The sequence below is a fragment of the Microcoleus sp. FACHB-672 genome (assembly GCF_014695725.1).
Taxonomy (GTDB): Bacteria; Cyanobacteriota; Cyanobacteriia; order Cyanobacteriales; family Oscillatoriaceae; genus FACHB-68.
In genome coordinates, this window is sequence record NZ_JACJOU010000023.1 from 57,672 (window position 1) to 115,342 (window position 57,671).

The window sequence follows — 57,671 nt, forward strand, 5'->3', positions numbered from 1 at the left end:
CCCATTTGAGAATTTGGAAGCCAAACGCATGGCAGAAGGGCCAAAATCTGAGTGGAACAGCTTTGATTACCAGTTTATTGGTAAGAAAATTGCTCCTACTTTCAAGATTCCTAAAGGCGAACATTATGTCCGTGTTGAAAGCGGCAAAGGTGAGTTAGGAATTTACATTATCGGAGATGATAATGTCTTCCCCTGGCGCTGGAAAATTCGGGCTGCTGATTTCGTCAATTTGCAAATTTTGCCTCAGCTATTGCGGGGCATGAAAGTTGCAGATATTGTCACAATTTTGGGCAGTATTGACGTGATCATGGGATCGGTTGACAGATAAGATATTTTCAACCACAGATGATAGCGCAGCGTGGCGCTAGGCATACGCAGATGAACACAGATAACTTGTCTTCATCTGCGTATGCCTGCGGCACACTTCGCTATCATTTGAGGTTAAAAGCTAAAGATAACTTGTCTTCATCTGCGTATGCCTAACGGCACGCTGCGCTATCATATGCGTTTATCGGCGGTTAAAAAAATTCCAAGTATTCTTATGGATGAGAGCAACCGGCAGCTTTGCGAAATCATTGGTCAGCAAATTGCCGAGAGTCCCAACAAGCGTATTACATTTGCTGAGTATATGGATTTGGTGCTGTATCACCGACAGCACGGTTATTATGCGACAAATCAAGTCAATATTGGGACGAAAGGTGATTTTTTTACCTCGCCGCATCTCGGTGCTGATTTTGGTGAATTACTGGCAGAGCAATTTTTTGAAATGTGGGAAATTCTGGGGAAACCGGCCCCGTTTCAATTAGTAGAAATGGGTGCTGGACAAGGATTGTTAGCGGCGGATGTGCTCAAATATTTGCACAAACACTATTTTGATTTTTTTGAAGTTTTAGAATATGTGATTGTTGAAAAAGCTGCGGCGCTGATTGAAGAACAAAAACATATTTTATCAAAGTTATTAAGATTTGGCGCTAATTTGCGCTGGTGCCGATGGGAAGAGATGCCGGCAGAATCGATCACAGGTTGCTTTTTTTCTAATGAGTTAGTAGATGCGTTGCCGGTGCATCAGTTTTTGATTAAAGACGGACAATTAAAAGAAATTTATATAACGAACAACTCCATATCCCCCGCTTTATTTAAGGAGGAGACGGGCGAACTTTCTACCCCGGAGATTGCCAAGTATTTTGAATTTGTGGGGATTGATTTGCTGGGAGGTAGCTATGAAGATGGCTATCGCAGCGAGGTAAATTTAGCAGCTTTAGAGTGGATGCAAACGGTGGCAAATCGGCTGCAACGCGGGTATGTGCTAACGATTGATTACGGCTATCTGGCTGAGCGATATTACAGCCGGCAACGACGCGAGGGAACCTTGCAATGTTACTATCAGCACGCCCATCATAACGATCCTTATATTAATGTGGGCCGGCAGGATATTACGGCTCATGTCGATTTTACGGCTTTGCAGCGTCAGGGAGCATTGTGCCGGTTGCAGCCGGTGGGATTTGCTCAGCAGGGATTGTTTTTGATGGCGCTGGGTTTGGGAGATCGCATTGCAGCGCTTTCCAATATGCAGACACAAGATATTTCAGATTTACTGCGCCGGCGCGAGGCGTTGCACCAGTTGATGAATCCGATGGGATTGGGTAATTTTGGGGTATTAATCCAGAGTAAGGGGTTAAATGAGGAAGAGAAGGGGCGCAGTTTGAAGGGATTGAGCGTGCCGGTGATGTAAGAATTTGCCAAAGATTTATTTTCTTCCCATAATCAGAATTATTGCTCCCCATTATTCTTTCTACCCTATCCCCCTCTCCCCGATCAGTATTCTTTAAGTGGGAAGGGAGTAGCAACGGGCTTTTTAGTCTGTGCAGGAAGAAAGTTATTTGCTAAGGTAAAGTCTGTCAAGCAACCAAGTTTATGACCGCAACTCAAACCCAGATCAAACACGAAGTTAAAGACCTGTCCCTCGCAGCCCTTGGACGGCAGCGGATTGAATGGGCTGGGCGGGAAATGCCGGTGCTACGGCAAATTCGCGAGCGTTTTGCCAAAGAAAAGCCGTTTGCCGGCATCCGTCTGGTAGCTTGCTGCCACGTAACAACGGAAACCGCTCATTTGGCAATTGCCCTGAAAGAGGGTGGCGCTGACGCTTTGCTAATTGCCAGCAACCCGCTTTCCACCCAAGATGACGTTGCCGCTTGCCTCGTTGCCGATTATGGTATTTCTGTCTACGCGATCAAAGGCGAAGACAATGACACTTACCACCGGCACGTTCAAATTGCCCTCGATCACAAACCCAATATCATCATTGATGATGGCAGCGATGTGGTTGCGACGCTGATCCAGGAACGCCCCAACCAGATTGGTGATTTGATCGGGACGACGGAAGAAACCACCACCGGCATTGTTCGTCTTCGCGCGATGTTCCGCGATGGAGTGCTAACTTTCCCGGCGATGAACGTCAATGATGCGGATACTAAGCATTTCTTTGATAACCGCTACGGCACCGGGCAATCAACCCTTGATGGCATTATCCGCGCTACGAATATTCTGTTAGCCGGTAAATCGATAGTGGTTGCCGGTTACGGTTGGTGCGGCAAAGGCACAGCGCTGCGTGCACGCGGTATGGGCGCTAACGTGATTGTCACCGAAATTGACCCCACCAAAGCGATTGAAGCCGTGATGGATGGTTTCCTCGTCATGCCAATGGACGAGGCAGCCGCACAAGGAGACATTTTTATCACCGTCACCGGCAACAAACACGTCATTCGTGGCGAACACTTCGATGCCATGAAAGACGGCGCCATTGTTTGCAACTCTGGCCACTTTGACATTGAAATTGACCTCAAGGCGCTGGCATCTCGCGCTTCTGAAGTGAAAACCGTTCGGTCTTTCACCCAAGAATATCGCTTAAATAACAACAAATCTGTGATTGTTTTGGGCGAAGGACGTTTGATTAACCTCGCTGCCGCTGAAGGACACCCCAGCGCAGTGATGGATATGAGCTTTGCTAACCAAGCTTTAGCCTCTGAGTATTTGGTGAAAAATCAAGGCAAATTGGAAGCCGGTATTCACTCTATCCCAACTGAGGTTGATAAAGACATTGCACGGCTGAAGTTACAGGCAATGGGAATTAATATTGACTCCCTGACGCCTGATCAAACTGAGTACATTAACTCTTGGACTTCAGGGACTTAAGAGATATAACGATCAGCTTTGAGCGGTCTTCGTGTTGGTTATTTCTCTTTTTTTGAGGCGGTGCTTTGCGCCGGTCTCAAGAATGCTCTATCTAAAAATAATTGCCGCCCGATAATGCCGGTAATTATTTTATAGGGAAACGAGAAATAATTTTCTACACGCTAAAGTTTTGATTCTTGCGTTCTCAAGTAAAATTCTTGGGAACGCAAAAAATTGAGAATTTAAAAAGGGCAAAGCATTCGCGTCATAAATCTTGAGTTGAAACCCTTACATCTCGCCCTCAAATGCTTTGCCCCTACCTTGATAAATCACCACTAACCACTAACAAATAATCCTATGCAGGAATGGATAACGAACATCATGGTTTCCCTTGGCTACTTGGGAATTGGGTTGCTGATGTTCTTGGAAAACTTGTTTCCCCCCATCCCCTCAGAGTTAATCATGCCGCTGGCCGGTTTCACAGTCTCCCAAGGCAAAATGGAGTTTGCGCCGGCCCTTTTGGCGGGAGTATTGGGCACTATCCTAGGGGCGCTGCCGTGGTATTATGCCGGCAAACTGTTAGGTGATGAGAAATTGCAGGGTTTGGCCGATAAGTACGGCAAGTGGATTTCTGTATCCGGTAAAGATATTCAAAAAGCAAATAACTGGTTTAAAAAATATGGCAAGCAAGCTGTATTTTTTGGCCGGCTTGTGCCTGGAGTTCGCACCCTAATTTCCATTCCTGCCGGTATTAACGGCATGGCTTTGCTGCCCTTTCTATTTTACTCAACCATCGGCACAGTCTTGTGGGTGGGTTTACTCACCTTTGCCGGCTTTGTTTTAGGTGATAACTATGAACTTGTAGAAACCTACATCGGCCCGCTTAGTAAAATCGTTCTGGCTATTTTAATCGCTGGATTTATTATCTGGGTCGTTAGAAAAAGAATGAGAATGAACACTTAAATATAATCTTGCAATACTGATTAATTAAACCTGAAAGCTGATAGCTTAATACAGGATATTTTTGTAGTAAAAACCGCTTGAAAACGCGATCTAGTTATTGGCAACTACTGCCCTACATCAAAACCCAATGGCCAACGATTGCTAAAGCACTGGCTTGTACTTTGGGGTTTACCGTATTTTGGCCCATCTTAGCTTGGCTAGCCGGTCGCATGGCCAATTTTATCGGAGAAGGAAATGTCGTGGCTATCCTGCAACTAGCAGGAGTCGCCGCGATCATTTTTCTGATCCGAGGTACTGTCCAATATGGGCAAGATGCTTTAATGGCTAAAGCTGCTTTGAGGATTGCTTTAGACCTCCGTAAACAAGTTTATGCTCACTTGCAACAACTGAGTATTGACTACTTTGCGACTGCAAAAACCGGCGATCTTTCCTACCGGCTAACTGAAGATATTGATCGCATCGGGGAAATTATCAATAAAGTCTTTCATCAGTTCATTCCCTGCATTTTGCAACTGATTGTCGTCTTGGGTTACATGGTTTGGCTAAACTGGCAGCTAACCCTTGCCGCGCTGATTATTGCGCCACTGATGGCTTTTTTAATTGGCTGGTTTGGGGAACGGCTGCTTGTTTTCTCCCGCAGCAGTCAAAATCGCACGTCTAATTTATCTTCCCTCCTCACAGAATTGTTTAGTGGTATTCGCTTGGTGCAAGCTTTTGCTGCGGAAGAGTACGCCATTAATAGTTTTAGTAAAGAAGCCGAACACAATCGGCAGGCAAAATACCTGGCAGAAAGAGTCAAAGCGCTTCAATTTGTCGTGGTTGGCTTTCTGGAAGCGATGAGTATCTTACTACTCTTTTTCTTGGGAGGCTGGCAAATATCCCAAGGAAATTTAACAGGGGCCGGCTTTATTAGCTACGTCACAGCCGTCGCACTGTTAATTGATCCGATTTCCCTAACGACCAGCAATTACAGTGAGTTTAAGCAAACTGAAGCATCGGTAGACCGAATTTTTGAACTATTTGCCATTCAACCAACCGTTCAAGAGAAGCCCGATGCGATCGCCCTGCCTCATGTCACCGGCAAAGTAGAATATCGCAATGTTTCCTTTGCCTATCAGAAGCAAACCGCAGGAGACGAGGAAAACGCCCCTTCTCCAAATCCTGAAACTTCAACGCCAGTTTTGCAAAACTTAAATTTGCTGGTGCAGCCGGGGGAAGCGATCGCATTGGTGGGTGCATCGGGTGCCGGTAAAACAACGCTGGTTAATTTATTACCGCGTTTCTATGATCCCCAAGCCGGTGAAATTTTCATTGATGGCGTAAAGATTCAAGATGTGACCCTTCGCAGTCTGCGCCGGCAGATCGGCATTGTCCCCCAAGAACTTACGCTTTTTTCGGGTAGCATTGCCCAAAATATTGCTTTCGGTCAGGCTCAATTTGATCTCAAAGATGTTCAAGAAGCCGCTAAAATCGCGAATGCTCACGATTTTATTACCCAACTGAGCGATGGCTATCATACTTGGGTGGGTGAACGGGGTGTCAACTTATCCGGGGGACAGCGTCAGCGACTTGCGATCGCCCGCGCTGTGCTGTTAAACCCTCGAATTCTCATTCTGGATGAAGCCACCTCAGCCCTTGACTCTGAATCTGAAGCCCTTGTGCAGCAAGCTTTGGAACGCTTAATGCAAGACCGCACAGTGTTTATCATCGCCCACCGGCTGGCTAGTGTGCGCCGCGCTGACCGGATTTTAGTCATGGAACAGGGGCGCATTGTGGAGTCTGGCACTCATCAGGAATTGCTGGATCGGGCCGGTCGTTATGCCCGTTTTTACGCCCAGCAATTCAGTTAATCATTGATGATGAGTCGTTTAATCGGTTAAAGCTTTTCAAGATAGTTGAGCAAATCGGCCATTTCTTGGGCACTAGGCTGGAACTGGGGCATGGGTGGGGTTTTTCCGCTGATAACTTGTTTGATGAGGCGAACGCGAGACTTGCGCTGGGAGATGCTATCTAGGCTTGGCCCAACACGGCCTTGTGCTTGCACGCCATGACAGCCGGCACAGTTCATTTGAAAGATAGCGTGACCCTGAACTGCATCGCCATTCATGGATAAAACGCTTTTAACGTAAGGATCGGATGTCTGAATGTGGTAAAAGCCGACAACTCCCAACACAGCGAGCAATATCGCCGCCAGCCCCACGACGGCGGTTCGCTGGAGAAGACTTTCCATTTCAGGTTTGGCCAGCTGGTTATTCAAAAGCTGAGAATTTAAAGAAAGATGTACAAAAAGCTTTTCGTTTAATAACATAGCTTAAAAGATAGGGAGAGTGTAAGCAAGCTCAGAGAGTTCTATCGGCCTGCCGATCACTTCTAAAGAATATTGAGGCGGAGAGGACTTTGGCGATTAGCGGGGAATGTGAAACCCTAGGAGTGGGTGAGACGGGTTACAAGATGGGAGGTTTACCCGCTGGGGTGGCTGTCATACTTGCCTCCAGTGCCTTTGTGGCAAAGTCTTCGCAGGTCTCTCCTGTTTTGCCGCTAGAGCTAGTAGTATGAGAATCAGGAAAAAAACCTTAATCAATCGCTCAGGACTCAAGGAGAATTAACGTGGTAGAACCGTTACTGTCAGGCATTGTACTCGGACTGATTGCCATCACCCTTGCCGGTTTGTTTTTCAAGGCTTATGAGCAGTTCAAACGGGGCAATAAGTTGGGTATTTAGGCCGATCTAAATGGGCAAGCACGGGCGATGCCAGCGTTTTCGCCCCGACAGATGTTATTCGCTAGCATCTGTCAGTAAAGGATCGTCACTGGTTGGCCGGTAGAAGGTTAAGGCGGTGTTGCCGTAGACTTTCTGCCGGCATATTTCTAGGGCGGGAATGGGTGAACCTGGCAACCGAGCGGGACTGTGTTCGGCTGCGAGTTCGCCAGCCGGTGCGAGGAGTTGGTAATTGGCAATCGCCTCTAACACCGGCTTGTAAAGATTGCTAGCATAAGGGGGATCGAAGTATATCCGATCAAACTGCTGGCCGGCAAGGGTTTTCAATCGTTTGACGACGTCTCCCTGCACAACCTGAAATGTCTGATCCTCCCCAGCGACTTGTTGTAAATTTTCCTCAATGATGATGCAGGCGCGATTCCATTTTTCAATGGCTATCACCTCAGCAGCACCCCGACACAAAGCTTCTGCTGCCATTGCGCCGGTGCCGGCACACAAATCCAACCAACGACAGTCAATGATCGTGCCTTGCCAGATATTAAATACAGCTTCTCGCACCCGTGCCACTGTCGGTCGGGTATCCAAAGTCGCTAAAGTTTTGATCTGCCGGTTGCCGTAAATTCTCAGGCTCATAAGTCCCTAGGATGTTTGTTAAGATAGTCTACCCATCCTCTGTTATTAACGACACAAAGACATTGCCCTAAGGGGAGGATTTCGCAAAATGCTGTGAAAATATTTGTTATCCCCGATTGGGATAAGAGATAAATTCTTTTTTTCTAAATTTCTGCGCCGGCACTTTAATTTAAATCGAGATAACTGAAAATGCCGGCACTTTTTCAACTGCACAAAAACTCAATGCACGTTTGCCGGCACATTCACTAAGCTGACAAAATTCGCTAGCATTTGTAAGCCGGCACTCGAAGATTTTTCTGGGTGAAATTGCACAGCCATCACGTTATCACGGGCGATCGCAGCCGTTACAGTCTGGCTGCCGTGAGTCACCGTTGCTGCCTTCACGCTGGGATCAATCGGATCAACATAATAGGAATGCACAAAATAAACCCAAGGCTGAGGCGCAAGTTTCTGCCACAGGGGGACGTCTGGCTGTGGAAATTCTAGCTGGTTCCAGCCCATGTGAGGAATCGTCAGCTTCGGTTCATGCTTAAACCGGCGCACCACACCAGGGATAACACCTAAACCCGGTTCTTTGCCTTCTTCGCTACTGTCAAAGAGTATTTGCATCCCCAGGCAGATGCCTAAAAATGGTTTACCGGAGGCAATCGCATTTTTCACGGGTTCGATTAAATTGCGATCTCGCAAGTGCTGAATGGCTGGATCAAACGCACCAACTCCAGGCAGCAAAACCGCAGCGGCGGACTCGATCACCTTTGGATCGTCCGTAATTTTTGGCGATCCGCCGGCATTCTCTAACCCTTTGCAGACTGAGTGCAAATTTCCCATGTCATAGTCTACGACAGCGATGACTGGCATTGATCGGGTTCCTTTATTTATAGTAGTGATCGCTCCTAATTATTATAAAACGTCCCGACTGGTTTTTATGCGCCGAAAAATATTGTTAACATCCTTTGATACTTGGCTTCCCCATCAAATCTCGAATTCTTCTGACGATTTATTAGAAAGAGTTTCCCAACTTGATTGTCTTCCCTCATCACTAACTTTTTTGCGGAAGCTGCCGGTTGATTTTGAATTAGCTCCTGCTCTTGCGCTCGCTAAAATTGAGGAATTGCAACCGGATATTATTCTCTGTTGCGGTATGGCTGAAGGTAGAGAAAAATTAACGATAGAATCGAGGGCAGTGTGTGGGAATGATACGCTACAAACTTCTGTTGATCTAGAAAAAATTATATTGGGTTTATCGGTGACGGAAATTAGCCATGAGGCAGGAAAATTTGTGTGTGAGGCGCTTTATTATTCTGTACTAAATTTATGCAGTTCGTCTTGTTCCCAATCTCAATGTATTTTTGTTCATGTGCCGATTTTGAAAGATGAAAATCTGGAGCAAATTTTAGCAGATTTTTTATTGATTATTAGAAGGGTGGATTTTTTTTAGAAAAATCGGGTCGGTTACAGGGGTTTTATTGATTGAACTAGAGATATACACAGATGAATAACTGATGGGCTTATGGGGTTGTCGGCATAAAATTACCGAAATTTGAGATTCTTTTTCTCCTCTCTTCTCGGTTGCACTTGCCGCTGATGCCGGTGGGGAATTAGGCTAATAGTAGAGCGGGGTATTAACTGGATACAGGATGAGGATGAATAAAATATGGTTGAGCAAACGCTTGAACTCTCTATTGATTTTCCCAAAGAACAAATTACCGATTTTTGTTTGCGCTGGCAGATTAAGAAATTTGCATTATTTGGTTCTGTTTTGCGGGAAGATTTTCGCGACGATAGCGATATTGATGTGCTGGTTACTTTTGATTTAGATGCCCATTGGGGGCTACTCGATCATGTGAGAATGGAACGAGAGTTATGCGAAATATTTGGACGAGAAGTTGATTTAATTGAACGATTATCTATTGAGGAAAGTCCGAACTGGATACGACGCAAAGAAATTTTAAACACGGCACAGAATTTTTATGTTAAGGGATAGCGCTGCTCTTTTAGATATTGCGAGATTTGCCAATCAAATTCTAGAATTAACTTTGGGAATGAGTCGAGAAGAATTTGAGGCGGACATCAGAACTCAATTAGCGGTGTTATATGAAATTGCCGTTCTGGGAGAAGCAGTAAAGCGTTTATCTTTTGAGTTTCGCGCACAGTATCCAGATATCCCTTGGGTGGAAATTGCTGGGATGAGAGATAAAGTTATCCATCAATACGATAAAGTTAGAGTGGAGGTGGTTTGGCTCACGATTCAGAATGATATGCCGGCTCTTTTGGCAATGATTGAGCCATTATTGCCGGTAGAGGAAAATTAAATATTTCATTTTTGATCGACTGTCGGTGTTGGCAGATTTTTTAGAAATTATTAAAAGGGTGGGATTTATTTAAGAGGATAAGGCCTGTTGTAGGGATTTTATTGATTTAAACACAGATGAATAAGTAATGGGATTATGGGGTTGCCAGCATCAAGTTACCGATGTTGATGATTCTTTCTGTTTCTTCCTCACTCATCCGCAGCCGACGTGTGAGTGAGGGCTTTTGTTAAAAAACTTATCCCTAATGATAGGCGTGCTGTATTCCCAGCTACAGTTAAGCAATGCGGCTAACATCTATACCAATTTAAAGATGACACGGTTGCCGGTGTTGATATGCTAGTGGTGCGATTGATTGGTTAATCAATTGCGTCAATCAGAAAAAAGTTAAGACAGGTGGATGGCTGGAAGTGCGATTTGATAGTTACGATCCAGGGGATTTCTACGATGAACTGTTCGTCGGCGAGGGCACACCCCGCCCAGAAGCGACTCCTTTGATAGAAAGAATTCACTCACTATCTGAAGGGGAATTGAAGCGGCGGCAGCAGGCAGCACAAATTGCGCTGTTTAAGCAAGGCGTCACGTTTAGTGTCTACGGTGATAGTGAGGGGACGGAGCGAATTTTTCCTTTTGACATTATCCCGCGCATTGTTGCAGCCGGCGAATGGGCAAAACTCGAACGGGGACTCAAGCAACGGATTTTTGCCTTAAATCTGTTCATCGCAGACATCTACGACGAACAGAAAATTATTAAAGATGGCATTATTCCAGCAGAATTAATTCACTCGGCGAAAGGGTTTCTCCCGCCTTGCATGGGGTTGAAACCACCGGCAGGGATTTGGTGTCACATCACCGGCACTGATCTGGTGCGTGATAGAGATGGACAATGGTATGTCTTGGAAGACAATCTTCGCTGTCCTTCAGGGGTTTCCTACGTTCTAGAAAACCGGCGGGTGATGAAAACCACCTTTCCCCAAGTGTTTCGGACAATGGAAATTGAGCCGGTGCATAAATATCCCGGCCATCTCCTAGAAACCTTACTGAATTTAGCCCAAAAAAATTTAGCAGATCCGACCGTTGCTGTTCTCACTCCAGGCATTTATAATTCCGCCTATTTTGAGCATTCTTTCCTCGCTCAGCAGATGGGCGTAGAATTAGTCGAAGGGCGCGATTTAGTGGTGGCGGATGGTTACTTACAAATGCGAACCACAAAAGGCTTGCAGCGGGTGGATGTGCTTTACCGGCGCATTGACGACGACTTCATTGATCCCAAAGTTTTCCGTCCCAACTCCTTAATCGGAATTCCCGGTTTCATGGAAGTTTATCAAGCCGGTCGGGTTGGTATTGCCAACGCATTAGGTACAGGGGTTGCAGATGATAAAGTCATCTATGCCTACGTGCCCCAAATGATTCACTATTACCTCAATGAAGACCCTATTTTGCCCAACGTTCCTACCTATTTATGTTGGGAATCAAAGCAGTTAGAACACGTTCTGTGTAACCTCGACAAATTTGTTGTCAAAGCAGCCAATGAATCCGGCGGTTACGGAATGTTAGTTGGCCCTCACGCTTCCCAAGAAGAACGAGAAGAATTTGCCCAACGAATTCAAGCAAATCCTCGCAATTATATCGCCCAGCCCACTCTTTGCTTGTCACGAGTTCCCACACTCGTAGACGATCATTTTGAAGGATGCCATGTAGACTTGCGGCCTTATATTCTTTATGGCAAAGAAATCTACGTCAATCCCGGTGGCTTAACCCGCGTCGCCCTCAAAAAAGGCTCCTTAGTCGTAAACTCCTCCCAAGGAGGCGGATCAAAAGATACTTGGGTACTCACTCACTAACCTTTTTAACCATAGATAAATAGTGCCGGCATCCAGCCATAATCAATCAGCGATATCTGCGTTTATCTGCAGTTAAAAACAACTCAAATAGTGCCGGCAACCGACCATTATTTATTTTGGTTATCTGCGGTTAAAAATAAAAAAATCAAACATGGAAAAGCCAGAAAGCAAAGCCCGCCCATTGTGGCAGCGCATCCCACTTTACTTGCAGATACTCATTGCCCTAATTCTGGCAGTCTTATTAGGAATTGCTTTAGGTGCCGGCCAACCCAGCCCTAACAATATTGTCTTTATCAACAACCTGGCAATTCCCTGCAACCTGGTACTGAAAGCCCTCCGCGCCCTCGCCACCCCGCTGATTTTGTTGGCAGTGATCCATGCCTTTATGACCGCCACGATCCCCGGCAGATCGGGCCGGCGTCTGGCAATTCTTCTGATAAGCAATACCCTAGCCGCAATTCTCATCGGGCTTTTGGTCGCAAACGTCCTGCAACCGGGTAAGTGGGGCAAATTAGCTACCCCCTCAGACGCCTCTGAAGTCAGCAAAACCCTTGATCCGTGGGGATTACTTCAGGATATGGTGCCAGAGGCCGTTCTCGCGCCTTTGGTGGATAACAATGTCATTCAGCTCATTTTTCTCGCTTTGGCGTTTGGAATCGTGCTGCGGGGCTTAAAAGCTGAGCAAACTGCCCAAGGGAAGACAGATTACATAGCAGTTGAACAGGGCATCACCCTGTTATTTGAAGCGGTGATCCGCATTTTGCACTGGGTAATTGCTCTCGTCCCCTTAGCTGTTTTTGGAATTGTTGCCAAAACCGTCGCGTTGCAAGGATTTGAACCGTTTAAAGCTTTAGGTGCTTTTATTGTAGCAGTGCTGCTGGCTTTGTTCTTGCAACGTTGCTATTACCTCAGCCGAGTGTACCTTCAATCGTTGGCGAGTCCGCAAAAATTCTTGGCAGGAGGATCGGATGCGCTGCTGACTGCTTTCTCTACTGCTTCCTCAACCGCAACGATGCCAATCACCTATGAGGCAATGTTGGAAAAAGTTGGTTTGCGAGAAGCTTCTGCTTCCTTGGGGGTGCTGGTTGGCAGCAATTTCAATAATGATGGCACGGCACTTTATGAGGCGATGTCCGCTTTGTTTGTCGCCCAAGTTCTGGGAATTAATCTTTCCCTGCCCCAGCAGTTTATTGTTGTGATTACATCCATTTTTGCCTCGGTGGGTGCCGCCGGCATTCCTGAAGCCGGTTTGGTAACCATGACGTTGGTATTTTCTGCGGTTGGTTTGCCCACCCAATACATTGCGTTATTAATCTCGGTTGATTGGTTCCTTGATCGCTGCCGCACTGCTATCAATGTTATGGGAGACATGACAGTTAGCGCGATACTCGACGGGAAAAAACGTCAACTTCTGCCGGCAGAGGAATTAACTTTGCAAAGTGAAGAGTGAGCCAGGTAGCAATTTAGTTTTTTTAACGCAAAAACCGCCAAGGTTCACTGTGTTAAAAAAGGTTTTTATAAAATAGGGGGAAGTTTCGTAAATGTTGAGCCGCGTTGCTAATTCTATTTATTGGCTCACTCGCTATGTTGAGCGAGCCGAAAATATTGCCCGATTTATTGATGTGAATTTGAATTTACTTCTCGATTCTCCTGCCGGCACCACCCAGCAGTGGGAACCTTTAGTGGTAACAACCGGCGATTTGCCTTTGTTTCAAGAACGTTACGGTGAGGCAACCGCAGAAAATGTCATTCAATTTCTAACTTTTGATAGAAAATATTCTAATTCTATCCTCTCATGCCTCCAGAGAGCTAGAGAAAACGCTCGCTCAATTCGAGAAATTATTTCCTCAGAAATGTGGGAACAAGTCAATGCCTTTTATCTAATGGTCAAAGAGGCCGATCCCGACCAATCTTTATCGGCTCTGCATGAGTTTTTTACGCAAGTAAAAATGGCAAGTCACCTATTTGCCGGTGTGATGGATGCCACAATGTCCCATAATGAAGGGTGGAATTTCGGTCAGATGGGACGTCTTTTAGAACGTGCAGATAAAATAACTCGCATCTTAGATGTGAAGTATTTTATTTTGCTTCCTTCGGCAAAAGATGTGGGCACAACCCTGGATGAAATTCAGTGGATCGCGTTACTTCGTTCGGCAAGTGCTTACGAAATGTATCGCAAATGTCAGCATCGAATTACCCCCACCGGCGTTGTAGAATTTTTGATTTTAGATCAAAATTTTCCGCGATCAATTCGATTTTGCTTGTTGCGTTCAGAACGTGCGCTTCATAAAATAACGGGGACGCCGGGGGGAACGTGGAGAGATCCGGGCGAAAGAGCTTTAGGACGCTTGCGTTCGGAGCTGGATTATCTGACAATTGATGAAATCATTCAACAAGGTTTGCATGAATTTTTGAATGACTTACAAATCCAGTTGAATGGTGTCGGCAACCAAATTTTTAAAACGTTCTTTGCTTTGGAACCCATTCATTAAAATAAAAATGGGAGATGCCGATTTTAATCGAACGCTGATCTGCCCCTACAGCTTTTTAAGAAGGGGCAATTAATCCTCAATAAGTTATCTTATTCCTCAACTCGATAACCCAAATCAGCTAGATGTTGGCGCGATTGTCGCCATTTGGGCTGCACTTTAACAAACAGCTCTAAATAGACTTTACCATCAATTAACTTTTGCATTTGTTCACGGGCAGCACTGCCAATTTCTTTGAGCATACTGCCGCCTTTACCAATGAGAATTCCTTTTTGAGAATCGCGTTCGACGTGAATTGTGGCTAAAATTCGGGTTATTTTGGGTGTCTCTTCCACAATATCAATAACGACAGCGACTGAGTGGGGAACTTCTTCGCGGGTGAGAAGTAAAATTTGCTCCCGGATCAGTTCGCCCATGATAAAGCGTTCAGGTTGATCGGTGACTAAGTCGGGAGGATAATAATAGGGACCGGCTTCTAAATGGTCGATTAAGAGTGTTTGCAGGGTGTCCAGTCCAGTGCCGGTGATAGCGGAGAATTTCACAATGGGCCATTTGTGGCCGGCAATCAATTGCTGATAACTCTCATCCAACTGTTCAGACTCTGAGGGTTGCTGGTCGATTTTGTTCAACCCTAAGATAACCGGCGTTTCAATGTTGTTCAAAAGTTCTGCAATGTAACGATCTCCGCCGCCGGCTGGGACGGAAGCATCCACAACAAACAAAATGACATCAACGGATCGGATGGCAATTTGGGCGTTTTGCACCAGCACTTCCCCTAACTGGTGGTGGGGTTTGTGGATACCTGGAGTATCGACGAAAATCAACTGAGCTTCTGGAGTCGTTAGGATGCCTCTGAGCCGGTTGCGGGTGGTTTGCGCGACAGGCGAAGTAATTGCAATTTTTTGCCCCACCAGATAATTCATCAGGGTAGATTTGCCGACATTCGGGCGTCCGATAATGCCGATGAAGCCGGATTTAAACCCGGCAGGTGGGGTAGGGATTGGCGTAATATCTGAGATATTCAGGATCAGTTTCCTCGTGCGTAATCGGCTCCAGTGTCATTTTATGCTAAGTGCCGGCAAAGCGACTGAACCTCTTGCTACAACCTTAAAAGCTTAAACTCGCTCACATCTAACTGTTTCCCTTATCTGCGGTTAAAAAACTTAAACACTCAACGTTTGTAAAAATTTACTTTGGGGATGAAAAAGCAAGACAATTCTTAGGCAATTTTCAACTTATCCTTGCCTAGCGAGAAGAGCGCACCTCGACTCATTCAGAAATTAGCTATTTTGGACGTTGCTTCTGTCAGACGATGTCAGTAGATTTTCTTTTTAAATCATAAGACACTTGCAACAATCCCGATTCAAATGTTTTAACGTCCTTCAACTCAAGTTCTGTTTCTAAGCTCGGATCTCGCACAATCAGTGGAATGCCATCTCCTAGAACTTTTGGGTGTATTGAAAGAATTAATTCATGTACAAACCCATGCTTCATAAAATAATAAATTGTTTCGGCTCCCCCAACTAACCAAATATCACCCCCACTTTGGTTAAGCAGCTTGTTAAGGAAGCTTTTTAAATCGCCACCCACAAATTCTACGTTATTATCTCTTTCACCGGCACGAGTTTTTGATAAAACCAACCCTTCCTTCCCTTTATATGGGTATTCTCCAAAACTCAAGGCTTGCTGATAGGTCTTATTCCCCATAATCAACGTGTCAATTTGGGTATAGAAGTCTGTGTAACCGTAATCTTGATCTGTGAACAACCAATCCACATCGCCTGATGTTCTCGCAATGTATCCGTCAAGACTAGAAGCAATGAATAATCGGATTTTTCTCATGATTTTGCCACAAATCTTTAAACTTTGATCGAGAAATAAGGGCATTGAGCGTGATGATTTTATCACAAACGTGATTACATTTAAGGTAAGGACATTACTTGCAAATTTCAATACTTTAATTAATTATTAAATATTGTTGATTATAAAAATGTGTTTTTACTTAAAAGCCGATTAGTTTACAGTTCATCTAGATTTATACATTTTTACAAAGTTAAACATAAAATAAAATTTAAAAGTATAAGCATCAAGTCTTTTTTATGACATAAATAAAAAATATTTATTTAAAAAATAACAGGAAAGTTCTAGGCGTAAACTCATGCGCTACAGAGGTAATGAGGGATTGCGCCGGCTCCACAGATCAAGGTAAAACTCTGAACTCCTCGATAATTTACTTTTAGGATTTATCCAAGTCAAGTAAAGTAGGTTGACTGAGTGCAAGAGACTGCTGCTGATATCTGGCAGGTTAAGAATGTGCTATCAGTAATTAAGTGTATGTTGGCATAATCAGCAAAGCCGGCACAAACGTGTGACCCACTGGCCATGCATCTAGCACACAAAATCGACGTTTGATAAATATAGCCGCCCTCGGCGCTCCAGAGTTGAGATACCTAGAAAAACCTCTCCGCCTATAGATACCTTCAAACCTTGCAATACCCCTATCATCAAGAATTAAGACACTTTATTATCATGAATCTAGAACCGGCTAAAGCAATCAATGCGCTCAAGTTAGGTTGTGCACCATAAAAATAGAGACTTTTGAGCTTGTACAAGACAACATTACCCTAACGGGGAGAATCATCCATGAATGCCTTCGCGCCCAAACACCGGCGCTCCCGATGGTTTAATCTAGAGGTGCGCCGGCAAGGAGCGCTGATTATTGCCATCCCGGTCACCTGTCTGGTTACCTCATTGATTGCAATCGCTTGTTTGCGGGATATCGTTTCTAATGGTCGAAAACAAGAAGATCACAGCAGGCAAGTTGTGATAGAAGTCAATCGCGCACTCACAAATATTGTGAGTGCTGAAACCGGCATCCGGGCTTACGCCCTTACCAAGCGTCCTGAATTTCTAGAACCCTATCAAGCGGCCAAGAGCAATTTGCCTGAGTCGCTAAAAAAACTTAGGAGTTTGGTTCAAAACAATCCCTCCCAAGCGCAACAAATCAAACAAATTCAACAAAGCGCTCAAGAAAGGATGAGCAGCTTTGAGCAAACGCTGATATTAATCAATCGTTTGGGCAAAACAACCAGCACATCGCCACAACTGAACGCTCAGCTGGTTGAGGGCAAATTGAGAATGGATACCTTGCGCCGGGAGATCGCTCAGTTTAGCACTGAAGAAGAAACCCGGTTGGGTCAGCTCAAGCGTTACGTCGTGCGAATGCGGGATCTCACCACCGGCTTTCAGTGGTTCGCCTTATTTTTTGGCTTGATCGGTGCGGGGACAGCTTGGCAATTATTTGACCGTTTAGAGCGCCAGCTCAGGAAGCGAGAAATAAGTTTGCAAGAAAGTAAAATTCGCATCCAAGCCGTTGTAGACAACGCCGCAGATGGAATTATCACCCTCGATGAGCGAGGGAACATTGAGTCTTTCAACCCTGCTGCAGAGCGGATCTTTGGCTATAAAATGGCACAAGTCACAGGGATGAATATCAGGCAGCTAATAGCGGAGCCGGCTCGCGAAGGTACGAGCAGCGATTCATTCAACTACTTTTTAGCCACCCCAACCGCTAAAATCAGCTGCTGCCAGCGAGAAACCACGGGACGGCGCGAGGACGGCATCAGCTTCCCAATGGATTTAGCCATCAGCGAAATGCATCTCGCCCCAGAGCGCCTGTTCATTGCGATTTGCCGCGACATTACCGAGCGCCAGCAAGCCGATGAAACCGTGCGAAGCCAAGCACAACTGCTCGATTTGGCCAATGACAGCATCATCGTGCGCGACTTAAACGATAGAATTACCTACTGGAATCAGGGTGCCAGACATCTGTACGGATGGAAAAGTAAAGAAATACTCGGCCAAGAAGTTCACACGCTGTTAAAAACAGAATTTCCCCAACCCCTGGAGGCAATTAAACAAACGTTGCTCAATCAAGGCCGGTGGGAAGGACAGCTGGAACACACCAAGCGAGATGGGACAAAAGTGACCGTTTCCAGCCGGTGGACGCTACAGCGAGACGAAGAAGGCCAGCCGGCAGCCATCTTAGAAATTAATAACGATGTTACAGAGCGCCAGCGTTGGGTGCAAGTGCTGCGCGACTCACAGCAAATGTTACAGCTGGTGATGGACAACATCCCCCAGTTTATCTTTTGGAAAGATTGCAATTCCGTTTACCTGGGCTGCAATGACAACATTGCGTCGCTATTCGATTTAAATAGTCGCGCAGATATCATTGGGCTGACTGACTACGATTTGCCGCTCAATCGCGAGGAAGCAGAACGCTATCATGCCCTTGACCGGCAGGTAATGGAAACAAACACGCCCATCTATCACATGGTTGAACCGTTATCCTTAAATTTGCCTGATCGCAAAACGATTTGGGTCGATGCTAATAAAGTTCCCCTCACCGATGGAGCCGGCAATGTCGTGGGAATTTTAGGAACCTTTGAGGATATCACGGAGCGCCTGCACTCGGAGGCGGCTTTAGCCGAGAGCGAACAGCGCTTCCGTGTCAGCTTCGAGCAGGCGGCTGTGGGGATGGCCCAAGCCAACCTAGAGGGCCGGTTGATTATGGTGAATCAAAAGCTCTGTGAAATTATCGGTTACAGCCGCGAAGAACTTCTGCAAATGAAGTTTCAAGAGTTTACTCACCCAGACGACCTCAACGCAGAGCTAGAATCCTTGCATCAACTGTTAGCCGGTGAAATTGAAAACTACTCGATAGAGAAGCGTTACATCCGCAAAGATCGATTGCCGGTGTGGGTCAATATTAGTGTCTCGCTGCTGCGCGATTCCAATGGTGAACAAACGCTGATGGGAGCCGTTGAAGACATTACGTTTCGCAAGCAGGCGGAAGAAGCACTGCGAGGGCGAGCAGAAGAACTTTCACGCACCACAGCAATTTTGGCAAGAACTACCGCAAATTTAAAGAAACGCAATCAGGAACTCGACCAGTTTGCCTATGTCGTCTCCCACGACTTGAAAGCACCGCTACGGGCGATCTCTAACCTCAGCAGCTGGATAGAAGAAGACCTTGAAGAACACTTAACCGAGGATACCCGGCATCAAATGAACCTGCTGCGCGGGCGCGTTCACCGCATGGAAGCGCTGATTGAGGCGCTGTTGCAGTATTCTCGTGTTGGGCGCATAAAAAGTGCGTTAGAAACTGTCAGCGTTGCTGATTTGCTAGAAGATGTGCTTGATTCTCTGGCTCCACCGGCATCGTTCACTGTCGAAGTTGAACCGGAAATGCCGGCACTGGAGACAGAACGGTTACTCTTAGAGCAGGTTTTTGCCAATTTGATTGGCAATGCCATTAAACATAACCACCGGCAAGCCGGTCATGTGAAAATATCAGTAAAAGACCTCGGAGATTTTTACGAGTTTGCTGTGGCTGATGACGGCCCTGGCATTGCCCCTGAATATCATGAAAAAGTGTTTGTTATCTTTCAGACTTTGGAAGCTCGCGATAAGGTCGAGAACACCGGCATCGGTCTGTCGCTTGTTAAAAAAACTGTAGAAAACCAGGGGGGAACCGTCAAGCTAGCATCCCAGGCAGGTCAAGGCGCTACTTTTAGCTTTACCTGGCCAAAGCAACCTATTGAACACCACTAAAATGATGGAAGAAACGATGATTCATCTCCTGCTTGTAGAGGACGATGAGGTTGATGTGATGAATGTCCGACGAGCATTTAAAAAAAACAACATCACGAATCCTCTCTACGTGGCAAATAATGGTTTAGAAGCGCTGTTTATGTTACGCGGCAATGGGGAAGCGCCGTTGATTCCGGCTAAGCGCCGCCTAATTTTGCTCGATATCAATATGCCCAAAATGAATGGAATTGAGTTTTTACGGGAATTGCGTGCGGACAATTCCCTGAAATCCATCCCAGTGATTGTCCTGACGACCTCGAATGAAGATAAAGATAAGGTGGAAGCTTATCACTTAAATGTTGCGGGATACATTCTTAAACCCGTAACATTCTCTAGCTTTGTTGATGCGATTGCGACGCTTAACAAATATTGGACACTGAGTGAAATTCCTTAGGGAAAAGCGGTTTTTCAGGGCTGGATGCTGAATTTGATCAGGTTATCCGGAAAGATTGAGTGGGGCGATGTAATGCGTGCCTGCAACCACACCCACTCATCCTAAACACAGGTAGGCTGAGTGCCGGCATCCAACAAGCTTAGAATTTTCAGTTAATTTGTGAGTTTATTTAATTTTCAATGCTTAATTTATAAGTTTTCTCCTGTCATGAACCCTAAGTTTTTAGATAGGAATTGCTTACTTTAACCGACATTAAATCCCCCTTGGGGGGGATGGCACCGCAGGGCAACTACCAATTAAATCGAAGGAAGCACAGCTGAAAGCGGATGGTCATGGAAGAAACTTTTGAAATCTTAGTGGTTGATGATGATGAAGTGGATCGCATGGCAGTCTGCCGAGCGCTGAAAGCTGCGGGTTTGGCGGTGGAAGTTTCGGAAGCTGCTGATTATGCGGGAGCGATCGCCGCGTTGAAACTACAATCTTTTGATTGCGTGTTGGTTGACTACTGCCTGCCAGATGCGGATGGCATCGCTCTGGTGCAAGCGGTGCGTGATGCCGGCATCAATGTTGCAGTCATTGCCCTAACAGGTCAGGAAGACGCGCAAGTTGCGGTTGAGCTAATGAAAGCTGGAGCGTCTGACTATCTTTCTAAGGGGAAACTCTCACCAGAAATTTTATCGAGCCGGCTGCACAATGTTATTCGCATTCACCGAGCTGAAATCCAAGCAGCCCAAGCAACCGAAAAGCTGAAGGAAAGTGAAGAGCGCTATCGGCTAGTTTTGGAAGGCTCTAACGATGGCATTTGGGATTGGGATATTTCTCACAATAAGCTTTATTCTAATGATCGATTTTTTGAGATTATAGGTGTTCCTAGAAGTGAATTTTATTACGGAAGTTTAGAATATTTTTACGAACGCATTCACCCGGACGATCAGCTTAGAATTAAAGATGCCATTGTCTCCCATTTAGAGTTGGGAGGAGATTGCAATTTAGAGTTACGCATTCGCCACGCTAACGGACAATACCGCTATTGCTCCTGTCGGGGAAAAGCTCAGCGAAATGAGCAGGGAATGGCGGTGCGAGTCGCCGGCACGATTAGTGATATCACAGAGCGCAAGCAAGCGGAAAAAGAGTTACTGAAGCAGCACCAACGGTCGCACTTATTTGCTGAATTGACACTTAAAATCCGCCAGTCTTTGCAAATTGAAGAAATTCTTCAAACCACAGTTAACGAAATTCTCCAACTGCTGGGAACTGATCGAGTGGTTATTTACCGGATCTGGCAAGATGGTTCAGGAACGGTGGTTACAGAAGCAGCGCTTCCCGGCATTAAAGCAATTGAGGGACAAAATATTATAGACACTTGTTTTCGAGAGTCATACATAGAGCGATACCGGGGGGGGCGAATTAGTGCGATCACTGACGTGGCACAGGCGAACCTGCAACCTTGCCATGCGGAATTGTTAAACCGGCTGGATGTGAAAGCAAACTTGGTGGTGCCGATTCTGCAACGGGACGAATTGTGGGGCTTGTTGATCGCCCATCAGTGCGCCAATGCACGCCAGTGGACAAGCTTTGAGACTGAACTTTTGCAACAATTGGCTGATCAAGTGAGCATTGCGTTGGCTCAAGCTCAACTTCTAGAGAGAGAAACGCGTGCCTCCCAGCAACTAGCTGAGCAAAATATCACGCTAGGGCAAGCTTTAGAGGATCTCAAACAAACGCAAGCCCAGCTGATTCAAGCAGAAAAAATGTCTGGTTTGGGACAGTTGGTTGCCGGCATCGCTCATGAAATTAACAACCCAGTAACGTTTATTTACAGCAATATTACGCCGGCACAACAATATATTCAAGATTTATTAGCTCTGCTGAATCTGTACCAGGAATACTATCCCGACCCGGTGCCGGCAATTCAAGTTGCCGCCGAAGAACTTGACATCGATTTCATAATATCAGATTTAATTAAGGTGCTGTCGTCAATGAAAGTCGGGGCTGAACGTATTCGCCAGATCGTGTTATCTTTACGAAACTTTTCACGACTGGATGAAGCGAAAATGAAGCCGGTTGATATTCACGAAGGACTTGATAATACTTTATTGCTGTTGCAACACCGGCTAGAAGAAAAGACGGATTCTCACAATATAGAGATTGTCAAAGAATATGGCAACTTACCGCCGGTTGAATGTCATGCCGGCCAGCTCAACCAAGTGTTTATGAATATCCTCAGCAATGCGATTGAAGTCCTGGAGGAAGCAGAGAAGCATGAGGTCTCTGAGGGAAATGGAAATCATCATTCTAAAGCTGCCTTGCCTTGTATTCGCATTCGCACGGAAGCAGCCGGTTCTGAGTACGTGAGTATCTCAATTTCTGACAACGGTCCCGGTATGACGGAAGAAGTGTGCCGGCGTCTGTTTGAGCCGTTTTTTACAACGAAGCCGGTGGGTAAAGGGACGGGGTTGGGATTGGCGATCAGTTATCAAATTGTGGTTGAAAAACACGGGGGTGAACTGCAATGTATTTCAGCCCCCGGAGAGGGGGCAACGTTTGTGATTAAAATCCCAATTCAGCAAGACTCGCCGGCACGTAACATTCAAGGAGATAGTTGTCCTTTGCTGTCACACCCTCAGAGAAAAGCCGTTGAAGTTTTGGAACCGAACAGTTAAGCTAATTCGGGTTTATTTTTGTTTTTTTACCCCAGATAGGTTAACCGTTGGGGTCTAGGGATTATAAGTTTTAAAATTTTTGTCATAGTTTTTTTTCTGTTTATGAATCCCAAGCGCCGGCGTTTTGAATGCCATACTCTTGTCGCAGGGAATTTAAGTCTTGATCCATTACGGTATTCGCATCAATATAAGCATCAATCTTTTTGCGAACTGTACCGCCTTGAGCAACGCCTTGCCAGTAAAATTGCCAGACTTGCAGAGGATCGTAATAAGTAGAACCCCAAGATTTCCCGCGCAGCGACTGCCAAAGCAGTTCTAGAAATACAAGAAAACTCTGAGCGTAATAATACCAGGGTCTGCGCCAAGTCAGGGCGCTGAGCAAAAAGCCGATTAGCCGTAATTCTTGCTCTAAATTGGTGTTATAGCCGGTGACAACGTGCATGATATCGTGCCGCTGCAAGTCACGCCAGGGAATGCGAATTCTTCCTACCCAAAGGTCTTGATTTTGGACAAAACTAGGATTCGCTCGGTAATATTTTTCCAAACCCTGGCGCAGCGTCAAGCTTTCCGGTTTGCCGGTTGTATCGGGGTCAGGGGTAACAGTTTCACTCATCAGGCAAGAATTTTTGATGATTTTTACTGTGCCGATTCTGCCTGGAGGTTGTGTCAAAGCTAAAGACCGTATGACAGTTTTAAAATTGTCCGGTAAAAGTTTAACTTTTAGCCCTAGTTCTCAATTTTTATAAAAAGCTTGGTTCTCAATCAAAGCTAGGTTTCCACTCTGATTTTAGCAGATTTATCAATAGTCGATTAAACAATTTGTTATTCTGTCTAACGGGTGCCAGTTGCGAAAACTGCCACATGAATTTAAATTTTAACGGCTCAGCTCTCTACATTCAAATCATGTTCACTGGGTTATTTATCAGCGGTTAAAGCTATAACTCCGGAATTTTAGCGCTTCCAATCGCTTGAAAATCTTCAACTCAGATGATTTCATAGAAACTGGTTTACTTTTACCCAAATAATTTACTATGTACAGTGCTTACATCAACAGCATCGGTAAGTTTTTGCCTGGAAATCCGGTTAGTAATGATCAAATGGAAGACTACCTGGGTAAAGTTGGGGGACGCCCTTCTAAAGTTAAGAACCGAATTCTCAAAAGCAATGGTATTCAGCAGCGCTATTACGCTCTTGATAGCCAGCAAAATACCACCTATCTTAACAGTCAAATGGCGGCTTCTGCGGTGCGAGATGCCCTTTCTCAAATCGATCTAGAACCGACAGCAATTGATTTACTGGCTTGCGGCACAAGTTGGCCAGATTTATTGGTTCCGGGATTTGCGAGTATGGTACATGGGGAATTACCTGAATTCTCTCCTTTGGAAACGCTTTCTAGTCAAGGGGTGTGCTGTGCCGGCGTGGCTGCTTTGAAATATGCCACTTCTCAAGTTCAGCTAGGGACAAAACGGGCAGCTTTTGCTGTGGCGTCTGAATTAGCTTCTCGCTTGTTTAAACACACTAATTTTGAAGCAGAGGAAGCGGTTAAATCAGGACAGCCGCTTTCATTTGATACCGAGTTTTTGCGTTGGATGCTTTCGGATGGTGCCGGGGCAGTTTTACTACAAAATCATCCGAATGCAACAGGCATTAGTTTGAAAATTGAGTGGATTGAACTAATTTCTCACGCCAATGCTTACCCGGTTTGTATGTATGCCGGCGCGGAAGATGCCACGGCTCAAAAAAGTTGGATGGATTATTCCTCTTATGTATCTGCGGCAACAGCAGGGGCAATCAACTTACGACAGAATATTCGCTTGCTCGATAATGTCATTAAATTAGGCGTTGAAGGTTGGCTGAAGTTAATAGAATTAGGCCGGGTTTGTCCTGAAGACATTGATTGGTTACTCTGCCATTACTCTTCGCATTTCTTCCGGGGTCAAATTGTTGAGTTGCTAGAAAAAGCCGGCTGCATGATTCCGGAAGAAAAATGGTTTACAAATCTCTACACACGGGGCAACACCGGCTGTGCTTCTATTTACTTAATGCTGGAAGAACTTTTCCATTCTGGCAAGTTGCAACCTGGTCAAAAAATCTTCTGCTTTGTGCCAGAAAGCGGGCGATTTACAACGGCTTATATGATGTTGAGTGTAGTTGACTCGTCTTCTGGGGTGGGAGTTGCGCCTGTGACATCGCAACCGGCATCAACTGCCCTTTTTGCAGCCGGCAAGGGAGAATCGGATATGTCTATGAATTTCTATGAAACTACGCCACTAGAGAGCATCAAACTCGGAAATGAAGAATCCTCCCAAGCTTATTTGTTGCGTGAGCTAGCGCAAGTTTGGTTAGGATTTGAGCGCCAAATTCGTTCTGTGCCGGTGGTGCGAAAATTACACCGGGGTGAATTCACTCTCGAAGACTATAAAGCACTGTTGCGAAACCTCCGTCCTCAAGTCGTGGAAGGCGCACGATGGATTGCTCGCGCCGCTTCAAATATGATAGATTTCCGCTTACGTTCCACCTTCATCGGTCATGCACAGGACGAGCATCGCGACTATCAAATGCTTGAACGTAATTATACCTCTGTGGGAGGTGCCTTAGACGAAATTGTGAACGCTGAGAAAAACATCGGAAGTGAAGCGCTTTCAGCATTTATTTTTCATCAGGCATCGCGAGAAAATCCGGTAGATTTAATCGGCAGTATGTTTATTATTGAAGGTTTAGGAAATCAGCTTGCCGGCCAATGGGCTGTCCAGATTAAACAAACTCTGGGATTGCGAGATGAGCAAGTTTCTTTCTTAGCTTATCACGGCACGAATGATGAATTGCATATCGGTAAATTGGAAGCTTTAATCAATGCAGAATGGATGACGGAAGAGATTGCCCGCCGCATTGTGAAAACGGCTCAAGTAACGGCTCGTTTGTACTTGCTGCAACTAGAGGAAATCCATTAATGGAAAATTTGAATTATGAGACGGTTGTGAGCCAACAAAATGCCGAACTCACAACCACAGCAGAAGCAACGGAAATTTATACACCCAAACCCCGTGATCGCAGAAATCCGAATACTTGGGACACGCTTTATTTAGATGGTGCAATTCCCGTGAATCCCGTAGCAAAAGCTTACATGATTCAGGATTTGCAAAGCTGGACGCGCAACTATTTGCTCATTCCCATAAAGTTGTTAGCCAATGTGATGCTGGCAGTAATTATGACGGTTAAGCGCTTGCTGCCGTTTCAATTTAACGCTTACGGGTTGATGCACAAATCGGCAGCTTTTTTCCTTAACAATTTTGTCTCACCGGCAGCGTGTTATCTAATTGTAAGACACATTTGTATCGGCTCTAATATTATCAATTTCCTCATTGATAATGGCCCTGATCCAACTCTAGAAAAATCCACCCTTTATCCTCGCACTGTTGATGATTTAGCAGACAGTGCCTTTCTGGAGCATGACCTAATTCTCTACAATTTTGTTTTAGATTATAATGAGGCGGAGCGAGCCAACCCCCAATGGCTGCAGCAAGTCAAACAGCGGGGTATTAACTACGATAGTATTGAGCCGGTGACGGTAGAAATTGACTTTCACAGCCGGCGTTGGTTGAGGATTCTGGATTTAGAATCTGCCATTGAGTTGTTTAAAGTATTTTACTCGCTGTGTTTAACCAGCGATGAATTTGCCAGAGCGGTTTTGTCGCTCCAACTTGATGAAAATATAGGAGTTTACATTGGCAGGCTCACGGACGATTATGACTGGCATCATGTCATTGCAAATCGTCATCCCCTTGCCCCTAACAGCCCTTTTAATGCGGCTCGTGACTTATTTTTGCACGGTATCATCAGTGAATATCTCTACCGCTATTTAGAGCTTCGCAAACAGCTAAGTTCTTAGGCAGTTAATGTGCCGGTTGATATTGAGGGATAGGAACTTATCTTTCCGCTATGTTTATCTGCGGTTAATAAATCAAAAAAATCAACCTTTCCAAAAAGTAAGGGCATCATATTCGGTACAATCAGTTCCCGAATGCGATGCCCTTACTCTCAGGTGGAACAAACGTTTCTACACCTAAAGCATAGAGAGTTCCCCAACGACATCCAAACGCATAAAGTCGTTCAGACTTGTGTAACTCTCCGAAAGCATTTCCGCCATCGAAGGAGTAATCCAACCCATTTGCTTGAGTAAGTGAATCGCGACGGCATATTTCGCCCGCTTAGCACCGTCGATTGCCTTGATCGCCAAACCCATGCCTTCGCCCACTCTGCCGATACACTGAATTCCTTCAGCGCCAGATTTACTCACCAACTCTCCCTCACTCAAGCGCATCAGTTGGGTATCAAATTCACCCTCTCCCGCCACCATGACTGGATGATGCGTCATGGCGCGGACAATGCGCTCCATATCCAAACTGCTGCCAGACGCCAACTGAGCGTACAGGGACGCCATTTGCGCCAGCTGCATAAAATAGGTGGGTGCGCCGCAGTCATCTCGTGCGCTGATAAATTCGGCTGCCGGCATCCGCAGCAGTTCGGCAACTTTCGTCAAAATCAGCTGCTGCACAGGATGGTTGCGCTGCAAATAAGAGGTGAGCGGCCAATTTCGCTGCCGGCTGACTGCAAGCATCCCGGCGTGTTTGCCTGAGCAGTTGTATTCCAACCGGCTGCGTTTACCTTCTGGAATCGGGCACTGCAGCGCAGACGGATCAACATCCGCTCGCCAGAGGATGTTAAAAGCTTGCCGCGATTGCTCAATAGTCCCTTTGTGAGAGCTACAGATAATCGCCAAGTCTTTGTCAGTTAAGCCGAAGCGTTCGAGGGTGCCGGTTGTGAGTACCGCTAGGGCTTGAAACGGCTTAAGGGCCGAACGTACAAAGGCGGCAGTTTCCGCATTGCCGGCCACAGATAAGACACGCCCCCGGCTGTCACATACGACGGCCTGGACTTGATGCTTCGATTCAATAATGCCTTCCCGCAACAGTCTGACTTCCAGTTGTGCGGCTTGAGTTCGTTTTCCCATTGTCATGGGTTAGACTTTATCACTTGAGGGGACAGGAAAATTATCAATTAAGAATTAAGAATCAAGAATTAAGAATTCATTCAAAACTTAAAACTTAAAAATTGCCAAGTTAGGCTACCGACAACGATTGCGAGTGCTAAAACTCCGAATGTGCGATGGAGCCGGCCTAAAATCGGTTGAATTTGGTGGGCGACAACGAGCCGGTCTCGCAGCAGCATTTCCGGGGTTTTTTGCCAGCACTGACCGTCATACCACCCGGACTCTTCATACACAACGGTAGAATCCAGCAGGCGATTTCGCACATACCACCAGCCTAAATACAGCCGCAGCAGCACCAGTGCCAGAATTAAACTGGCACCGGCTGCCCCGCTGAGGATAAATTGGCCAAGATACTTCTTTGGGACAAAACTCGATGCCGCTACCGGCCCTGAAATTGCCCAGCTGATGCCCCATACCCAGGCGATCCCGGTTAGATAACCCCGCAGATCGCTGATGCCCCAGCGAAAAAACCAAGACTCTTTCAGCTCTTGATACTCATTGAGCGGTTGCTGTTCGTCGGGGACGGGACATACAGACACAGAAGTATCCTTCATGGCGCTACTCTCTCCCTGGGCCGGCTGCTGAAAATTCTATCCGTTCGGCGTGGCCCCAAAAAGCCTCTAGATTGTAAAATTCTCGTTCTTTCGCCATCAAGACGTGAACAATCACTTCGCCGTAGTCTAGTAGCACCCAGCTGCCCTCTGCTTGCCCTTCAACACGCAAGGGAAGGCGCTGCCACTCGATTTCTATCTTGTCTTGAACAGACTGGGAAATTGCCCGTACCTGCACCCTGGAAAAGCCGGTGGCCATGACAAAATAATCTGCTAGGTAAGACACTTCTGCCACTCCCAGCAAAACAATATCCCCAGCTTTGCGGTCATCCGCCCCCTGGGCAGCCGTCATGGCAATGGCTCGACTGGTATCTGAGTTGAGCGTGCCGGTGTTGACTAAATCGACTTTGGAATAATCTGACATTAAATCTCCAAAATCACTATCTGTGGTAAATTCATGCTTGATGTTAATAACATCCCTAAATAATTTGGTGAAAGCGGGCCGAGCGATTTAAACATTCTATTCTGCCTTATTTGCCCACACAAATTATGCAGAAATGCAGCGATTTTCAGGGCTTGTGACTTTCTGCCCTTGAAGGGCTGTCAGTTGCAAAGCCCAGTTTCGGGTCAGTATGGTTCGGGGGTGAATCATCTGACGGGTTTCTAACAAGAATCCTAGCGAATAATCGCTGGTTCGCCAAACTGCTTGATAGAGATTTTGCCGGCTCACTTGCCGCATGGCGTTCAATTCCGCCGTGTCCCCACGACTGGGTTCTAAACTATCAGCGACAAACACCGCACAACAAAGCAAACTCATCGCCGGCCGGCCTAATGTGTGGTTGCGGATAGCTTGCAAGACTTCCGCGTCCCGCACCTCAAACTGATCCCTCGCGACAATGGCACTGACATCAGCATGGAGCAAATGCGGATTGGCTTCTAAGACTGAGTCTATCTCCAATCCTTCTTCCCGCGCCATCCCCAACAGTTTTTGGGGCTTAAAATATTTCGCCAGATCGTGCATTAAACCGGCTTGCGCTGCTTTTTCGGCATCAAGACCGTGATGATCGGCTAGCTCGACCGCCATTGCTTCCACGCCCAGAATATGTCTCAGGCGAGGTGGGGGAACGTTATCTGCTAACCAGGCTAAAACCCGATCTCGCATCACATTGGATAACTCCTTAAGCTCATTAATGACAAGGGTGAAGGTAAAGCTGTTAATACAGGATATTTGTATATTTTTCTTTCATTTTAGCCAAAATTTCTCGGAGAGTATTTGCCCTGCTTCAAAAACCAGCAACAGCAATTTAAGTATTTTAACGTATTTTTTCTGCCGGCCCGCGTCCCACCGGCTCGCCACGATTCAGCAGATTTGCGATAGAGTTGCACCCGATTTTCCCCGTGAAGGTCAAAGGCCGAAATAACTTGGCAACTTCGGACGCTGCTTGCCAGTTTGACCTTCAACTGTCCGCCCCTATTGCGCTTGTCATCTGCCATTCCCTATTTGCCGGTGCTGGCTTTTACGGCCTCAAACAACGCTTCATAGCGATCTAAAGCTTGCTCAAATCCATAATGCTCGATGGCGTACTGCCGGCCTTGACGACCGAACGCTTCAGCTTTATCGGGATTCTTGTACAAATCTAGAATGGCCGCTGCCAATGCCTCTGCGTCTTCTGGAGGCACGACGATGCCGCCACCGCTTTCCTTAACGGCTTTTGCCGCAGTGCCGGTGGCGGGAACCGAGGCCACGATCGGGCGACCACTCGCAAGATGCAGGGGAATCTTGGACGGCATATTGAAGGAAATCACATTATGCTTTTGCAAGACTAAAGCCACATCAGCCCCTGCCAGAAGATCCGGCAAATGTTCGCGGTCTTGAAATGGCAAGAGCAAAACGGGAGGCGCACCACAGGCTTTGCGATAATCGCGCAATTCATGAATGGCGCTGGGTTCTCCCACAATCACAAAGGCAATCTCTGGAATGTGGCGCAAGCGGACGGATGCCTCAATAACGGTTTCTAAGCCTTGGGTGAGTCCTATATTGCCGGAGTAGAGCACCACAAATTTGTTGTTGAGCTGATGGGCGGCGCGGAAGGGGTTGTCTTCTTTGGGCATCGGGCGGATGAAATTAACATCAACCCAGTTGGAAATTTTGACAATTTTACTGGCCGGCACTCCCTTCTGGAGCAAATTATCCACAAATCCATCCGCAATCACGCTGATCGTGTGTGCGTTGTGGTAGGCAAATTTTTCCAGGGATTCAAAGACGCCAATCATCGCTTTGTTTTTGAGCAAACCCACGTGGACGGCGGCTTCTGGCAGAATGTCTTGAACATTAAGCACGACAGGACACTGGCGAATCCACCCCAGCATACTTGCCGGCAAGCCAATGGGCAGGGGTGGCACAGTCGCTAAGATGACTTCCGGCGGCCAACTTTTGAGGGCGTGTACCATGCTGGTACAGACAAAGCTGGCATCCAGCAATATCCGGTCAACCAGGTTAGGATGCGGCCCACGAATCCACAGGGTGCTGCGCTGGATGGTGACATCGTTTCTGCGTTCGGTCATGTACCACCGGCCTTGGTAGCCTTGGTAGATTCGGCGTTCCGGATAGTTGGGCATCCCGGTGACGACGCGCAGTTGATGGCCTCGCGCCACTAAACCTTCTGCCAGTTCGGTCATCAGGGGGGCGATGCCGATTGGCTCTGGGTGGTAGTTGTAGGAATAAATTAAAATACGCATTGTCTGTAATCTATACCCGGTTGGCGGGGAAAGTGCTTGACTCAGTCTATATGGGGAGTGGGAGATTGAGTATGCTGCTGCCTGCCACTATCATGCCTCCTCTGGGTTCTGCGGCAGCAAGCGTGCGAATTGTATTAATTTTTATCTATTTATGTTTAACAATCAGTCGTGATTAATAGGCAATCGGTTATTTAAATAAAAGGTGGTAATTTGGGAGTTAAACGGTGCCGGTTGAGATCACGTGTATGTACAATAACTGCACTCTGAAAGAATTGCCGATTAACGGAGAGAGGGCCGGCATCAGCGCTGGCTCAGACACGATGGCCGGTGTAGTGCACGCTCTAGAGGCGTTTAATTGCCAAGCCAGAAACTGAGTGGCTCAGGGCTAGAGGCACAGACTAGAAGATGTGCGGGATATCGCATCGGCAAACCCTGAGCGGCGAATAGTGTTAAGAAAATCCTAGCTCAAGTGGGCCGGCACTCGGTTTGAGAGCAGTTGAATGCTTCTAGAGAGAGAGATTAACGAGCAGAGCCGATCACTCATCTGGAAAATCGCTTTAATGATAGCAGTATGATTCGCAACCACGCTCCAACACTGGAGCCACCTAAAAGAACAGAATCAAAGGAGCCTGCGATGATTTTTTCTCGTTTGCATAGAATTTTAGCGCCCTTGCTACTGTGTGTTTTGCTGCTGGTGACGGCTTGCACTGAAGCCAAAGCGCCCTCTCGCTGGGACGCGGCCCAACAAACCAGCACGCAGAAGCAACGCCCGCAGCAGCCCAGAGATGGGGCTGCCCCTGGCCAACCTGTCGCCGGCAAACCTGTAACAGGTGGCAACTTCAACAAATTCTTCCCCAAAGGCAGCGCTGGCTATAGCACTGTGCCGGCTCAGGAAAAAACCGGCTTTGCTGAGTATAAGTTGAACCAAGGTGGCAAAAATGTTGCCATGCTGTCTATTAATGACCTGGCCAATAACCCCACTGCCGCTCAGAAATTCCAGCAACCCAGCAAAACCATAGCCGGCTATCCTGCGGTCAACCAGGGGAATAACATCACGGCCCTTCTTGTCGGAGGTCGTTACCAAGTCAAGGTGCAATCCCGCGATCCCTCTTTTACACCGCAAGATCGCGAAGCTTGGCTGCAAAAATTTAACCTCAGCGGACTCTCCCGAGTCAAGTAATTTTAGGTGTTAGTGGTTAGTTGCCAGTTGTTTAACTGCACTAACAATTTTCTCCTATTTCTAACCCTGACTTTGCTTCGCTTACAAAACTCAAACAAGGAGCTAAAAATGAGCAAACCGATTTTTGAATTGGTTGATGAGTTGCCAACCAGCAACATGACTACGTTTGTCCTAAAATCGCTTGATTTTGCCGTGCCCGGTCAGTGGGAAAATGTTGTCGGTTTTACGAATACCATCAGGAAAGTTACTGGTGAAACTGACGAAGATTTGATTCAACAAATTGGTGAACGTGCGATTTTTCTTTACAACGATAAGTCACAAGGCTATCAGCGGGCGATGTGGCTTTACCAAACGGTTGACAGAACGGATAGAGCTTTAGGTGCAGCGGCGCTGGCTAATAAAGTCGGTGAAAAAATTCCCTTATTAGGTTTGTTAAACCGAGTCACTCCGAAAGCAAATAAAGCGCAAGCGATTGACTTGACTATTAAGCTGGTCGTTGAATTGGTGGCTTTTTGTCAAATCAACGGTATTCCTGGCGACAGTATTGGAGATTTTGTAGCATCCTTGGCTGACTACAGTGGCGAGTCTTTAATGCGGATGGCTGCTTTAGTTTGCATTGATGGTTTAGTTCCTCTCGGCCCTGATTTTATCCTGCAAGCACAATCAGCTATTTCTGGGATGAAGCCGGCAGAGTTAGAAGAAAATCAGACATTCCGGGATGTTAATGATTTGATCCCCGGAAATAATTCCGCTAGCAAGTTGGGCTTTATTGGCGAGAGTTTTAATTCCGTCACCGGCTGGATGAGTGGGTTTGTTTCTTCTCGCGGTTTGACGCCAGATAAGGTGGTTAGCAATTTGCAACGATTTGTTGAAATTTCTAATGATAAGTTGGACTATCTCGGTGCGTTTCTCGACGTGAGTACCAACTATTACGAACACACCGGCACTCAAACTTTGGCGCGTCGCTTAATTGAACGCGCTGTGGCTGAGATTTAGGAATCTGGTTCTGTAACCTCCTCTCCGGGTGCGGGGAGGGGGGTTTTTTTTAACCGCAGATGCACGCAGATAAACGCAGATGGGTTAACTGTTGGTGGCACAGATGGTTGGGAGGGGATTTTTTAACCACAGATGATAGCGCAGCGTGCCGCAGGCATACACAGATGAACAAAGATGAACGCAGATAAACGCAGATGGGTTAACTGTTGGTGTTTGAGATAATTTTTAAGATGAACCCGACATCAAGGGGGATAATTTTATATGGCTTCGCGGGTGACAGCCCCAAGCCCCTATCCCTTATGAGGAACAGCAATGCCATTTGAACCATTAGATGATGCTGAAAATGTCGTTTCGATAGAAGGGGGAGAAGACGCCAAGCAACTTATTCAACGCTTCGCCAGAACACTTTTAATAACACCAGATTTATTTGCGCGTTTTAATGAAGTCTTAAGCAATTACACAGGCCCGCAGTGGATGGCAGAAGGAGTAAAAGTTAGACTCCTAAAATTAGGAAATCTGCAATGGGTCACAGGAAGGATGAGGTTCAGAATAATTATTGAATTCTGCCCTGATGAACCCGAACCCTCTCCTACCTCCGAGTTAGAAGAGTTCCGTCAATAACCCCACTTCCTCACAGGTCGGCTTGTCGTCTTTGGGCGAGAACAATTCAGGGCTGATGAAAAGTCAGTTGTGACCTAGCATTTAATCAAGTGAAATAATATTGGATGACTTCGCAGGTTGTCGCGTCGGCAAGCCCCTATCCCTTACATAAGGAACAGCAATGCCATTTGAACCGATAGATGAAGGTGATCACGTTTTCTCCATAGAAGAAAAAATCAGACTTTCTAACAACAATCCAGATAAGGTGTACATAACAAGTGATCTTTCAAAGCTTGTGTCTGATTATGTAGTAAGAAACCTCACGGGGAATCCACAGTGGACGACTGACGGTGTAAAAGGCCGGCTATTGAAAATGGGCAGCTCTCGGTGGATTCTAGGAAAAATAAGGATCAAAATAGCCGTTGAATTCTGCCCTGATGAACCTCCCAGCACCTCAGAGCTGGAAGAGTTCCGTCAATAAAAGGCGCAGGCAAGCCGCCCTTCCTCAAAGACCGGCTTGCCTGCGCTGAGCATGAACTATCCCCCGATACATCTCCAGAAATCTCCCCGACGTGTCGTTGATTTTTGGCTAATTCTTCTATCGCAACCCTAGTCGCACAAACCCTAGATTTACCCCAATCTCTAACTTAAGTGAGTCCCCAAGTAAACGGAACCGCTCTAAAATTTGGGTTTAGTCGCATTGAGGCAGAGTAGATGTCGTCCCAATTGAACCCTGATTCAGCAGAGGTTAAGGTACAGGGAACCACCTTGTTTGATCGCACTTTTCGAGACAGTGAGGGCAACATTGTCATTGCTCAGATGCCCAATCTGCCGCTTCTAGTAGGGTTGGCAGCTAGCCTACTTCAACTTGTCCTCCCCGGCGGCAATCTCCAGACAGGATTTGATTTAGTGGCGTTCGGTGCTTTGTTCACCTGGGCGTGGCAGGAGTTGTTTGATGGGGTTAACTACTTCCGTCAGGCGCTGGGATTGGTGGTGCTTGGGGGCATGATCGCGCTCAGACTCCATATTATCGGTTGAGCTTGAACCGGCAACTTCCTCTTTGTAAGAACACACTCTTCCAACTACGTTACGGGGTGTGAGTAGCAGTCGAATAAAAATGTCACACCGGATTTTTTTTACCGCAGATTCCGCAGGTGAAACTTGAATGACGAGCGTAGCAGATTCCAGTTTCACCTGCGTCCACAGATAAACGCAGATGGATTAACTGTTGGTGTTTGAGATAAATTGGCTAGTGGTTTATTCTGCAAAATGGTCTGTTTTGCCTTCTTCATATTGAATGCCCCATTCGTGGATTGAGTTGAGAACGGGTTTGAGTGATTCTCCTAGGGGTGTGAGGGAGTATTCTACCTTGGGGGGGACTTGTAAATAAACTTGCCGGTGAACGATGCCGTCTTGTTCCATCTCTCGCAACTGCTGAGTGAGCATCTTCTGGGTGATGCCGTGCATTGCGCGATGTAATTCCCCGAAGCGTTTGACTCCTTGAAATAATTCTCGAATAATTAAAACTTTCCAGCGTCCCCCAATGACTTTGAGGGCGGTTTCCACTGCACAGGTGGGTTTCTCGCTGTGAGCGCGGCTTTCCATGTTTTCGCTCCTTAGTATCTTTTTGGGTAGTATCTTACTTTAAAGTGCATTCTTTACATTAAAGCTGTACTTATTTTACAGTGTATATAGAAGAAAGCAGGGGCAAGGAAAGTTATAAATACAACCTAAAACCTGCGATGAATATTTGAGGATAATTTATGAATAAACCAGCGCAGAATTAGGGCAAATTCTCGTTTTTGTAACGGTGTCAACACTCAACTTTAAGTTAGCGATCTGTTGAGGTTGAGTGGTTAGAAGAAATGAGGGGCCGGCGAAAGTAAATTCTCACGAAACTCGTAACCAGGCTGTAGGGGCGGTGCTTCTGTGCCGGCACTCTTGAAGAGACATTTAAATCATTAGGAGGCGACAGTGATTACACTACGGAAATCTGAAGAACGGGGACACGCAAATCACGGCTGGCTGGATTCTTATCACTCGTTTTCATTCGCAAATTATTACGATCCCAATAACATGGGATTTAGGGCTTTACGAGTGATTAACGAAGATTGGGTGCAACCGGCTAAGGGTTTTGGCACGCATCCCCACAGAGACATGGAAATTATTACTTATGTGTTGGAAGGGGCGCTAGAACACAAAGATAGTTTGGGAACCGGCTCAATTATTCGTCCGGGTGAGGTGCAAAAAATGAGTGCCGGTACTGGCGTAACTCACAGCGAATACAACCCTTCTAAAACCGAACAGGTGCATTTGCTGCAAATCTGGATCGTGCCAGATCAAAAAAATTTACCCCCAAGTTATGAGCAAAAAACCTACTCAACCGCAGAAAAGCGGAATCAGTTGCGTTTGATTGCATCCCCAGGAGGGCAGGATGGTTCTGTGACGGTTCATCAAGATGCCAAGTTGTATGCGAGTGTGCTTGATGCTGGGGAAAAGGTTGTTCATGAACTTAGCCCAAACCGGCACATTTGGGTACAGGTGGCGCAGGGTGAAATTACGGTGAACGGTTTGTCTCTCAGTGCCGGTGATGCTGCGGCAATTAGTGAGGAAAATCGTGTGGTTGTCATGGCGAATACAGCCTCAGAAATTCTGTTGTTTGACTTGGCATAGTTAATGTATTGCCGGCAAAAAATATACCTGTCATTGATCGGTAGCAAGCGCTTTAATGGATTCAGCCGGCTTTTCAATTTATTCACTGCCGGTTGTTTCCTCTTAACTCGCTGCTGCCGATTAACATAAAAACAGTGTAATATTTTGTTAAGAACTGAGCTGCATTGACCGTTTTACTCATCACAATCTAAACGGACTGATCTATGACTTACTCGCCAAAAATTTTAGCATTTGCCGGCAGCACCCGGATGGATTCTTACAATAAAAAGCTGGTGAAGGTTGCTGCACAAGGAGCGCGATCTGCCGGCGCTGAGGTAACTTATTTGGATTTGCGCGATTTCCCCATGCCCCTTTATGATGGGGATTTAGAAGCTCAAGAAGGACTGCCTCAAAATGCTCTGAAATTAAAAGAATTGATGATGGCGCACCAGGGCTTTTTAATTGCTTCTCCGGAGTACAATAGTTCATTTTCTGCAGTTTTAAAAAATGCCATTGATTGGGCTTCGCGTCCAGCTTCTCCAGATGAACCGATGCTTGCTTGTTTTTCGGATAAAGTTGCAGCAATTATGAGTGCTTCACCGGGAGGATTAGGAGGTTTACGTGGGTTAGTTTCTCTACGTTCGCTTCTTGGCAATATTAAAGTTATTGTGCTTCCCGATCAAGTGGCGATTCCCAAGATTCATGAAGCGTTTAATGCAGATGGAACATTGAAAGATCTCCAACAACAAGCTTCTATTGAGAAGTTGGGTGAAAATGTGACGAAGGTGGTATCTAAATTGAACGGTTGAAGTTTCTAATCGTTTTTTGTGCGATTAAGGGCAAGCCGGGGTAAAGAGTGGGTTTTCCCTTAATCGAAATTTGTCATATTTTAACGGTTTTTTAAAGGGAAAGTAGTTAAAGCCGGCGCACGTTCAACTATCCACTTCTTCTTTAGTTCACTTTTTCCATAGTTGGTTTCAGTTTAGGAACTACTGGCTTTTTTTTAGAGGTTTTCAAAATTTTGTCTTGAAGCATTTTCTCCATAACAAGACTGCTTAAGATTTTAGCGCCATGTGGAGTCAGATGCACGCCATCATTGGCTTTTACATATCCTCGCTTACCCGATTTGTCTGCAAGGATTGGAGCAAACTTACCACCAACAGAAAACTTTTCCCAAGAAGAAATATATTCAATTTTAGGATAATTTTTACTTACTTCCCTATAAATTTCATTAAAAATTAAGAAAAATTTGCTATAACGAGGCTTGCTAGAAATGGGTTGCCCAATCCAGTAAACTTTTCTGACTGGGGGTGAGGAAACTAATTTTGCATACTTCTCTACTCTTTCTCGATAGGCTTGTTTCCATTCAGTTGTAAGGATGCGTCTATATTTACCCTGAAAGTCTGTGATGTCTTGATCGTCATTTCCGCCAAACATAACCACAAGCACATCGGGTTTATAAGCATTGATTAGTTGGTTCGTTCTAGCATACCAGTCGTAATAATCTATTCTATTTAAGCCGGTAGAAATTTTATAGTCAATTTTTATATGACTGATTTTATAAGATTTTTGCAGAGTGGATTGGAGTTGAACTCCAACATCAAGCACTATCGAGTCTCCCACAACTAAAAAGCGAGAATAAGGTTTTTCTACTTTACTTTTTGAGATTTTTTGCTGCTTATTTGGTTTTTTTATTGTTTGTTTAGGCTTATTATTTGGGACTTGTTTGGGTTTGTATTCTGGCGGTTTTTCTACGACTACAGTTTCTGAAGTTGTATTAATTTGATCAGTATTAACTTCTTTTATTTTGCTCCAAAACGCTTGTTCATTTTTTCTATAACTCTCGATTTTTAAATGTTCGGCGGCTTGTTTAAGCTGAGGACTGGCAAATTTACTGGACGCTAAGCTTTTTATAAATAAAGTCAAGTTAGAAAGGATCAAAACTAAAGTAACTGAAGTAACAATCAGTAAAAAATCGTGATCTTTCATGGATTTTAAAAATTAAAGTAAATAAAAGGTGGAACCGTGTTTGGACCTAGCATTAGAATAGAATATACAAGCAGGGAAACTAAAACAACTTGAAAGAGTAAGCTTCTAACTGAAAGTACGGTTAAAAATAGCTTATTTAACTGATTTCCGTAAAAGTTGATTAGGGCAACAATTGCAATAGCTAAATATAACTGCCAAAAATTAAATTGAAAGGTGTTAACTTCTGAGTGAAGAATGCTAGATAGAAAAATCATAGCGCTTTCAGAACTGCTACTATTAAAAAATACCCAGCTATAGGTGATAAAGCAAAATGTGATAACCCAGTAAAAAAATGGAGCAAGTGAAGAAAGAAAAGGAATTTTAGTAAAGCAAACAAATTTTGACAAATCTTGCCACAGATGATTCACAATTAATCCTAAGCCATGAATCGCCCCCCAAACAATAAAATTTAAACCGGCACCATGCCAAAACCCACCGATTAGCATTGTCAACAACAAATTTATATATTTACTAAACTTACCATTTTTGTTACCTCCTAAAGGAATATAGACATAATCTCTCAACCATTCAGAAAGACTGATATGCCATCTTCTCCAAAATTCTTGCAGGCTTAAAGCGCGGTAAGGCATATTAAAGTTTGGGATAGGTTTAAACCCCAGCAAACAGGAAATTCCATTTGCTAAATCTGAATAGCCGCTAAAATCTACATAAATTAAGCAAGAATAGGAAATTGCTGCCAAGATCAGATCGATGCTGGAATATTGCTGAGGCGAGAGGAAAGGAAGTTGAGTAAAATTAAATAAAAAACTAGATAAAGTGTATTTCTTAAATAATCCTGATAAAATTAAAGTCATAGCCTCTTCAATTTGATAATCATATTTATCAGAAGCATTAAGTTGAAGATAAAAATCTTTTGCTCTGGCAATTGGGCCTGAAGCAATTTGAGGAAAATAGGTAATATAAACGGCATAGTCGATAAAACTAGGGCAATCAATTTTTTGATTGTAGCAATCTGTTAAATGGGATATTATTCTAAAAGTATAGAATGAGACGCCAACGGGAGCGATTATTTGTAATAATTGTAAATTTGATTGAATATGAAGGGTATTTAAAAGATTGAACAAAGTGTCTGTAAAGAAATTGTAGTATTTAAAAATTCCTAAAAATCCAACATTAAAAGTCAAGCCCATTATTAAAAATATCTGTTTGTCGTTAGTTACAAATAGAGTTTGAATAAGCAAATAATTAACTATTGTAGTCGTCACTAGCAACGCTAAAAAAGAAAAATCCCAAAATGAATAAAAGATTAGATTTGTTACAAGTAAAAATATTTTATACGCAACAACTTGTCTTTTTAAGAAAATTGCAATTATAAAAGTTATAAAGAAAAATACTAAAAATTGGTAAGTTGTAAATAACATAACTTCAAGCGATTGCTCGTTTTAAGCAAAGTAACTTTTAGGAATTAATAATTGATGCAACTCTATTCTTAAATAGGGTTGATGCTATAGGTTGCAAGAATTAATATGCAGAATGAACCCTGAATGCACCAGTGGTAAGACGAGTCTAGCAAACTATAGCAAGAATACAAGAATACCCGCAAACTCGATAGCGGTTTTTAGTAGGGGGATAAGGATCGTAATTGCTCAGATTAAGGTTTCAGCGGCAAAACCGGCATTATCTAATTTCATCCCATTGCAACCGCTACAGTCAGTGCTCAACTGGCAACTAATTACCTTGAAAGTGCGTATTTAGATCCGTCATAGCACCAGGTTGCCACAGCATCAGGTGGAACCGGAAAATTGAGGCAAGGCAGTCCATTTTGTACCTGGTTAGATGCTGTGATATTAGATTCCGTTAGATAGACTCCCAAGACTCGCTGAAAAGTTTGGCCGGCAGGAATATACCCCACATGAAGGCATCCTGTCGCACCACAAAGATTCGCACTTTTGAATTCAATAAGATAGAGTGGTACTTGTTGACCCGGTTGGCGCACCGTTTCGATGGTAGTTTTATCAGGTTCAACCTCACCGGAAGCATTTTCAGAAATGGCTTGTTCGATTAAACCGTCAGGTATACCTTGTTCATCTTGCCACTGTGCTGTTGTGTAGGACTGTAGGCTAAACAAAAACAGTGATGATAAGGATACCACACCTAAAAGCCGTTTTGTTATTAACATATTCCCTCAATTTTCTTTCAGGGTTATCTATGGCAATTATTTTAAACGGCAAATGCGTGTTTAGTGGGAGCCGGCTTTTAAGAAAGTTTAAATAAAGTTAAAGATCGAGGGGGATTTGATACCGGCTCTTTATTCTCTCCAGTTTAACTCAGGTAACTCCCTATCTAGCGTCCTGCCGGCTTTGTCGTACCCTAACCCAAGTCACTTTTGATCTGTAACATTATAAATCTTTGACTTTGCCCTGTGTCTGTTGAGGCTTTAAAGTTTTAATAAATCTTATAAAAATTACCAAATTTATCATGTTTAATTGAGGTGAGACGCAGAGAGCGTAATACCAGAGCGCCTAAACCCAGGTAAGCGATTTCGCTGCCGGTGTAACACTAAAGGAGAAGAAATGCTTAAGAATATCTCAAAACTTGATAGCCGTCGGATAGCTGTACTCACAAAACAGATAATTTCCGTTATTCTAATCGCAATTGTGCTTTTATCAGTCCTCTCTACTCCTAGCCTAGCGGCACCGGAAAACATCGATTGCTCTAAACCCACCTCAGAAGTCGAACTCAAATATTGCGCCGGCTTGTCTTATGAAGCCGCAGACAAACGTTTAAATGAGATTTATCAGCAAGTCATTTTAACCTTAAGCCCCGATAAAAAAAATCAACTCACTGAGATTCAGCAAACTTGGATTAAATTGCGAGACGGCAGCTGCAACTTTGAAACTTATCTTTACCGAACCTCAACAGGATATGGAACTGCACTCCTCCAATGCCTTGAACGACTGACGAGGCGACGCACTGCTAGTTTAGAAGAGTATCTATCTTTTCGAGGCGGCACGAATCTGCCGAAAACTTTAAACCTTTTGACAAAAGGGGAAAATATTAAAAAGCAACAAAACCTATTAAACGAGCCAAAAGAATCGTGAGATGCTGTCAATTTGGCAGTTTAGGTATTGCTCGTCCTCAGTTAACTTCCACCTTTTCCTTGGCAAAATCAGAGCTATTGCACTAATTTTTTGCTTGAGGTGAGTGCAACGCTAATGAAAAGGTGATGATCAAAAATTATCATAATCTTGAAAAATAGAGAAAACTATGCTTAGAAAATTCCGAACTTCCGCCATTCTGGCAGTCATTGCACTCTTATCATTCTTAGCAAGTTTAAGCATTGCGGCATCAGGGGACATCATTGCCCAAAATGTTGATTGCAAAAATGCCACAACTACGCAAGATTTGATAGCTTGTTCTACTCAGTCTTATCAAGCCGCAGATAAACAGTTAAATGAGGTTTATCAAAAAGTTCTTGCGGTGGTAAGTGGGGAGCAAAAAGACCGTCTCATCGAGGTGGAGAATACATGGATTAAGTTTCGCGATAGCAGTTGCGGTTTTGAAATCCCTGCTTCCCCAGATGGACGGGAATATCCAATATTTCGGAATGGATGCTTTGAAAAACTGACGAAAGAACGCACGGAAGATTTACAAAGGTATCTGACTCTACTCAATGATTTTGATCCGGCAAAGGCACCCAATAATAGTTCTCCTGTTGGAACTCTCCCGGATGGAAATTATCGCTATGTTACCGCTCAACTCTCGTCAAAAGTTGTGAGTGACCAAGAATTAGTGAAAGCGGGAGGCTTTTACTTTTTATTCCGTAAGAAAGGAAATCAAATTGTTGGCTACTACAATCAAATTGACTCAGGAAACACAATTTGCATTGACGGCAAAGTAAACGGAAATACTGTTGCCGGCCAAGCTGTAGAAACTTCTGAGCCACCTTTCAATGCGAAGGAAACAGTGATTAGCACCGGCGAACAATTTGTGAAGTGGGATCTGGCGAGAAATTTGGATGTTCGTCGAGGTCAAAAAATGGGCAATAAGATTCGGTATAGGAGCGCATTGTTGAATCTGAAGGGGTTTAATCGCATCAACGCCGGCAATCAACAACCCCCGAGAAGCTGTTAGTAAGTTATGAACATTGGAGATTGAAGCCGGGATTAGGAGTTGAGGGTTTTCACAATTTTTTTGTTCCGCCTTTCCTTCGCCGGCTCAAATTTAAATCTCAAAGGAGTCGCTTTCGTGAGCTGTCCATTGCCGCTGAAATCGTTCGGAAATAAACGGACGGACGATAAACTTAGGCGGACAGCCCTCCTTAACATCAATTCGCAGAAAAGAATAAGGCCGGCGCTTTTTAGAACCTTGTCCGTTGCGACCGATAAAAAGCTGAGACTTTGCGACTTTTAGTATATCCTTGCCTTCACTTTCCCAGAAAGTTTCCATCAAATCTGGCCCTTCTTCCCGCTGCCGGCGCAGACTGTAACCACTGCCACCGCAAACAATCCAATTAAGATTAGAATCTGCGTGGCCGGTGTCATCGCTGCGAAGATATTCCAAGCAGTGAGCGTGACCGTTTAAAATTAAATCGACAAGGGGACGTCCCTGCGTCTGATCTCCAACGACCACAGACACCCCATCCAACACCCAACGCAGATGCCGGCGAACCGTTAAAGTCTGTGCCTGCTGCCACTTTGTTGCCTCAGTCACATAGGGAGGATGGTGAAAATAAATCACCCGTCCGCGCACTTCTTCAGTATTCCATGATTCAATAAGTTTTTGTTTGAGCCAATCGAGTTGTTCAAAATCAGTAACCGTTGTTGCGTCGGCTGCCAGTTGTTTATTAATATCAATCGTTAACTCTTCAATTTGCTCTAACTTAGTCCGTAAATCGTCGAGATGTTCTGCTTCATCAGGTACATTACGGTTAAGACGAGACGAAGTTGCGGCAATTTCAACTTTTTGTCGCTCTAATTCATCTCGGCGCTTTTCTAGCAGTTGGCGGTAAGCATCCCCTTCTTTAGTTGCCGGTAAAGGTGGGGGTCCATTAAAGGTATTGGAATCAAGCGCAAAAAAGTCAATTCCGCCGTAACGAAACGTATAATAACGGTTGGGTAAACGAGTAAAACGTCCGGGTTCATAACGCAGACATCGCCCGGTTTCAGTTTTGGCAGTGTAATGCTGGTCTAAATGATTTCCCAGCTCCCAATCGTTGACGCCTTGAAGGTAATCGAGGAACGCTTTTGCATACGCTTTACCTTGCTCTGAACCATGCAAACCCACATCAAGATCCAGCCGAGATTGCAGTAGCCGGCGGATTGGCATCGCAGCGAAGGCCACCAGACCGTAGAGTAAAGGCAAGTCATAGTAATCGTGATTGCCCAACACCGGCAGAAACGGCAAGTTAAACACCATCTTGTCATAAGTGATGCGGTCAGGATGCTCGCCGCCGGCAAGAAACTCGCGATAAGGCTTGATAAAGTTTTCTGAGTAATATTCCTTCGATCCCACGAGATAAATTACGTCGCCGGTGTGCAGCACGAAACGGCAAGAGTCTCGCTGTGCCGCCATTTGTTCTGCAATCTGCCGTTGCGGGTTTTGACTGCCATGCCGGCCCGATCCGCTATCCCCCACAACCAAAAATGAAAAGTCTGGAGAGTCGTCTTTGCCATCGTCCACAACCATTCGGGTTTGATCGATAGAACGTTCGGCAATCAGGGAGTGCCGCCACCGCACCCGTTCATTCATCTTGCGGATTTTCACGGTGATCGGTGGGTCGGACACAAATTGCATGACTCTTTACTCCCAGATTCCCAACTTCAACAAGCCTTGTACCTTTGTAACCATAATGGATACCAAAGGGCGATTACATTCCATCTTCCCAGATGTGCGTAAAAACTTGTCTTTTGTCTTTTTTATTAATGGTTTTTCCAGCAACTTCGAGCGATCACCAATATGCAATAAATTTCAATCGCACTCTCCCACTTTCTGCCATTTTCCCACTCAAGACTTAAAACCCCCGCGCCGCACCTTCCCCACGCGGATCGGCTGCTCCTTCTAATGTCCCATCCGGCGTTACCACAACCGCATTGGCATTTCCCCAAACGGGTTGCACGTCAATTTGATGACCCCGCCGACGCAATTCGTCTAGCGTTGCCGGATCAAACCCCCAAGGTTCCACCCGCAGTTGATCAGGCAACCACTGATGATGCAAACGCGGCGCAGAAACCGCAGCACCGGCATCCATCTCATAAACCAGCACATTTAACACAATTTGCAACACTGTAGTGATAATGGTACTGCCACCCGGAGCGCCGGCAGCCATCCGTAATTTGCCATTTTCCCTGACAATCACCGGCGTCATACTGGAAAGCGGCGTTTTCCCCGGTGCGATCGCATTGGCTTCGCTTCCCACTAATCCGAAAAGATTCGGCGTATTCAATGCGATCGCAAAATCATCCATCTCATTGTTAAGCAGAATGCCGGTTCCTGCCGCCACGACGCCGGCACCAAAGCGACCGTTCACGGTAAAGGTTAAGCTGACAACATTGCGCTCTGCATCCACCACGGTTAAATGCGTGGTATCTTGAGATTCGCCCTTAGCAAACCGGCTCAGCGTCTCGGCATCTACCGGCTTCACTTCCGTTGCCAGTCTGGCTCGTCCCATCTCGATTTCCTGACGCCGTAATTTAGCATAATCTGGGCTAATCAGCGACGCCACCGGCACCTTCACAAAGTCTGGATCACCCAAATGCTTAGACCGATCCGCATAAGCAATTTTCATGGCTTCCGCCATTAGGTGCAATGCGTCTGGATGGTGCCAACCGAGAGATTTTAAATCCGTATCTCCGATAATATTTAAAATTTCCAACAGGTGAACCCCACCCGAAGAAGGCGGCGGCATCGAGCAAATTTCCACTTGCAACGCCACCCCACACAGCGGTTCGCGCCAGATCGGTTTATAAGCTTTCAGGTCTTCTAGGGTGATTAAACCGCCATTTTTCGCCATATCTGCGGCGATTGCCTGGGCAGTGACGCCGGTGTAAAAACTCTGGGGATCTGCGGCAATATTCCGCAAGGTTTGGGCCAAACTCCACTGCTGCAAACGCTCTCCCACCGCATACATCCTCCCATTGAGGGTGAAAATCTCGCGGGCGGCTGGGTTACTCAGCAGTACCTCTTTGCGAGCTTCTGCTGAGGTCACGTACTGCCGGCCTACCACAAACCCTTGATCCGCCAGACGAATCGCCGGCTGCACCACCGTTTTCCAGGGTAATTTCCCATACTGCTGGTGAACTTCATACAAACCGGCAACCGTTCCCGGCACACCCGCCGCCAAATGTCCGTTAATACTCAAATTCGGGCGCACCTTGCCGGTTTCATCCAGATACATATCTCGCGTTGCCGCCAGTGGTGCGCGTTCCCGAAAGTCCAACGCCTTCACATCCCCCGTACCGGCTTGGTGCAGCAGCAAAAACCCACCGCCCCCGATGCCGGCGGAAAATGGCTCAACCACAGAAATTGCAAAAGCCGTCGCCACTGCTGCATCGACTGCATTGCCACCCTGTTGCAACATTGCCAAACCGCTATCGCTTCCCGAAGGATGAGCCGAGACAACCATGCCTTTTTGACTGCGTTCTGGTTGCACAAACGCTGCCGGTGCTGGTGCTGGTAAAAGCAAGATGGAAACTGCAATCAGGAAGATATCTTTCAACCTGAAATTTTTGCCGGCATCCTGTGTTGTTGTAATATTTTCCTTTTGCCGGCCCACCCCCTTGAAACTAGAATCCCCGACTACTAGCCCCAGTTGGATCAATCCAACTGACGAGAAAAAATTATTCTGCCCAGCGGCATTTATAAGCCGTGTTTTTAGGCTTTTGCTATTAGCCAGAGAATTTATTTTTGGGGGAGTGAGCATTACTTTCGGTTTCATGTTTTAGAAAATTTACACAAACAAAACGATTGTCTCTTTTCCTCTTTTTAGCCTAACTTTCTTTAGTTAGAATAGCCGATACTGCGAAGGAATCCGCGTAAATTTTCTAAATATTGTGTGCGATCACTGCCGCCATAATTACTCTGCACGTCACTCCAAGCTTCGCGACCTTGACCGAGTAAGAATTGATTAGCTAGATAGGCGGCTAGAACTGGCCTCACATCCTGACCTTGACTGAGCCGGTCTTCATAATCTTGCAATAACTTACTAGAATTATCTGCAACTAAACTCGGATATTGACGGGTAACATCAAACATCTGCCCTTGCCGGTATTGCCAGATTTGAATCGGAGCTGCTGCTTCCTCATAAGTCGAAGCAAATTGCAAGCCAAATCGCGGATCTTGACTTTCAAATTCAGGGACACCATCCTGATTGAAATCTCTGAGATTGTAGCCGGCATATCCCCACGGTTGTTGCAGATAGGTATACTGCCCAGAGGCAGGAAGATAGCGATAAATCAAGGAATAAGTACAGCAGCCTTCCCCGCGTGGAAATAAATCAATTAAGACTTCCGGTTCCGTATCTCCATCTAAATCAACCAATCGAAATGCTAGAGAAGAACTGACACCGCTACCAATCGGCAACGGAGTATCTAGCAACGTTTGGCCGGCTCGTTCAACTTTGACGCTTAGGTTGCTGAACACATAATTTTCTTTCTGATAAGTAAGTTGCGCCCGCACTTGTCCGTTGGGAGAGGTTTGAACATTGGTTTGGACGCCTCCAGAACTTGGGGGGGCGACGACATACTGCTGCGCCACCGGCGAAGCTTTTCCCGCACTAGCAAGCGCTTGACAGACAAAGGCTGCGACTTCCCCCCGTGTTGCCGGCTGATTGGGTTGAAGGAAGCGGATTTCCGGATAGTTAACAATCAGACCTCTTTCTGTTGCCGCCACGACTGAATTTAGGGCATAATTTGGAATCGATTTCGCATCATCATAAACCAGCCCCAACTCGCTGACGGCAAAGTTAGTCGGTGCCAAGTTTAATCCATTGGCTAAGGAAACGATTGCTTGAACACGAGTCAGGGGTTCATTGGGTTGGAAGACGCCACTGGGAAAGCCGTCAAGAAAGCCGGTTTGACGGGCAGTGCGAACTGCGGTGCCGGTGCGGGTACGGGTGGGAACATCAAAAAATGGGGCATCTTGGCCGACTGCCGGCGCACTAAAAAACCCTTGAGCGACGATTGTGGCAAATTCGCCCCGCGACATCAGCGCATTCGGACGGAATGTACCATCGAGATAACCAGTGACAACCCCTTGCTGTGCCAATCGTTCAATGCACAATTGCGCCCAATGCCCTTGCACATCTTCAAAGGTTGTGCGGGCTAAGGCTGGGGTGTGAATTGCCAAGGGAGCGAGGCTGCCGGTTGTCAGTCCCAAGGCTGCAAGGAATGCCGAGCCTGTTTGCCATCTGCCCATTTTTACCACCTCTATAAAATTACACGCTGACCGATAATATTTTTTATGAGGGCAAGCCAAATTTTTTGGTTGCCAGAACCCAGCCCACTGTCTTTGTTTGGATCTTACCGAATTCTTGAGTGGGTGTGCCGGCCATCTATCTTACAGTAATGTTGTTTCCTTTGTCTTGAGATGATTTTATAGATTGCTTACAGCGAGTAGTCACCTACCCAAAACAAGCCGGTTTCAGGATTAACATATCCGCAGTTGTCCAAACCAGTCCTTCCACTCACTTGCTGCTCATAAAAGTGACTAATAAAACAATTTTTATGGAATATTTATGCTAAATTCTACTGCATCCTGTGTTGCAATAATGGTACATACGCCAGCCGTAAAATCCTTCAATAACAAGATGAAAAATAAAGTTATTTCAGCTATTTATAGAAGATTTTACTTTTAGGTTTAAGTATAAACACTAGCTTTGTCAGCAAAAAACAGCTATTGATTGGTTTTGGTCAGTAATTCAATCATTATAGAAGAATAGTAAGTGTTATAAAAATTTAAAATCAATATGTATTATTAAATTCTTTTTACATTGTCTTTTATTTTCTAACACTCTGGGCTAACCCATATAAGGCTTGTGCAACTCCCTTATACTTTTTTTTACAGCATACTCGGCTCACCCCCATGTCAACGCAATTTTTAAACCGTTTAGTTGCCCGATTTCCTAGGCAGATTCCTTTGCAAGCCGTTCTCATTGTTCCTTTCATCCTGCAAATCTTTGCCGCAGTGGGATTGACCGGCTGGCTGTCGTTTCGCAACGGCCAAAAGGCAGTCAATGAGCTGACTGCTCAGTTGCAAAGCGCTGCCACAGCTCGCATTGAAGAACGCTTTCGTCCCTACCTAGAAACCCCCCACATTGTCAATCAGATCAACCTAGATGCTATCGAGGAGGGTTTATTGCGCCCGCGAGACTTAAGGAGCATCGAGAGCTACTTATTGAAACAGCTCAACTTGTTTCAAGCGGTGGGCTATATTCAATGGGGTAATGAGTTTGGAGAGTTTCTTGGGGTCGCGCGAGTTCGTGATGATGGCACCCTTAACATTGAAGCCGCCGACGCCTCCACCAAATATCGCTTGTCTACCTACACGGTAAATAGCAAAGGCCACCGAGACAAACTTTTAAGAGATAATGGAGCCTACGATCCTCGAAAACGCCCTTGGTATAAATCCGCGATGCAACAAGGTAAACCGGGATGGAGTCCCGTTTACCTCGGCTATGGTACAGAGGAAGTTGTAACCGATGCCATTGTTCCTGTTTACGACAAGAAAGGCAGGAAGTTAGGCGTTTTAGGAACGACGTTATTTCTCTCACAAATTGGTGACTTTCTCCGCAACTTAAAAATTAGCCCTTCCGCACAGAGCTTCATCATTGAACGTTCCGGATTGTTGATTGCTTCTTCTACGCTTGATAAACCGTTTGTCATGCGAAATGGTCAAGCAGAACGGGTGAAAGCGACCGAAAGCAAAGATATTTTAATTCGCTCCACCGCAGAGCATTTAATTAAGCACTTTGGCAACCTTAAGGAAATTAATAGTAGCCAGTCTCTCACCTTCGAGCTAAAGAACCAGCAGGAATTTCTTCAGATAACTCCGTTACGTGACAATCGAGGTCTAGATTGGTTGATTGTTGTAGTGGTTCCAGAAGCAGATTTTATGGAACAGATAAACCACAATACCCGCACCACAATTGTGCTGTGTATTGTTGCTTTATGCGGGGCCACCGGCATCGGCATTCTCACAGCCGGCTGGATTACCCGACCAGTTTTCAAATTAAACCAAGCCTCGCAAGCCATTGCCAAAGGGGAATTTGATCGTGTGATTGTCGTCAAAGGGATTAGCGAACTAAAAACCCTAGCCCAGTCCTTCGCCGGCATGGCTGGACAATTGAAATCATCATTTGTCAGGTTAGAATCACAAAACGAAGAATTAAAGCGCCTAGATCAACTCAAAGATGAATTTTTAGCAAATACTTCTCACGAACTGCGAACACCCCTCAACGGCATCATTGGCATTGCCGAATCTCTCATAGATGGAGCAACCGGCCAATTGCCGGCAGCCACCACAGCAAACCTTAGCTTAATTGCCTCTAGTGGTCGTCGCCTATCAAGGTTAATCAATGATATTCTCGACTTCTCTAAACTCAGGCACAAGAACTTAGAACTACAACTTAAACCCGTAGACTTACGAGCTGTTACCCAGGTAGTTTTAACCCTGAGTAACCCCTTAATCGCCAATAAAAAATTGCAACTCGTGAACACCATTCCCGTTGCTTTACCCCTCGTAGAAGCGGACGAAGATCGTCTGCAACAAATTTTGCACAACCTCATCGGCAACGCGATTAAATTCACCCCCTATGGAACCATCACCCTCTCAGCAGAAGCCGTCAACACTCAGCCAGAATTAACAACTGAAACCGGAAAAATAGCAATTACTGTCTCTGACACAGGAATAGGTATTCCTGAAGATAAATTTGAGAGTATTTTTGAATCCTTTGAACAAGCCGAAGGTTCTACCGCTAGAGAATATGGGGGCACGGGGCTTGGACTTGCTGTGACGAAAAAACTGGTGGAATTGCACGGAGGGGAAATTAGGGTTAAATCTCAATTAGGATACGGTTCGCAATTTACATTTACCTTACCTATTTCCCAATGTCAAGTTAAATCGGCTCAATCGACATCTGCTATTTCTGATAGTATTCCTTTAGAGTTAGTGTTTCCTTTAGCACGACAAGATTCTGAAACAACGCTGAATGAAAAGCAATTCAAAGTATTAATTGTTGATGATGAACCCGTTAATCTTCAGGTACTTGTCAACATTCTCTCTCTCTACAATTATGCAATTACCAAAGCCAGTAACGGACAAGAAGCTCTGGAAATTATTCAAGAAGGTTTTATTCCCGACCTCATCTTACTGGATGTGATGATGCCGAAAATGACGGGTTATGAAGTGTGCCAACAAATTCGCGAACGCTTTCCCGCACATGAACTCCCGATTGTGATGTTAACCGCCAAAAATCAAGTTGCAGATATTGTGGCAGGATTTGAATCGGGAGCCAATGATTATCTCTGCAAGCCGATTCAAAAGCAAGAAATGCTAGCTCGAATTAAAACGCATTTGTATTTAGCTAAATTAACTTCTGCTTATGGGCGATTTGTTCCACATAATTTTCTCAAATTCTTAGAAAAAGAAAGCATTATTGATGTCAACCTTGGGGATCAAATGCAACAAGAAATGACCGTCATGTTTTCTGATATTCGCTCCTTTACAGCGCTGTCAGAGTCCATGACTACCCAGGAAACTTTTAGCTTTATCAACTCTTATTTAAGCCGCGTTAGCCCCTTAATTCGCCAGCATAAAGGATTTATTGATAAATACATCGGTGATGCGATTATGGCTTTGTTTCCTGAGTCAGCTTCGGACGCTGTCTCGGCAGCACTGGCGATGCAAAAAGAAGTGAGTATCTATAACCAACATCGTCTGAAAGTCGGTTATGCTCCCATTAAAATTGGCCTAGGCTTGCATACGGGAAATTTAATGCTCGGAACCGTTGGTGAATCAGAACGCATGGACACAACCGTGATTTCTGATGCCGTTAACTTAGCATCTCGGTTGGAAGGATTAACTAAGGTTTATGGAGCAGGTATTTTGGTGAGCGAACAGACAATTGCTCAATTGGCTATTTTGCCAAACATTAACTATCGCTTTCTAGATCGGGTTCGGGTAAAAGGGAAAAGTGAAGCGGTTGCAGTCTATGAAGTGTATGATGAAGAATTGAATTCGTCAAACTCGTTAAAGAGCAAAACAAGAGAGCTTTTTGAACTAGCTTTTAAGGTTTATAGCCGGCAAGATTTTGTGGGAGCAAAACAACAGTTTCAAGAACTATTAACGATAAATCCCCAGGATAAGGCTGCCATGCTTTATGTAAAACGATGCCAGGAATATCTGCACTATGGTGTTCCTCAAGGGTGGGAAGGTGTGACGCATCTCGATTTTAAGTAGGAAGTCTGCCAGGACTGATATCTTATTGGTTGCATTCCCCAGAAAAGTATTCGGTCTTATCTCCATAAACGGGCTAATCAATAAAGTCGCTTATCTCCATAAACGGACTAATCAATAAAGTTGCCGGCATGACTCTCCCCTATGAATCTTGATTCGTGGCTGCCGGCAAAAATTTATCAGCCTCATCAAAACTTGAGAACTTAATGCTCTGCCTGATCGATATTGCGCTTATGCTGATGCACAAATGCTGGGACAATGCCTGATTTTCCTGAAAATACTCGTAAAATTTAGAACTTCCTCAGAAATATCCTCCAATTTATACAGATTACTGCTTGTTTGTTGAACCGGCTCTCTTGCTTCTAAGTTTCGCATCTGGTATCTGATAAACCGCTTGAGGACGCTCTTATACTGGGTAGTACCGACTAGATTTATGGAACTTTCAAATTTTTTGATGCAAATAACTCTTTGAAAAGATAGCACCGGCACGGTATTTATCCGATTGTTGTCTTCTTACCAAAGACCGATATTTCTCGATTGTGGCCGCTTATTTACATCCCCCCTAGTCGGCAGCCACTCAGTTAGAACGGTATGATATAAAAGTTGAAACTTCTTAATGAATTTTAATCAAATGTTGATTTCTTCCTCTGGCATAGCCAAGTTCAAAGAATCAATAACAGAAAAAGTGTTTTTTGGCAATGAGCCAACCCCAGAATTAATCGCAATCTTACTTGTTTATTTCGTTCAAGGAATTCTGGGGTTATCGCGTCTCGCCGTCAGTTTCTTTCTCAAAGACGAACTGGGGTTGAGTCCTGCCGAAGTGTCTGTTTTGTTTGGAGTCGTGGCTTTGCCCTGGATCGTCAAACCTCTGTTTGGCTTTATTTCCGATGGCTTACCCATTCTTAGCTACCGCCGGCGTCCCTACCTTATTCTATCAGGGCTGTTAGGGACATCCGCTTGGGTAGCCCTCGCGACTGTCGTTCATAACGCCTGGGCTGCTACCGCTGTGATCGCCCTGAGTTCTCTTTCCGTTGCCGTGAGTGACGTGATTGTAGACTCCCTGGTGGTGGAACGGGCGCGGCACGAATCTGCCAGCACTGCCGGCTCGCTGCAATCTGTCTGCTGGGGCGCTTCTTCTCTAGGCGCATTAATCACAGCCTACTTTAGCGGTGCCTTACTCCAACATTTCAGCACCCACACCATCTTTCTGATCACGGCATCCTTCCCCCTCATCGTCTCAGCCGTCGCTTGGTTAATTGCCGAGTCGCCGGTGACTGAGCAACCCAACTTCGACACAGTCAAGCAGCAAATTGGGCAACTGCGTCAAGCGATTACCCAGAAAGCGATCTGGATGCCTACGGCTTTTCTCTTTATCTTGCAAGTCACGCCAACCGCAGATGCTGCCTTTTTCTACTTCACCACCAATGAATTAGGCTTTCAACCGGAATTTCTGGGTCGTGTGCGCCTTGTCACCAGCCTTGCCTCTCTCGCCGGCGTCTGGTTATTTCAGCGCTTCTTTAAATCTGTCCCCTTTCGCACCATTTTCGGCTGGTCAACTTTAATTTCAGCCGCTTTGGGGATGACAACTCTATTGTTGGTTACCCATGCTAACCGCGCATTAGGAATTGATGACCATTGGTTTAGCTTGGGCGACAGCTTGGTGCTGACAGTCATGGGGCAAATCGCTTATATGCCGGTGTTGGTGTTAGCTGCACGTCTTTGTCCACCCGGTGTTGAAGCGACTTTGTTCGCTTTGCTAATGTCTGTAACGAATTTGGCAGGGCTGCTTTCTTATCAATTTGGTGCGCTGTTGATGCACTGGTTTGGTATCACTCAGACTAATTTTGACAAACTTTGGTTGTTGGTTCTGATTACTAATCTTTCGACGCTTCTGCCGCTTCCTTTTCTGGGTTTGCTGCCGGCAAGTAGTGCTCAAAGTGATGGAGAAGGTGCGGCTGCAGAATCATTACCGGCTCTTGAACCTGGGTTTAGCGGTGCTAAGCCGGTGGGACAGCATCTTGCCCCGGATTTTATGCCGGAGTTGTTGCCGGTGGGGGGTTTGTCTGATAAGCACTCGACTGATGATAGCGCAGCGTGCCGTGAGGCGTAGGCAGATAATCTGCTAAGGGTTTGTGTCTTTGGAGTTTAGGAATTAACCGCAGATAATAGCGCAGCCTGCCACAGGCTAACGCAGATTTTTGTTTAGTTAATCTGCCTAATTCTGCTGCTCAAAAATTAGAAAACAAGAGGTTTTAATCATGCAGGATCTACAGATTATTAAGCCAGCACCCACTTCTGAAAAAGTGCCCTACAACCGCAATGACTGGCAGCGCGGTTATGAATCTCAACCGAATGAACATGACTACTGGATTGATGACATAGAAGGTAAAATTCCGCCGGAACTTCACGGGACTTTCTTTCGTAATGGACCCGGTTTGCTGGATGTTAATGGTGAACGCATCCACCATCCGTTTGATGGCGATGGCATGGTGTGTTCAGTTGGGTTTTCTAATGGTCGCGCCCACTTCCGCAACCGCTTTGTCCATACTGAGGGTTATTTAGCAGAAAAGAAAGCCGGTAAAATTCTCCATCGGGGCGTGTTCGGCACGCAAAAAGCCGGGGGTTGGTTGGCTAATATTTTTGATATCAAGATGAAGAATATTGCCAATACTCACATTATTTATTGGGGTGGCAAACTTCTGGCATTATGGGAAGCTGCTGAACCTCATCGGCTCAATCCTCATACCTTAGAAACAATTGGGTTAGATTCGCTGGATGGTGTTTTAAAAGCCGGGGACGCTTTTGCTGCTCATCCCCGAATTGAAAAGAGGCCGGAAAATGGGGAGCAGAGATTGGTTAATTTCTCTGTCAAACCCGGACTTTCCACCACGATTACGATTTACGAATTAGACGCCGATGGCAAGGTTGTAAAGCGTCATGCTCACTCGGTTCCTGGTTTTGCTTTCCTGCATGATATGGCGATTACGCCGAATTACTGCATCTTTTTCCAAAATCCTGTCTCGCTAAATCCTCTGCCTTTCTTGTTAGGAATGCGGAGCGCCGGCCAATGTTTGCAATTTAACCCTAATCAACCGACGCGAGTAATTATTATTCCCCGTGATGGTAAAAGTGAGGTTCAAGTTTTAGACACTGAGCCTTGTTTTGTCTTCCACCATGCGAATGCTTGGGAAGAAGGGGATAACATCTTTGTGGACTCGGTTTGTTATGAGTCTTTCCCCAGCGTCGATCCAGATGGAGACTTCCGCGACGTTGATTTTGATGCAATTCCTGCCGGCGAATTGTGGCGGTTGCAGGTGAATTTGCAGGATAAATCGGTACGGCATCAGGTGGTGGAAAGCCGGTGTTGTGAGTTTCCGACGTTGCATCCTGATAATGTGGGACGCGCTTACCGATACTTATATATTGGTGCGGCGGATGCTCCCACCGGCAATGCGCCGTTGCAAGCTGTGCTAAAAATTGATTTGGTAACAGGAGCTCGCCAAATTTGGAGTGCGGCACCACGGGGGTTTGCGGGTGAGCCGGTGTTTGTACCGCGCCCGGGTAGTATGGCTGAGGATGATGGCTGGCTAATTATGTTGGTTTATGATAGCGCTCACCATCGTTCTGATGTGGTGATTTTAGATGCGCGTGACTTAAATAAAGGGCCGGTGGCGCGTCTGCATTTAAAGCATCATGTGCCTTATGGGTTGCATGGAAGTTTCACGCCTGAGTATTTTGGCCCTGATGCCGGTGTGTAAGTTTCGTAACCCACCAAGCCGATAAATTGAGCAGTCCACAGGGCATAGTGTTCGGGTACAAAAATCATCGCTGATCGTGATCAATTGTTCCCCAAATGCTATGCCCCTACAGTATTTAAGTTTTTTTATATTTGTCAAACAGTTCTACGAGACTGGTGTTCTATGCTGAGCTTACTCGGTTGAGTGATGAGTGGCTGATCGAGGTAAGATACTAGATGCCATCAATCAAAAATTAAGCCGATAAAACTGGTAGCAAATTTTAATTATGAAAATCAAGGTGAAGGGGCATTGTTTTGCAAGTGCCCTTGTTTGGCTTGCTACCGGCACCGTTGTAGGAAAAACTCTGGCTCAGCCTATCGTCCCCGCCAATGATGGCACCGGCACCACCGTCACCCCTGCCGGCAATCGTTATGACATCTCTGGAGGCCAAACTTCTGGGGATGGAAGAAATTTATTTCACACTTTTCAAAAGTTTGGACTCTCAAATGAGCAAATCGTAAACTTTCTTTCTACTCCTAATGTTCATAATATATTAACACGAATTAACGGAAAGGAACCTTCTTTAATTAATGGGTTAATTACTGTAACAGGTGGCAACCCTAACTTATTTTTAATCAATCCTGCCGGCATAGTATTTGGCCCCAGCGCCACTTTGAATGTTCCGGCTTCTTTCACGGCAACAACGGCAACGTCTATAGGATTTAATTCTGGGCTGTTTCGGGCGTTTGGGACAAATGATTATGCAAGTTTAGTGGGTGATCCGCTTGCCTTCGATTTTGCATCAATTCCAACGGGAAGTATTCTTAATTTGGGTAATTTAACGGCTGCAAAAGATTTAAATTTGCTGGGCGGTACAGTGCTTAGCACCGGCACTCTTTCTGCACCCCAAGGAAATATCACGATTGCCTCAGTTTCGGGGACAAATCGGATTCGGATTTCCCAAACTGGACAAGTTTTGAGTTTAGAACTTCCCGCGATAGCCAGCATAGAACCGGCACAAATTTCGCCGCTGACTTTGCCAGAATTGCTCACCGGCACTCCTCTTGGCCACGCAACACAAATTATCGTCACGGAGGCAGGTGAAGTGAGGCTAACCGGCATGACATCTTCTTTGAATGCTCAAACAGAAGTGCCGGTGAAACCTGGAGATATTGCGATCGCCGGCAATCCACTTTCTCTGAGTCATCGCCCTTTACTATCTGCCGGCAGCGCTACCCTATCTGCTGCACAAACCCTCACCCTCACCACCGGCACCTTGGAAAGTACCGGCAACTTGAACTTGCTGGCGGGAGATACGATTCGAGTCCGAGACAGTCTTTACCAACCCTTCAACGCCCGAACCGGCGGCGATCTTACACTTCGCGGGAATTTGGGCATCGATATTCTCGCCCTCAACCACCCGCAAGCCGCTTTGCAAGCCGGCCAAAATCTTAGCTTAATCAGCGATGGCGCAATTTCGGGAGACGCTCACTTTTTGTCGGGGGGTGATGTTTCAATCATCAATTTAAAGGGAGAATTCGGTAATTTTCTCAGCTTGTATGACCCAATTATCCGCGCCACCGGCAATGTTAACTTTGGTAACTACACTGGCACTTCACTGAAAGTGGAAGCCACAGGCGAGATTGTCGCGGGAAATATCAACATCACCGGCCCAGATACAGCACTGCCAGACGCTTCTGACCCTGATGCAGCTACTCTCAGCAGCAGCGCGGCTTTGATTTTGCGGTCAGGGGTGCCGGCCCTTGGAGATGTGGCCAACGTGCCACCGAACCAGACATCCGGCGGGACTGCATTTGTCCCATCAGCGTCACCCTTGGCTAATGGCATTACGGCTGGGGAAATCTCAACAGCTGGGGGACCGGCAA

The 57,671-nt window shown here is 45.6% G+C and carries 50 protein-coding genes (2 of these 50 cut by a window edge); 31 read left to right on the plus strand and 19 right to left on the minus strand.

Going from position 1 to position 57,671, the window contains the following annotated elements:
• From H6F56_RS19130 to H6F56_RS19150, 5 genes are all read left to right on the plus strand, one after another.
• Positions 1-328: the final stretch of an NAD(P)H-quinone oxidoreductase subunit H gene (locus H6F56_RS19130; RefSeq protein WP_190671329.1), read on the plus strand. Its footprint begins 857 nt before the window's first position; only the last 328 of its 1,185 coding nucleotides appear in the window; its start codon lies off the left edge, out of view; it ends in the stop codon at positions 326-328.
• Positions 329-541: 213 nt separating this feature from the next.
• Positions 542-1,732 (plus strand): class I SAM-dependent methyltransferase, encoded by a 1,191-nt coding sequence (locus tag H6F56_RS19135; RefSeq protein WP_190671428.1) that lies wholly within the window; start codon positions 542-544, stop codon positions 1,730-1,732.
• 182 nt (positions 1,733-1,914) lie between these two features.
• On the plus strand, positions 1,915-3,192 hold the full coding sequence (ahcY, locus tag H6F56_RS19140) for an adenosylhomocysteinase (RefSeq protein ID WP_190671331.1): 1,278 nt from the start codon (positions 1,915-1,917) through the stop codon (positions 3,190-3,192).
• A 336-nt stretch (positions 3,193-3,528) separates the two neighbouring features.
• Complete coding sequence (locus H6F56_RS19145; protein ID WP_190671333.1) at positions 3,529-4,134, plus strand: DedA family protein; 606 nt, start codon at positions 3,529-3,531, stop codon at positions 4,132-4,134.
• A gap of 77 nt (positions 4,135-4,211) precedes the next feature.
• The gene (locus H6F56_RS19150) at positions 4,212-5,984 is read left to right on the plus strand and encodes an ABC transporter ATP-binding protein (RefSeq protein WP_190671335.1); all 1,773 of its coding nucleotides are present in this window, start codon (positions 4,212-4,214) and stop codon (positions 5,982-5,984) included.
• A gap of 26 nt (positions 5,985-6,010) precedes the next feature.
• On the opposite strand, the gene H6F56_RS19155 is transcribed toward H6F56_RS19150, so the two are convergent.
• A complete protein-coding gene (locus tag H6F56_RS19155; protein ID WP_323799029.1) occupies positions 6,011-6,364 on the minus strand; it encodes a cytochrome c in 354 nt (117 codons plus the stop codon).
• A 377-nt stretch (positions 6,365-6,741) separates the two neighbouring features.
• Here H6F56_RS19155 and petG point away from each other — a divergent pair, with 377 nt between their 5' ends.
• A complete protein-coding gene (gene petG, locus H6F56_RS19160) occupies positions 6,742-6,855 on the plus strand; it encodes a cytochrome b6-f complex subunit V (protein WP_190671339.1) in 114 nt (37 codons plus the stop codon).
• A gap of 54 nt (positions 6,856-6,909) precedes the next feature.
• Here petG and rsmD read toward each other — a convergent pair whose 3' ends face one another.
• Positions 6,910-7,485 (minus strand): 16S rRNA (guanine(966)-N(2))-methyltransferase RsmD, encoded by a 576-nt coding sequence (gene rsmD / locus H6F56_RS19165; RefSeq protein WP_190671342.1) that lies wholly within the window; start codon positions 7,483-7,485, stop codon positions 6,910-6,912.
• A gap of 219 nt (positions 7,486-7,704) precedes the next feature.
• Positions 7,705-8,343 carry an imidazole glycerol phosphate synthase subunit HisH gene (gene hisH, locus H6F56_RS19170; RefSeq protein ID WP_190671343.1) on the minus strand — a complete coding sequence of 213 codons (639 nt, stop codon included), beginning with the start codon at positions 8,341-8,343 and terminating at the stop codon, positions 7,705-7,707.
• On the opposite strand from hisH, the gene H6F56_RS19175 reads away from it, so the two are divergent.
• From H6F56_RS19175 to H6F56_RS19200, 6 genes are all read left to right on the plus strand, one after another.
• Complete coding sequence (locus tag H6F56_RS19175; protein WP_309236577.1) at positions 8,333-8,923, plus strand: peptidase C15; 591 nt, start codon at positions 8,333-8,335, stop codon at positions 8,921-8,923. The two genes, hisH and H6F56_RS19175, sit on opposite strands and share 11 nt — an antisense overlap.
• A gap of 216 nt (positions 8,924-9,139) precedes the next feature.
• Positions 9,140-9,469, plus strand: coding sequence for a nucleotidyltransferase family protein (locus H6F56_RS19180; protein WP_190671345.1), 330 nt, complete (start codon positions 9,140-9,142; stop codon positions 9,467-9,469).
• Positions 9,456-9,797 carry a DUF86 domain-containing protein gene (locus tag H6F56_RS19185; protein ID WP_190671347.1) on the plus strand — a complete coding sequence of 114 codons (342 nt, stop codon included), beginning with the start codon at positions 9,456-9,458 and terminating at the stop codon, positions 9,795-9,797. The genes H6F56_RS19180 and H6F56_RS19185 overlap by 14 nt, the downstream gene beginning before the upstream one ends.
• Positions 9,798-10,204: 407 nt before the next feature.
• Positions 10,205-11,638 (plus strand): circularly permuted type 2 ATP-grasp protein, encoded by a 1,434-nt coding sequence (locus H6F56_RS19190; protein WP_190671349.1) that lies wholly within the window; start codon positions 10,205-10,207, stop codon positions 11,636-11,638.
• 151 nt (positions 11,639-11,789) lie between these two features.
• Complete coding sequence (locus H6F56_RS19195; protein ID WP_190671351.1) at positions 11,790-13,088, plus strand: dicarboxylate/amino acid:cation symporter; 1,299 nt, start codon at positions 11,790-11,792, stop codon at positions 13,086-13,088.
• Positions 13,089-13,179: 91 nt separating this feature from the next.
• Positions 13,180-14,130, plus strand: coding sequence for an alpha-E domain-containing protein (locus H6F56_RS19200; protein WP_190671353.1), 951 nt, complete (start codon positions 13,180-13,182; stop codon positions 14,128-14,130).
• 89 nt (positions 14,131-14,219) lie between these two features.
• On the opposite strand, the gene era is transcribed toward H6F56_RS19200, so the two are convergent.
• Positions 14,220-15,152 carry a GTPase Era gene (gene era, locus H6F56_RS19205; protein ID WP_199313086.1) on the minus strand — a complete coding sequence of 311 codons (933 nt, stop codon included), beginning with the start codon at positions 15,150-15,152 and terminating at the stop codon, positions 14,220-14,222.
• A 280-nt stretch (positions 15,153-15,432) separates the two neighbouring features.
• Positions 15,433-15,969, minus strand: a complete 537-nt coding sequence (locus H6F56_RS19210; RefSeq protein WP_190671355.1) for a dihydrofolate reductase family protein — start codon at positions 15,967-15,969, stop codon at positions 15,433-15,435.
• Between the two features lie 801 nt (positions 15,970-16,770).
• Here H6F56_RS19210 and H6F56_RS19215 point away from each other — a divergent pair.
• From H6F56_RS19215 to H6F56_RS19225, 3 genes are all read left to right on the plus strand, one after another.
• On the plus strand, positions 16,771-19,743 hold the full coding sequence (locus tag H6F56_RS19215; protein ID WP_190671357.1) for a PAS domain S-box protein: 2,973 nt from the start codon (positions 16,771-16,773) through the stop codon (positions 19,741-19,743).
• Between the two features lies 1 nt (position 19,744).
• Positions 19,745-20,176 (plus strand): response regulator, encoded by a 432-nt coding sequence (locus H6F56_RS19220; RefSeq protein ID WP_323799040.1) that lies wholly within the window; start codon positions 19,745-19,747, stop codon positions 20,174-20,176.
• A gap of 332 nt (positions 20,177-20,508) precedes the next feature.
• Positions 20,509-22,839 (plus strand): GAF domain-containing protein, encoded by a 2,331-nt coding sequence (locus H6F56_RS19225; protein ID WP_190671359.1) that lies wholly within the window; start codon positions 20,509-20,511, stop codon positions 22,837-22,839.
• A 100-nt stretch (positions 22,840-22,939) separates the two neighbouring features.
• Here H6F56_RS19225 and H6F56_RS19230 read toward each other — a convergent pair whose 3' ends face one another.
• A complete protein-coding gene (locus H6F56_RS19230; protein WP_190671361.1) occupies positions 22,940-23,452 on the minus strand; it encodes a hypothetical protein in 513 nt (170 codons plus the stop codon).
• A gap of 418 nt (positions 23,453-23,870) precedes the next feature.
• Between H6F56_RS19230 and H6F56_RS19235 the strand changes: the two genes are divergently transcribed.
• Together H6F56_RS19235 and H6F56_RS19240 are read left to right on the plus strand one after the other, a co-directional pair.
• The gene (locus H6F56_RS19235; RefSeq protein WP_190671364.1) at positions 23,871-25,790 is read left to right on the plus strand and encodes a StlD/DarB family beta-ketosynthase; all 1,920 of its coding nucleotides are present in this window, start codon (positions 23,871-23,873) and stop codon (positions 25,788-25,790) included.
• Positions 25,790-26,728 carry a DUF6999 family protein gene (locus tag H6F56_RS19240; RefSeq protein WP_242032080.1) on the plus strand — a complete coding sequence of 313 codons (939 nt, stop codon included), beginning with the start codon at positions 25,790-25,792 and terminating at the stop codon, positions 26,726-26,728. The genes H6F56_RS19235 and H6F56_RS19240 overlap by 1 nt, the downstream gene beginning before the upstream one ends.
• A gap of 174 nt (positions 26,729-26,902) precedes the next feature.
• Here H6F56_RS19240 and H6F56_RS19245 read toward each other — a convergent pair whose 3' ends face one another.
• The 6 genes from H6F56_RS19245 to H6F56_RS19270 form a co-directional block, all read right to left on the minus strand.
• On the minus strand, positions 26,903-27,856 hold the full coding sequence (locus H6F56_RS19245) for an asparaginase (protein ID WP_190671366.1): 954 nt from the start codon (positions 27,854-27,856) through the stop codon (positions 26,903-26,905).
• A 74-nt stretch (positions 27,857-27,930) separates the two neighbouring features.
• Positions 27,931-28,443 carry a CGLD27 family protein gene (locus H6F56_RS19250; protein ID WP_190671368.1) on the minus strand — a complete coding sequence of 171 codons (513 nt, stop codon included), beginning with the start codon at positions 28,441-28,443 and terminating at the stop codon, positions 27,931-27,933.
• A gap of 4 nt (positions 28,444-28,447) precedes the next feature.
• Complete coding sequence (gene rsfS, locus H6F56_RS19255) at positions 28,448-28,864, minus strand: ribosome silencing factor (RefSeq protein ID WP_190671370.1); 417 nt, start codon at positions 28,862-28,864, stop codon at positions 28,448-28,450.
• Between the two features lie 123 nt (positions 28,865-28,987).
• Positions 28,988-29,602: a bis(5'-nucleosyl)-tetraphosphatase (symmetrical) YqeK gene (gene yqeK / locus H6F56_RS19260; RefSeq protein ID WP_190671372.1), complete on the minus strand. Its 615-nt coding sequence runs from the start codon at positions 29,600-29,602 to the stop codon at positions 28,988-28,990.
• A gap of 86 nt (positions 29,603-29,688) precedes the next feature.
• Positions 29,689-29,934 carry a hypothetical protein gene (locus H6F56_RS19265; protein WP_190671374.1) on the minus strand — a complete coding sequence of 82 codons (246 nt, stop codon included), beginning with the start codon at positions 29,932-29,934 and terminating at the stop codon, positions 29,689-29,691.
• 3 nt (positions 29,935-29,937) lie between these two features.
• Positions 29,938-31,179 carry a glycosyltransferase family 4 protein gene (locus H6F56_RS19270; protein ID WP_190671375.1) on the minus strand — a complete coding sequence of 414 codons (1,242 nt, stop codon included), beginning with the start codon at positions 31,177-31,179 and terminating at the stop codon, positions 29,938-29,940.
• A gap of 224 nt (positions 31,180-31,403) precedes the next feature.
• Here H6F56_RS19270 and H6F56_RS19275 point away from each other — a divergent pair, with 224 nt between their 5' ends.
• The 6 genes from H6F56_RS19275 (at position 31,404) to H6F56_RS19300 (ending at position 34,993) form a co-directional block, all read left to right on the plus strand.
• Positions 31,404-31,553: a hypothetical protein gene (locus tag H6F56_RS19275; RefSeq protein ID WP_190671377.1), complete on the plus strand. Its 150-nt coding sequence runs from the start codon at positions 31,404-31,406 to the stop codon at positions 31,551-31,553.
• Between the two features lie 260 nt (positions 31,554-31,813).
• Positions 31,814-32,359, plus strand: a complete 546-nt coding sequence (locus H6F56_RS19280) for a hypothetical protein (RefSeq protein WP_190671379.1) — start codon at positions 31,814-31,816, stop codon at positions 32,357-32,359.
• Positions 32,360-32,467: 108 nt separating this feature from the next.
• A complete protein-coding gene (locus tag H6F56_RS19285) occupies positions 32,468-33,355 on the plus strand; it encodes a hypothetical protein (RefSeq protein WP_190671381.1) in 888 nt (295 codons plus the stop codon).
• Between the two features lie 312 nt (positions 33,356-33,667).
• Positions 33,668-33,976, plus strand: a complete 309-nt coding sequence (locus H6F56_RS19290; protein ID WP_190671383.1) for a KGK domain-containing protein — start codon at positions 33,668-33,670, stop codon at positions 33,974-33,976.
• A 160-nt stretch (positions 33,977-34,136) separates the two neighbouring features.
• Positions 34,137-34,436 carry a KGK domain-containing protein gene (locus tag H6F56_RS19295; RefSeq protein WP_190671385.1) on the plus strand — a complete coding sequence of 100 codons (300 nt, stop codon included), beginning with the start codon at positions 34,137-34,139 and terminating at the stop codon, positions 34,434-34,436.
• Between the two features lie 233 nt (positions 34,437-34,669).
• On the plus strand, positions 34,670-34,993 hold the full coding sequence (locus H6F56_RS19300; RefSeq protein ID WP_190671388.1) for a hypothetical protein: 324 nt from the start codon (positions 34,670-34,672) through the stop codon (positions 34,991-34,993).
• A gap of 219 nt (positions 34,994-35,212) precedes the next feature.
• On the opposite strand, the gene H6F56_RS19305 is transcribed toward H6F56_RS19300, so the two are convergent.
• A complete protein-coding gene (locus H6F56_RS19305; protein WP_190671390.1) occupies positions 35,213-35,560 on the minus strand; it encodes a winged helix-turn-helix transcriptional regulator in 348 nt (115 codons plus the stop codon).
• Positions 35,561-35,929: 369 nt separating this feature from the next.
• Between H6F56_RS19305 and H6F56_RS19310 the strand changes: the two genes are divergently transcribed.
• Both H6F56_RS19310 and H6F56_RS19315 read left to right on the plus strand, forming a co-directional pair.
• Positions 35,930-36,628, plus strand: coding sequence for a pirin family protein (locus H6F56_RS19310; RefSeq protein WP_190671393.1), 699 nt, complete (start codon positions 35,930-35,932; stop codon positions 36,626-36,628).
• A gap of 203 nt (positions 36,629-36,831) precedes the next feature.
• The gene (locus tag H6F56_RS19315; protein WP_190671395.1) at positions 36,832-37,416 is read left to right on the plus strand and encodes an NADPH-dependent FMN reductase; all 585 of its coding nucleotides are present in this window, start codon (positions 36,832-36,834) and stop codon (positions 37,414-37,416) included.
• Between the two features lie 142 nt (positions 37,417-37,558).
• On the opposite strand, the gene H6F56_RS19320 is transcribed toward H6F56_RS19315, so the two are convergent.
• From H6F56_RS19320 to H6F56_RS19330, 3 genes are all read right to left on the minus strand, one after another.
• Positions 37,559-38,596 (minus strand): DUF459 domain-containing protein, encoded by a 1,038-nt coding sequence (locus H6F56_RS19320; protein WP_190671397.1) that lies wholly within the window; start codon positions 38,594-38,596, stop codon positions 37,559-37,561.
• A 5-nt stretch (positions 38,597-38,601) separates the two neighbouring features.
• Positions 38,602-40,017, minus strand: coding sequence for an MBOAT family O-acyltransferase (locus H6F56_RS19325; RefSeq protein WP_190671399.1), 1,416 nt, complete (start codon positions 40,015-40,017; stop codon positions 38,602-38,604).
• A gap of 311 nt (positions 40,018-40,328) precedes the next feature.
• The gene (locus H6F56_RS19330) at positions 40,329-40,775 is read right to left on the minus strand and encodes a hypothetical protein (RefSeq protein WP_190671401.1); all 447 of its coding nucleotides are present in this window, start codon (positions 40,773-40,775) and stop codon (positions 40,329-40,331) included.
• 394 nt (positions 40,776-41,169) lie between these two features.
• On the opposite strand from H6F56_RS19330, the gene H6F56_RS19335 reads away from it, so the two are divergent.
• Together H6F56_RS19335 and H6F56_RS19340 are read left to right on the plus strand one after the other, a co-directional pair.
• A complete protein-coding gene (locus tag H6F56_RS19335; RefSeq protein WP_190671404.1) occupies positions 41,170-41,697 on the plus strand; it encodes a lysozyme inhibitor LprI family protein in 528 nt (175 codons plus the stop codon).
• A 166-nt stretch (positions 41,698-41,863) separates the two neighbouring features.
• Positions 41,864-42,730: a lysozyme inhibitor LprI family protein gene (locus H6F56_RS19340; protein ID WP_190671406.1), complete on the plus strand. Its 867-nt coding sequence runs from the start codon at positions 41,864-41,866 to the stop codon at positions 42,728-42,730.
• Between the two features lie 90 nt (positions 42,731-42,820).
• On the opposite strand, the gene H6F56_RS19345 is transcribed toward H6F56_RS19340, so the two are convergent.
• From H6F56_RS19345 to H6F56_RS19355, 3 genes are all read right to left on the minus strand, one after another.
• Positions 42,821-44,392: a metallophosphoesterase family protein gene (locus tag H6F56_RS19345; RefSeq protein ID WP_190671408.1), complete on the minus strand. Its 1,572-nt coding sequence runs from the start codon at positions 44,390-44,392 to the stop codon at positions 42,821-42,823.
• A 217-nt stretch (positions 44,393-44,609) separates the two neighbouring features.
• On the minus strand, positions 44,610-46,532 hold the full coding sequence (gene ggt, locus H6F56_RS19350) for a gamma-glutamyltransferase (RefSeq protein ID WP_242032081.1): 1,923 nt from the start codon (positions 46,530-46,532) through the stop codon (positions 44,610-44,612).
• Between the two features lie 62 nt (positions 46,533-46,594).
• Positions 46,595-48,010: an S-layer homology domain-containing protein gene (locus H6F56_RS19355; RefSeq protein ID WP_190671410.1), complete on the minus strand. Its 1,416-nt coding sequence runs from the start codon at positions 48,008-48,010 to the stop codon at positions 46,595-46,597.
• Positions 48,011-48,676: 666 nt separating this feature from the next.
• On the opposite strand from H6F56_RS19355, the gene H6F56_RS19360 reads away from it, so the two are divergent.
• From H6F56_RS19360 to H6F56_RS19375, 4 genes are all read left to right on the plus strand, one after another.
• Entirely contained in the window at positions 48,677-52,051 is a 3,375-nt protein-coding gene (locus H6F56_RS19360) for a hybrid sensor histidine kinase/response regulator (protein WP_190671412.1), read from the plus strand.
• A gap of 628 nt (positions 52,052-52,679) precedes the next feature.
• Positions 52,680-54,158 (plus strand): folate/biopterin family MFS transporter, encoded by a 1,479-nt coding sequence (locus tag H6F56_RS19365; RefSeq protein WP_190671441.1) that lies wholly within the window; start codon positions 52,680-52,682, stop codon positions 54,156-54,158.
• A gap of 148 nt (positions 54,159-54,306) precedes the next feature.
• Positions 54,307-55,806 carry a carotenoid oxygenase family protein gene (locus tag H6F56_RS19370; RefSeq protein WP_190671414.1) on the plus strand — a complete coding sequence of 500 codons (1,500 nt, stop codon included), beginning with the start codon at positions 54,307-54,309 and terminating at the stop codon, positions 55,804-55,806.
• 265 nt (positions 55,807-56,071) lie between these two features.
• Positions 56,072-57,671, plus strand: the 5' portion of a protein-coding gene (locus H6F56_RS19375; RefSeq protein ID WP_190671416.1) for a filamentous hemagglutinin N-terminal domain-containing protein. Its footprint extends 848 nt past the window's final position; the window shows 1,600 of its 2,448 coding nt (coding positions 1-1,600); its start codon is at positions 56,072-56,074; its stop codon lies off the right edge, out of view.

Coding starts and splice junctions, on each gene's coding strand:
- H6F56_RS19135 (WP_190671428.1), top strand. CDS start 542: ATGGATGAGAGCAACCGGCAGCTTTGCGAAATCATTGGTCAGCAAATT.
- ahcY (WP_190671331.1), top strand. CDS start 1,915: ATGACCGCAACTCAAACCCAGATCAAACACGAAGTTAAAGACCTGTCC.
- H6F56_RS19145 (WP_190671333.1), top strand. CDS start 3,529: ATGCAGGAATGGATAACGAACATCATGGTTTCCCTTGGCTACTTGGGA.
- H6F56_RS19155 (WP_323799029.1), bottom strand. CDS start 6,364: ATGGAAAGTCTTCTCCAGCGAACCGCCGTCGTGGGGCTGGCGGCGATA.
- rsmD (WP_190671342.1), bottom strand. CDS start 7,485: ATGAGCCTGAGAATTTACGGCAACCGGCAGATCAAAACTTTAGCGACT.
- H6F56_RS19175 (WP_309236577.1), top strand. CDS start 8,333: ATGACTGGCATTGATCGGGTTCCTTTATTTATAGTAGTGATCGCTCCT.
- hisH (WP_190671343.1), bottom strand. CDS start 8,343: ATGCCAGTCATCGCTGTCGTAGACTATGACATGGGAAATTTGCACTCA.
- H6F56_RS19180 (WP_190671345.1), top strand. CDS start 9,140: ATGGTTGAGCAAACGCTTGAACTCTCTATTGATTTTCCCAAAGAACAA.
- H6F56_RS19185 (WP_190671347.1), top strand. CDS start 9,456: ATGTTAAGGGATAGCGCTGCTCTTTTAGATATTGCGAGATTTGCCAAT.
- H6F56_RS19195 (WP_190671351.1), top strand. CDS start 11,790: ATGGAAAAGCCAGAAAGCAAAGCCCGCCCATTGTGGCAGCGCATCCCA.
- H6F56_RS19200 (WP_190671353.1), top strand. CDS start 13,180: ATGTTGAGCCGCGTTGCTAATTCTATTTATTGGCTCACTCGCTATGTT.
- H6F56_RS19210 (WP_190671355.1), bottom strand. CDS start 15,969: ATGAGAAAAATCCGATTATTCATTGCTTCTAGTCTTGACGGATACATT.
- H6F56_RS19215 (WP_190671357.1), top strand. CDS start 16,771: ATGAATGCCTTCGCGCCCAAACACCGGCGCTCCCGATGGTTTAATCTA.
- H6F56_RS19220 (WP_323799040.1), top strand. CDS start 19,745: ATGATGGAAGAAACGATGATTCATCTCCTGCTTGTAGAGGACGATGAG.
- H6F56_RS19225 (WP_190671359.1), top strand. CDS start 20,509: ATGGAAGAAACTTTTGAAATCTTAGTGGTTGATGATGATGAAGTGGAT.
- H6F56_RS19230 (WP_190671361.1), bottom strand. CDS start 23,452: ATGAGTGAAACTGTTACCCCTGACCCCGATACAACCGGCAAACCGGAA.
- H6F56_RS19235 (WP_190671364.1), top strand. CDS start 23,871: ATGTACAGTGCTTACATCAACAGCATCGGTAAGTTTTTGCCTGGAAAT.
- H6F56_RS19240 (WP_242032080.1), top strand. CDS start 25,790: ATGGAAAATTTGAATTATGAGACGGTTGTGAGCCAACAAAATGCCGAA.
- H6F56_RS19245 (WP_190671366.1), bottom strand. CDS start 27,856: ATGACAATGGGAAAACGAACTCAAGCCGCACAACTGGAAGTCAGACTG.
- H6F56_RS19250 (WP_190671368.1), bottom strand. CDS start 28,443: ATGAAGGATACTTCTGTGTCTGTATGTCCCGTCCCCGACGAACAGCAA.
- rsfS (WP_190671370.1), bottom strand. CDS start 28,864: ATGTCAGATTATTCCAAAGTCGATTTAGTCAACACCGGCACGCTCAAC.
- yqeK (WP_190671372.1), bottom strand. CDS start 29,602: ATGCGAGATCGGGTTTTAGCCTGGTTAGCAGATAACGTTCCCCCACCT.
- H6F56_RS19265 (WP_190671374.1), bottom strand. CDS start 29,934: ATGGCAGATGACAAGCGCAATAGGGGCGGACAGTTGAAGGTCAAACTG.
- H6F56_RS19270 (WP_190671375.1), bottom strand. CDS start 31,179: ATGCGTATTTTAATTTATTCCTACAACTACCACCCAGAGCCAATCGGC.
- H6F56_RS19280 (WP_190671379.1), top strand. CDS start 31,814: ATGATTTTTTCTCGTTTGCATAGAATTTTAGCGCCCTTGCTACTGTGT.
- H6F56_RS19285 (WP_190671381.1), top strand. CDS start 32,468: ATGAGCAAACCGATTTTTGAATTGGTTGATGAGTTGCCAACCAGCAAC.
- H6F56_RS19290 (WP_190671383.1), top strand. CDS start 33,668: ATGCCATTTGAACCATTAGATGATGCTGAAAATGTCGTTTCGATAGAA.
- H6F56_RS19295 (WP_190671385.1), top strand. CDS start 34,137: ATGCCATTTGAACCGATAGATGAAGGTGATCACGTTTTCTCCATAGAA.
- H6F56_RS19300 (WP_190671388.1), top strand. CDS start 34,670: ATGTCGTCCCAATTGAACCCTGATTCAGCAGAGGTTAAGGTACAGGGA.
- H6F56_RS19305 (WP_190671390.1), bottom strand. CDS start 35,560: ATGGAAAGCCGCGCTCACAGCGAGAAACCCACCTGTGCAGTGGAAACC.
- H6F56_RS19315 (WP_190671395.1), top strand. CDS start 36,832: ATGACTTACTCGCCAAAAATTTTAGCATTTGCCGGCAGCACCCGGATG.
- H6F56_RS19320 (WP_190671397.1), bottom strand. CDS start 38,596: ATGAAAGATCACGATTTTTTACTGATTGTTACTTCAGTTACTTTAGTT.
- H6F56_RS19325 (WP_190671399.1), bottom strand. CDS start 40,017: ATGTTATTTACAACTTACCAATTTTTAGTATTTTTCTTTATAACTTTT.
- H6F56_RS19330 (WP_190671401.1), bottom strand. CDS start 40,775: ATGTTAATAACAAAACGGCTTTTAGGTGTGGTATCCTTATCATCACTG.
- H6F56_RS19335 (WP_190671404.1), top strand. CDS start 41,170: ATGCTTAAGAATATCTCAAAACTTGATAGCCGTCGGATAGCTGTACTC.
- H6F56_RS19340 (WP_190671406.1), top strand. CDS start 41,864: ATGCTTAGAAAATTCCGAACTTCCGCCATTCTGGCAGTCATTGCACTC.
- H6F56_RS19345 (WP_190671408.1), bottom strand. CDS start 44,392: ATGCAATTTGTGTCCGACCCACCGATCACCGTGAAAATCCGCAAGATG.
- ggt (WP_242032081.1), bottom strand. CDS start 46,532: ATGAAACCGAAAGTAATGCTCACTCCCCCAAAAATAAATTCTCTGGCT.
- H6F56_RS19355 (WP_190671410.1), bottom strand. CDS start 48,010: ATGGGCAGATGGCAAACAGGCTCGGCATTCCTTGCAGCCTTGGGACTG.
- H6F56_RS19360 (WP_190671412.1), top strand. CDS start 48,677: ATGTCAACGCAATTTTTAAACCGTTTAGTTGCCCGATTTCCTAGGCAG.
- H6F56_RS19365 (WP_190671441.1), top strand. CDS start 52,680: ATGTTGATTTCTTCCTCTGGCATAGCCAAGTTCAAAGAATCAATAACA.
- H6F56_RS19370 (WP_190671414.1), top strand. CDS start 54,307: ATGCAGGATCTACAGATTATTAAGCCAGCACCCACTTCTGAAAAAGTG.